Genomic DNA, 57,671 nt, shown 5'->3' on the forward strand with positions numbered 1-57,671 from the left:
CAATTAAGTTGATCTTGGTCATTAAATTATTTATTTCGAGAGCGGAATTAAAAAATAGTTGAATAAGAAAATTAATGAACAGGTGACGCAAACGAGTGCTCACGTTATTTTTAACTTGATTCAGTTAATTAAAGCGACTCGAACAAATGCAGGTGATCCGCTTGAAAAACAACCACCCTTCCCTTTCGTCTGCTTATCATTACCGATAACTTTTTGCTCGATTTCTCAATTGCTCAGTGTTTGCATCAAAAAGCTCACTGAAGTTGAGAATAGTGATCTGATCTTATTTTGATTGCCTTCGAGCACAACTCTACGAATAGATGCACTGTAACGACGCTTAGATAGCCTTCACTCTTTGTTTCAGCATCTTGTAGCACGTTCTTTTGGTATAGGCTTACAGCTAAGTTTTGGCACTAACATTCGTTCTAGGCGCGATGCTTAGTTTCATGGACGAAGCATAGTTACAGGAACGAAGCTTGATTAAAGTAAGTTAGCTACGAATATCGAGCCAACCAAAGCTTAAGTTCAAATAGCAGGCACAAAAAAGCCGAGCATTACGCTCGGCTTTTAAATTCAGTGTCTAGACCTAAAGCGTCTAAGCGACAGGTTGATTAACCTTCGTTGCGCTCTGGACGACGACCACGGTTACCACCGCCATTGCCGTTACCATGGCCACGTTCGCCACGGAAGTTACCACGGTGATCGCCACCACGGTTACGGTCGAAACGACGTTCGCCATCACGTCCGCCAGCAGAGTTACCATCGCGAGCACCATCACGGTTGCCACGGTATCCACCACGACCGCCTTCACGGTTACCACCTTCGCGGTTGCCGCCTTCACGGTTACCACGGTAGCCGCCACCATCACGACCGCCACGGTTGCCACCACGGTTGCCATCACGACCGCCGCCGCCACGACGAGGCTCACGGAAGTCATTGAAATCAACAACTACAGCGCCAGCTTCTTTTTGACGAATGCGAAGTTTGCTTAGCTTTCCAGCAGTTTCAGAGTTCATTGCTTTTGGCAGTTGAACGTAAGTAGAACCTTGGTCTAGCTTGATAGCACCGATAGAACCTTTAGTTAGGCCAAGTTCGTTTGCTAGTGCGCCAACGATGTCTTTAACCTGAACGCCTTGCTCACGGCCAACTTGTAGTTGGTAAGTATCCCAATCTTGAGTATTGAAGTTGCGACCACCACCGTCACGGCCGTTGTCACGATCTTCACGACGCTCTTTGCGACGGTTCTTATCACGCTCAATAGCAGCGATCATTGGGTCTTCGCCAACGTAGAATAGTGGGCTCTTACCTTGCTGACGCTTAAGAAGCATTGCAGCTAGAGTAGCAGCATCAACTTCTAGAGACTCTTGAAGAGTAGAGATAAGACCTGCAAAGTTTTCTAGTGCTTTGCTTTCTTTCTCAGTTTCAAGTTCAGCGCCAAGCTTAGCAACACGTGCAGCAGCAACTTGGTCACGTAGAGGAAGTTGGATTTCTTCCATTTGAGACTTAGTTACACGCTCGATTGTGCGAAGCATGCGAATTTGGTTAGTGCGAACTAGTAGGATCGCTTTACCTTTACGTCCAGCACGGCCAGTACGACCAATACGGTGGATGTAAGATTCAACATCGAATGGGATGTCGTAGTTGAATACGTGAGTGATACGTGGAACATCAAGACCACGAGCTACAACGTCAGTTGCAACTAGGATGTCGATAACACCTTGTTTGATGTGATCAACAGTACGCTCACGTAGAGACTGAGGAATATCACCGTGCAGTGCAGCAGCTTTGAAGCCACGTGCAGATAGCCAATCAGCTAGACGCTCAGTGTCTTGACGAGTACGTACGAATACGATTGACGCGTCAGTTTCTTCGGTTTCTAGAAGACGAGACATTGCTTCGTCTTTTTCTACGCCTTTAACAACCCAGAAGTTCTGCGCTACTTTATCAACTGTGTGGTTAGTACCAGCAACGTCAACTTTAGCCGGGTTACGTAGGTAACGGTCAACAATAGTCTTAACCATTGGAGGCATAGTTGCAGAGAAAAGTACACGTTGTGCAGATTCTGGAGCTTGCTCTAGGATCCAAGTAACGTCATCTACGAAGCCCATTTTCAGCATTTCATCTGCTTCATCAAGAACAAATGTGTGTGCTTCATCTAGGTGTAGACGGTCACGAGTTAGTAAGTCTTTAACACGACCTGGAGTACCAACAACAATGTGAGCACCGCGGCTTAGAGCACGCATTTGGTCAACAATTGAAGCACCACCGTAGATTTCAATAACTTTAAGACCTTTGATATCACGGCCAAGGTTTTTGATTTCCGCAGCAACTTGAATCGCTAGCTCACGAGTAGGAGCCATGATGATTGCTTGTGGTTTGTGTTGGTTCAGGTTGATTTTGTTAAGTAAAGGCAGAGAGAATGCTGCTGTTTTACCAGTACCAGTCTGTGCTTTACCTAGTGCGTCACGGCCTTCAAGAAGAAGAGGAATAGCTGCTGCTTGGATTGGAGTCGGAGAAACGAAACCCATGCTATCAAGAGCTGAAAGAATGTTATCGTTTAGGGCTAATTCATTAAATTGAATTACAGATTCGGACATTGGGATCCCACTATATATAAGTAAACAAAAGGTCCCGGGAGCTCTATCAATTCCAATACTGATCCAATCAGATACTGATTCCATTCAGAGTTACGAAGCAGTAATAAAACACTTCAAGCCATTAGGGACGTCTAAGGGAGGCGGATTATTCCCTAAATGCATAAAAAAATCCAGAAAAAATTGAAATACATCACATATTTTTCGCTTTTACATCAATACTGGTTATCATATCGTCAAAACTTGATGAATATCTCGTCACAGCACCCATCTCCTAGCAAATTGACCTAGTTAAATAAGAGGGCAATTAATTAACGCTCACTTCGCCTTTAAGTAGTAATCAAGCCTCGCAATGATTATAGTGTGCTCAATTGTCCTCGATAGATAAAAGTCAAAATGTTTCAAGATAATCCTCTACTCGCTCAGCTCAAGCAGCAAATCCAAGAAACCCTCCCTAAAAAGGAAGGTACCATCAAAGCCACTGAAAAAGGTTTTGGTTTTCTCGAAGTTGATAGCAAAACAAGCTTCTTTATCCCGCCTCCGTACATGAAGAAATGTGTGCACGGTGACAAGGTGATTGCCATCATTCGCACAGAGAAAGAGCGCGAAGTAGCAGAGCCTGAGGAATTGGTTGAACAAGGTCTTACTCGCTTTATTGCACGAGTTAAGCTTTTCAAAGGCCGATTGAACGTTGTTCCTGATCACCCGCAGCTCAAAAAACTGCAACTTAAAGCGAAAGCAATGAAGGGTCTAAACCCTGAAACGCTTAAAGAAGGTGACTGGGTTGTTGCTCATATCGTTCAACACCCATTAAAAGGTGACAATGGTTTCTTGGCTCAGATCTCTGAGAAAATCACAGACGCTGACGACAAGATTGCACCTTGGTGGGTAACGCTGGCACAAAACGATCTACCAAACAGCGAGCCTGAAGGCATCGACAACTGGCTAATCAACGATGACGCCGATCTTGAACGTGTAGACATGACGCACGTCCCTTTTGTGACTATCGATGGCGAAAGCACAAAAGATATGGATGACGCGCTTTACGCGAAGAAGAAAGAGAACGGTGATTTTGAACTGACTATCGCAATTGCTGATCCAACGGCTTACATCTCTCCAGATGATGCGATGGATAAAGTGGCACGCGAGCGCGGTTTCACTATCTACCTTCCTGGTCGCAACATCCCAATGTTGCCTCGTGATCTTGCTGACAACCTATGTTCACTGATCGAGAACGAAGTTCGTCCTGCACTTTGCTGCACAGTAACGGTATCTAAAGATGGCGTTATCGGTGATGACATTAACTTCTTCGCTGCAAACATCAAATCTCATGCTCGTCTTGCTTACGACAACGTATCAGACTGGCTAGAAACAGGTGCATCAGAGAAATGGCAACCATCAGAAGAGATTGCTGCAATTGTTTCTGATCTTCACCAATTTGCTCAAGCACGTTCAGCATGGCGCTCAGCAAACGCTGTTGTGTTCCCAGATCGCCCTGACTACCGCTTTGAACTGAGCGAAGATAACGATGTTGTCGCTATACACGCTGACATGCGTCGTAGCGCAAACAAGCTGGTTGAAGAATCAATGATCAGCGCGAACATCTGTGCGGGCCGAGTACTAAAAGAGAGCTTCAACCAAGGTGTGTTTAACTGCCATTCTGGTTTCAAGGCTGAGAAAATCTCCGACGTTCTTGAACTGGTAAACCCGCAAGCGGAAACGCCGTTCACTGAAGAGCAAATCATTTCTCTAGAAGGTTTTGCTACTCTACGTCGTTGGTTAGGTTCTTTAGATAACAGCTACTACGACAACCGTATTCGTAAATTCCAAGCGTATAGCGAGATCAGCAATGAGCCTGCACCGCACTACGCGATGGGATTAGATATTTACGCAACTTGGACTTCTCCAATTCGTAAATATGGCGACATGATTAACCACCGTATGCTTAAAGCACACATCTTAGGTAAAGCGCCAATTCAAACACCAGATGAAACTATCGGTGATGAACTTGCCCTGCACCGCCGTCACCACGGCATGGCTGAGCGTAATGTTGGCGATTGGTTGTATGCTCGCACTCTAGCCAATGCTCCAGCAGAAGAAACTCGTTTCCAAGCTGAGATTTTCGATATTAACCGTGCAGGTATGCGTGTACGTTTACTTGAAAATGGTGCTGCTGCATTTATCCCTGGATCTCTCATTCTTAATAATAAAGAAAGAATAGAGTGCAACGGTGATATGGGTACTGTATCTATCGATAAAGAAATGGTATACAAACTGGGAGACGTTTTAGAAGTAGTTCTCTCTGAAGTTAATCAGGAAAACCGTAACTTAGTAGCAAAACCTACTCAAGTATTTGCGGACTTGCCTAGCGAGCCTGAAACGACAAACGAAACCGAAGCTTAAAGGCTTTAACAGCTACAGCTTTCAAGGTTACGGCTTTCAAGGTCAAAGCTATCAAGGTCAAAAGCTTCAAAGGTTCACTTCTAAAGGCGCTAATTATTAGCGCCTTTTTTGTAAATGTCTCATGCTTAAACAATACTTAAAAAAAACAATCAATAAGCAATCAATTTACAACGTCAAAGAAGCTCACTATGTCATCAATCACAGTTACTCAGTTCAGAAACTTCATTCCCAGGAGACGAGAACGTTATCCTGCCTCTAAAAACGGTATCTTTATAGTGTCGAAAGGCAGCATTTCTTTTGTGTTGCCCAATGGTACTCAAGCCTCGTTGCAAGCGGGAGATTTCACCCTTTACAATTCTGGTCAGATTAAAGACATCACGGTTAACACTGAAAATGGCGAATTCAGCGCAACCTGCTTAGATTTTGATTTGGCTATCTTTCAAAAGTTCATTAATCAGTTCAGCGATTTAGAGTCCACTCGAATCCCAGACAAGTACATTAAGTTCAATCAAACGGATACTGAGCTCTGTCAGTTGAAAGATCTCATCATGTCACTGGCCAACTCTTCTTCTCAGAATGACTACGCACTCACTCAATTAGGCTTAAGTTTGCTGTCTTTGATGGTGGAACAGTACCCAGCTCTATTGGCTATTATTGCTCGAGCTTCAAGGTTAACCGTGACCCAAAGAGTCATTCATTACATCGAGCAAAACATTGAAAACAATATCTCTTTGGATACGCTCGCCAGTTACATGGGAATGTCACCGGCTACGCTTAAACGTCGCTTATCGGCTGAAGATCTGTCGTTCTCAAACTTATTAAAGATAAAACGTATTGCTCATGCAGCCACTCAGCTAAGAACATCGGATAAGTCGATCACTCAAATCGCGTATGAGTCAGGCTTTAAAAGTGCCGCTCACTTCAGCACGGCCTTTAAAACGTATCACGGAAAAACACCAAAAGACTTCCGATCGCTAGTGGCACAAGCACAACTGCAGAGCGTAAAGCCGCAAGTTTAAAGAAACAAAGCGATAGATTGATGTGGACGTCTTAGTTGGGAACTGGTGTAAACCAAGTGGCTTCAATATTAAGCCACTTGGGTGTGGGATGAGATGATTTGGCTTTGGGATTCAGTGGTTGAGTTTTGATACTCATTGATTCAGCTTTGCGAGCAGGCCACCAGCAAACGTGAAAACAGAGTGACTATGACCAGAAGTACGATTTAGGGTCTTTTTCTATTTCCGCCAAAATAGCATCAAGATCCTTCGATTTAGGAAGGTACGGATACGGCCCCCAATTCACAGAGTCGGTTTCGACATCCCCTTCAAGCGGCACCATCACTAACCAACAAGACAGCGACTCATCAAAAGTCACGCAGACGATCTCGTTTGTATAATCACTGTGAGATGAGTCGAGTAGATAATGCGCCTGAGAAAACAGCACACCACCCTCACACTCTTCATATAGGGATTTGCCTAGCTCGACAGGTAAACTTCGATTTCGAGATGTACAGAGCCTCTCGGCCCCAATTAAAAGACGATTCAGCTCGATATGAATGACGGACATAACACCCCTTGTAACTTCATAGAAACTTCTAAGTAGTGAATTCCTCTACTTAGCTTAGGACTCAACAAACATTTTAGCGAACAAGCGTAATCAAAATACCTGCCCTGCTCCCAGAAACGAATCTTGCTTTCGGAAACCCAGAAAGCTACGACTCATCAAGCGAACAGCTATACATCGAGAGTATGGAATTTCACAAAAGTGTCATATAACCGACCTATCATATGCGACAAATGTTATTAACTAGGAGTTGTTTATGTTACGAGTCGCGCTTGCCTCTCTTTTATCCTTAGCCCTGTCTTCTCATGCTGCTTTAGCACAAGAAACCACTATTTCGGGCTCCACTTCAGTATCACGAGTGATGGATGTATTAGCTGAGGAGTACAACAAGACTCACCCTGATAACTATATTGCGGTTCAGGGCATTGGTTCTACAGCAGGTATTACCATGGTTAATAAAGGTGTCTCTGACATCGGTATGAGCTCGCGTTATTTAACCGACCGCGAACAAGACGAGAAGTTGAAGGTATTTCCAATTGCCTTTGACGGCCTAGCTGTAGTAACTAACCGCTCAAACGCTGTAAGCAACGTTACACGTGAGCAGCTGTTCGATATCTACAAAGGCAAAATCACGAACTGGAAAGCTGTGGGTGGCGCAGATCAGCCTATCGCAGTTGTCACTCGCGAAGCGTCTTCTGGCTCACGCTATAGCTTCGAAAGCTTGCTTGGTTTAACGAAGATCATTAATGACCGTCTAGTGTCTGACATCAACCCAAATAACTTGGTTGTAAACAGCAACAGCATGGTTAAAACGATTGTTAACCATAACCCACACGCGATTGGTTTTATCTCTGTTGGTTCAATCGACCGTTCGATTAAAGCAATTACATTTGAAGGCGTAGAGCCAACATCTAAGAACATTGCTAACCACAGCTATGAATTGGCTCGCCCATTCTTGTTGCTGCACAAGACAGACTCAGTTTCTGACGAGAGCAAAGACTTCATCAAGTTCGTGAAGTCAAAGCAAGGGCAAGAACTTATCGAAGAGTACGGCTACACTCGCATTAAATAAGTGGGATAGTTTTATCTAATGTAAACAAAAAGAGAGAGCACTATGCTCTCTCTTTTTTTGAATCTTTATAAATCGCTTCTTTACAAACCACTTAGAAGTGAAGTTGAATCACTGAAACGATCACAGCGCCAGGACGACGAATACCTTCGATTTCGACGCGAATTTCGCGTTCAATCTCTAGGCCTTTCTTAATTGGCGTTACTTTTGTTAGCGTACTTTTAGCACGAACATTACTGCCCGATTTAACAGGGTATGGGAAACGTACTTGGTTAAGACCAATGTTTACGACCATCTTCGCTGTTGGGAATTGAGACTTGTCAGGGTCAACACTGTCAGTCAATCGAGGAAGCAGAGATAAAGTTAAAAAACCATGTGCGATGGTTGTTTTGAACGGAGAGTCTGTTTCCGCTTTTTCAGGCTCAGTGTGAATCCACTGCATATCTTCAGTAACAAGGCCGAACTGGTTAATACGGTCTTGACTTACATTGATCCAGTCGCCAGTATGGATGACTTCACCGATCTGTTGATTAAGCTCATCAAACACAAGTTGTGCTTCTGGCTTAAGTACGATCGGCTGTTCCACCGGCATCTCTGGTGCATCTTCATTGACAGCAGGTTTGTGGTGATCACGAACCCACGCAAAGAAATGGCTATTTTGCGTACGATTAAGAAAGTCGCCCCAGTAATCTCTAAGAGCTGGAGACATCCATTGCATAAACTCTGAGTGTTGCGAAGACATGCTATCGCCTCGGTGTTTAAATAAATCAATGACTTTCATAAGAACCTCAATGCACAAAAAATTTCAATATAACTTCGTAATTTTGAAACACTTCACACTATTGTGCAAATGTTTTCGAGCATACAACCGTTAGCTGAACCTTTTTAAAATCATATTAAACATATACTTACCAATAAAACATCATTTTATTACAAAACCCAAATTAGAGTGTTAGCTCTATCACATGACAAACATTTGTTTATATAAAAGGCGTTTTTATTCATAAGTGGAATAAAAAAAGGCTTAGCGCAATGCTAAACCTTAGTTTTTACAAGGAATTAGTTTTCCGAGGGTTGGTCTTGTAAGAGACGAATCTTACAAGACACTCAATCCTCTATTCGTCATCAAGCGGAACCAGCTTGGTATTACCACCGTGTGCTTTCTCACGCTTACGTTGCACGAATGCGTAGAAGCCAGGGATTAGGAACGTACCCGCCAGTAACACACATAACAGGCCGCCGATCAGTGAAATACCCAAAGAGTTCTGACTCACGTGACCTGCGCCCGCAGCAAAGATAAGCGGGAAGATACCTAAGATGAACGACCAAGACGTCATGTTCACAGCACGGAAACGTAAAGTACCGCCCTTCACCGCCGCATCTTCAATCGGTGCGTCTTTCTCTTCACGCTCTACCTTTGCGAATTCCACAATCAAGATTGCGTTCTTCGCGGCCAAGGCTATCAAGAGAACCAAACCTATTTGTGCATAAAGGTTCAGCGGAGTGCCCGTTAGATTCAATGCCAAGAAGGAGCCTAAGGTTGCGACAGGTACCACGAGGATAATCGCAATCGGAATTGTCCAACTCTCGTATTGAGCCACCATAAACAGGTAGATGAAGATCAGAGCCAGTGCGAAAGCAAAGATCGCTTGGTTACCTGCTAGTACTTCTTGGTAAGCCATGCCTGTCCATTCGTACTGATACCCCTGAGGCAATACTTCTGCAGCTACGCGTTCCATTGCCGCAATCGCATCACCACTTGAGTAACCTTCTGCAGGTTGACCTTGAATCACGGCACTGCGGTACATGTTGTAACGCCATGCTACATCTGGTTCGAAGATCTGGTCGTAAGTCACCAATGTGCTTAACGGGATCATCTCGCCATTAGACGAACGAACGTGGAATCGTTGTAGGTCATCCATGCTGCTACGGTGTTCACTGTCAGCTTGCATGGTTACGCGGAAGTTTTTACCAAACATGGTGAAATCATTCACGTACAGAGAACCTAAGTTACCTTGTAGTGTTTGGAAGATTTCCGACAACGGAATACCAAGTTGCTGCGCTTTCTCACGGTCAATGTCGACATAGTAGTGCGGTACATTGGCACGGAAGGTACTGAATGTATGTGAAATCTCGGGCTGTTTAGCGGCCTCTGCAATCACGTCATTCATAACCATCGCTAGATCAGTTCGGCTACGACCTAATGTATCTTCAAGAACGAATTCAAAACCAGACGCTGCACCCATACCCGGTACTGCTGGAGGCCCCATCGCAAACACGACAGCTTGAGGAAGTTCAGTCGCAGCACGACCATTAATACGCTGTGAGATAGCCTGAGCAGAGTGTTGACCATCCAGTGCATTACGCATGTCCCAATCGTGAAGCTTGATGAACATTGACGCACCATTCGACGCAGAAGCGCCCGTCATAAATGCGTAGCCGTTAACCAGTGTTACGCCATCAACACCCGGCTCTTGTTCAACCATTTCAAGCAGCTGCTTAGTCACTTCTTCGGTTCGAGACAAGGATGCCGCGTCAGGAAGCTGAACGTTAACCAGCAAAATGCCTTTATCTTCTTGAGGTACAAACGCCGTAGACGTTGTCTTCGCAAAATAAGTCACAGCCGCCAAAGCCACAAAGAAGAAAGTGAACAGCAGAACGCCTTTCTTAACTAAGAAGCCAGCCACTTGACCGTATTTGTTAGTAACAGACTCTAGACCACGGTTAAATGCTTGGTACCAACGCGCCGTGTTACCACCACCCTGCTTAAGAACCAGTGAACACAATGCAGGTGATAGCGTTAATGCGTTAATTGAAGAGATAACAACCGCGATACAGATAGTCAGAGCGAACTGACGGTACATGATGCCAGTAATACCAGGAAGCATTGCAACAGGGATGAATACCGCAAGTAGAACCAAGGTCGACGTAATGATCGGCCCCGTTACTTCTTTCATCGCAATAAGCGTGGCTTTACGCGGTGAAATGGTTGGGTCTTTAGCCATTGTGGTATCAACGTTCTCGATAACCAAGATCGCATCATCTACTACGATACCAATCGCTAGTATCAAACCAAACAGGGTTACCGTGTTGATAGTGAAACCCGTCATCTGCATGATGGCAAACGTACCAATCAAAGATACCGGAATCGCAACTACAGGAATCAAGGTTGCACGCGCACTACCCAAGAACAGGTACGTTACCGCAATAACCAGCAAGATGGCTTCGATTAAGGTCTTTACTACCCCTTTGATCGACTCAGCAACAAACAGTGTAGTGTCGTAACTTGCTTCATACGCCACGCCTTCTGGGAAGTTCTTGCTTAAGTTTTCCAGCATCGCCATCACAGCTTTGCCACTTTCCAGCGCGTTAGCGTCTGATTGAAGTGACAGCGTTACGATCGACGCATCTTGACCACGGTATTTACCATTACCGTCGTAGAACTTTTTACCAAGCTCAACACGTGCAATGTCTTTTAAGTAAACCGTTGAACCGTCTTGAGTTGCACGAAGAACAACATTTTCAAACTCATCAGCTGTTTCTAATCGGCCTTTTGTTACCAAGTTGAACTGCACTTCTTGTGCGTTGTTATAAGGTGCAGCACCAATACGGCCTGCAGCAACTTGAACGTTCTGCTCTGCCAACGCGCGATTCACGTCTGAAGTGGTGATATTGAGGTTAGCCATTTTCTCAGGATCTAACCAAACACGCATCGCGTATTCACCACCACCCAACACGTTAACTTCACTGATGCCCTTCACACGAGCCAGTTGGTCTTTAATGTTTAGGTTAACGTAGTTGATCAAGAATTGATCGTCGTACTCACCGTTTGGCGAATAGAAGTTCAATACCATCAAAAGGTCTGGTGAACGCTTTTTAACGGTGACACCCACCATTCGAACTTCTTGCGGAAGCTTCGATTCGATTTGAGCAACTCGGTTCTGAACGTTGACCTGAGCCATATCTGGGTCAGTACCAACATCAAAGGTCACATTAAGGTTGTATGAACCATCGTTAGCGCTTTTAGAAGACATGTAGATCATATCTTCAACGCCGTTAACCGACGTTTCTATGGGGTCGGCTATCGCCTGTTCTACTACTTCAGCACTTGCACCTGTGTAGAATGCGGTAACACTTACAGAAGGCGGGCTGATTTTTGGATATTCCGCCACTGGCAAGATAGCGAGAGAAATCGCACCCGCCAGCGTTAAGATTATGGATATGACAAGGGCAAACTTGGGCCTTTGAATAAAGAAACGACTCAACATAAATAAGCCCCTTACTCAGCTTTTTCAGCAGCAGGTTGAATGCGAACGGACATACCATTACGCACACGCTGTAAGCCTTGAGTGATCACTGTGTCATTCTTCTCCAGACCGGAATGAACAATCACACCACCTTCAACCTGACGACCCATCTCGATGTTTCTGCGCTCAGCAACGGGTTCGGCTTCTCCTTCAACTAATACCATCACGAAGTCGCCTTCGAGGTCGGTTTGCACTGCACGACGAGGAATAGTCACAACATCAATAGGTTGTTTTTCACGTAGATCAACGCGAACGTGTTGGCCTGGAAGTAGTTGCTGATTCGGGTTATCAGCAATCGCACGCATCGCGATCGTACCAGTATTAAGGTTGATACGGTTGCCCAAGAAGTCAAGCTGACCTAGATGTTCGAACGCTTCACCGTTCTCAAGCATGATCTGAACTTCAACACCTGCAGAGTCGCTGCTGCCATCGCCTTCGATGCGATCCATACCCAGCTCAATACGCTCTCGCTCACTGATGCTGAACGATGCGTGGATTGGGTCTAGGCTAACCAAAGTCGTCAGTACACCTGAAGACGGCGAAACCAGATCACCCGTGCTCACTTTGGTATCGCTAATACGGCCAGAGAAAGGCGCGATGATTTTGGTATGAGAAAGCTGAACATTCGCAGCATTAAGCTGTGCTTGGCTTGCTTCAAGCTGTGCTTGAGAACCTAACAAGTTTGCGGTTAATGCATCGAATTCAGATTGAGAGATACTGCCTTTCGGAAGTAGGTTTTTACCACGATTAAAATCAAGCTCAGCTTTTTTAAGGTTCGCGTTCGCTTGAGCAACAGACGCTTTTGCGCTTGCTACTTCGGCTTCAAACGAAGAAGGTTCAATCGAATAAAGCAATTGCCCCTTCTCGACCATTTGGCCTTCTTTGAAATGGCGGCTTTGCAGGTAGCCAGAAACTTGTGCAGTAATTGCCGTGTCTTCAACGGCTTCAATACGACCGATGTACGACTTACTTTGTTGGTGAGAAACGACGCTAACATCCTGTACAGCTACGAGAGGTAAAGGCGCTTGCTTGGCATTCTGAGCATCTTGCCCACATCCAGCAAGAATAAGAGAGCTTGCAAGAGCAGTAAGGATCAACTTTTTACGCATGGTTATACCGTCACTTATTAGTATTTGAACAGCATAAAATTTACGTAACACCTCTGTTACCATTGTCCGAGGAATATCAATTATAACTGGCCAAAGTGTATCAATATGTTAATTGAAACCAAGTGCTTATAAAGTGATTACAAACACGCTACAATTCCTAAGTAAATCAATCTCTCAGCTTTTGTTCTCTATGGATATTGTCTAACATAATGTATTGTCAGACAGATAAGCATTCACATTTAATTGTTAAGGAATTCTCATGATTTCAAAATGGGCTAAACGTTTCTATCAAATGGCGGAATTGGTCGGTTCTTGGAGTAAAGATCCTTCAACTCAAGTCGGCGCCGTAATCACTAAGCACAACCGCATTGTTTCTGTTGGTTTTAATGGCTACCCACATGGCGTGTCTGATAGTGCGGATACTGATGACAGAGAGATGAAGTACCTCAAGACACTTCACGCTGAAGAAAATGCGATCTTATTCGCCAAGCGTGATTTGGACAGCTGTGAAATCTGGGTGACTCATTTCCCTTGTCCAAACTGTGCAGCAAAAATCATCCAAACAGGTATTTCAGCAGTACATTGCCCAGAGCAAAGTGAGGATTTCCTTTCTCGCTGGGGCGACAAGATTAAAGTTAGCCAAGATATGTTTGAGCAAGCTGGTGTACAAGTGGATTGGTTACCACTCGCTGACCTAGATTAAGCTAACAAATAGCAAGAACAAAAAAGCCGAGAGTCGATAGTATCGCTCTCGGCTTTCTTATGTTTGGACTTATAGTTTGGACGCTATAGTTTAGAGACTATAGCTTGGTCACTGTAAACTGATGAGCAAACTAAGCGCTCGTTGGGAATGCTTCCGCGTACGCTTCCATAAAGTCTTTACGAATCTCTTGCTCTAGATGAACCGCCTTCTCGGTTGGACAGAAAATCATAAAATGGACTTCTTGCTCACCTGTCGAACTGCTTGTGATATGGATGTGAGGCTCAGAACCCGGAAGGTCAACACCAGCGTGCTTTTCGATCACACCGTTGTAACGGCGAGCAACATCGATAAACTCTTCGCAATGCTCTTCAATTTTCACAATAAGACCCGGCACCATAGGGTATAGGTTTACAAAGTCTTTCACCGTCACAAAAAAGTTATGATAAACATAGCGCTTCATAAAGTTGAGGTTCTTTACCGGATAGGTGAAGAACATACTATTAGGCAGCGTGGCTGTCTTACCAGTGAAGTGATATTGCCCATGATACAAATCGATTTCTTGAATCACAGTCGCCATCAAATTGTGCTCAATCACCTCACCGCTTATTTTACCCACTTCGATCCAGTCGCCGATTCTAAATGAGCGAGAACTCGCACGCTGAATAGAACCGGTGAAACACAAAATGATCTCTTTTGAAGCCACTACTATCGCAACAGCAATGGCCGTGACAGATAGCGCAAACTCGCTGATTTCGGATTTCCACAACACAAATAACGTTACAACAATAATCGCGAATGTGCCGTTTTTGGTTCGTGACATCCAGTTACGTTGGTCTTCACTAAGCAAAGCAACATCACCTCTTATTTGAGATAAGGTGATTCGGCGAATGATTAAAATAATAGTGATAATCAACGCACTAAAAATAAACTTATGAGCGAGTAGAAAATCAATTACTTGCCACACTTTTTCCATTACTTATTCCTTAGCATTACAACGACGAGCTTTACAACGATTAGCGGAGACTTCGCTATGAAAAAGCGCTCAACTCCTGAGCGCTCGTTTACAATCTGGTATTAGCCTAGCTAAGGCTATCATTTTATCTTGGCAGAAGTAATAAATTGACCAAAAGTTTCACACCAAATCACAACCGTATTAAATCGATTAAGATCAGTACCTTCGGGAAGCTCAACCATAAAACGGTCGAATGTTTTCACATCTCCGACTCTCAGTAACTCGCTCTTGCTGTCATTGAAAGCTTGCTCGGTTTCAATGAACTTAGGTGAGAGGTAGACCTTGTAATCAGGCCCCGGCGCCAATTCACCTTCAAAAGCGATCGCACTTTCAGACACAGAAACGATACCTTCTCCCCAGTGCAAGAAGTCACTGTCTTGTCGATCTTTAGTGAACTCACCCGTGTAGATAGCCTGCTCACTGATCGCTTCAACAGAACTTGAGGAAGGAGAATCAGGCTCAATCAAGATAGGTAATGCGTAAACACCCAGCCCAAAACCAAAAGCACCCACGGCTAAGTGGGTGCAAAGTAAAACTAACTTTTTCATTGCGTACTCCCTTATGCTTAAAGAGAGTATTATTGAATACTCTCAAAAAAACAAAGAGATATCGTGCTAAAGGCCGCTATTTTTGGTAGTGAACGGCTGTGCGTTGTGACAGTTCAACAATCACTTTAACCGCCTGTTCCATGCCTTGAATGGTAATGAACTCATGAATACCGTGGAAGTTGTAGCCACCAGTAAAGATATTCGGACATGGTAGCCCCATGAAAGATAAACGAGCACCGTCTGTACCACCTCGGATTGGTTTAACCATTGGCTCGACATTGCACTCAATCATCGCCTGCTTGGCCAATTCAATAATATGTTGATGCGGTTCAACCATCTCTTTCATGTTGAAGTAGCTATCGGTTAGCACCAGCTCAACACGGCCTTTCTCAAGGCGCTCATTCAGCTCATCGACTTTCTGCTGCATGAATGCTTTACGCGCTTCTACACCCTCACGTTCAAAATCACGGATGATGTATCCCAGTTCAGAGCGAGCCACACCCATTTCCGCCGATTTCAGGTGGTAGAAGCCTTCATAACCTTCTGTGCACTCTGGTGTTTCTTGCGCAGGCATCATCAATTGGAATTGCGCTGCAATGTTCATCGAGTTCACCATTTTATCTTTTGCGGTGCCCGGGTGAACGTTCACGCCATGACAGATAACATCGGCGCTCGTGGCATTGAAGTTCTCAAATTCCAACTCCCCTACTGGGCCACCATCGATGGTGTACGCCCACTCGGCGCCAAATTTTTCAACGTCAAACAGGTTCGCACCGCGACCAATCTCTTCATCTGGCGTGAAACCAATGCAGATGTCGCCGTGTTTGATGTCTGGATTCGCTTTCAGGTAAGCAATTGCACTGATGATTTCAGCGATGCCCGCTTTGTTGTCGGCACCAAGCAGAGTTGTGCCGTCAGTCGTAATCAGGTCGTGACCATGTAAAGAATCAAGATCTGGATACTGGCTTGGGTTCAAACTCTCGCCACTTTCCCCTAATTCAATCGTTCCACCTCGGTAATCTTTAATCACTTGTGGTTTCACGTTGGCGCCTGATGCGTCAGGAGCGGTATCCATGTGCGCCACAAAGCCAATCGCAGGCACATCGTAATCGACATTCGACGGCAGTTTCGCCATCAAGTATCCATTGTCATCTAAAGACACATCAACTAAGTCTAATGCCACCAATTCTAACTTTAAGGCTTCAGCAAAGGTAATTTGACCCGGTGAACTTGGGCATTGCTGATTAGAAGGATCGGATTTGGTATCAAAAGTAACGTAATTCAGAAAACGTTCTACAAGCTTTTCCATAATTCATCTCACCATGGATTAAGTAATTGATTTACTGACTTAATTATTATGTCGATAAGTGATACATCGTTAAATAAATACGAGCACAGAGTCAGTAGCGAGGGTTTTCATCTTACGCCCCTGACCATGTATGTAATTGCTCTAAATCATTATTGTGCGAAATTAGATGCGCTTCCTATACTTGAAAACAGAGGGTTTCGTCAGTTCAACATTGCATACGGATGATAAGAGATCGCTTTGTACGCATTCTACGCCCTCCGCTCTCAGCCTAACAAAAGTACAAAGTGGATGATGATCACAATTTATCCTTGATGCAGAATCTGTCATACGTTACACGGAGACACAGTTATGACGATTAATAAATATTTCATTTTCTCTCCTCAAGCCTCTGAGGAAACGCTTCGACCAGTATTAACTGAGAAAGAAGTTCAAAGGCAGGAAGCTCTAAGACAGGCGCAGATCCAGGGTGGATTAGACACAAACGCGACCTCGTAACTCAATGAATACCTAGCACTATTAAGACCCCTATAAAAAAGCTCTACGCTCTATCCGGTAGAGCTTTTTTTTATTTTTGATCTGTTCTCCTCTCCCCCACTCCCAAACAAGCTGAACATTAAACCTTCGCTCATTGCTTGTTGTTCTTCACTTCTCGATCACCAATTGGCTCATAGTTTCTCGCGAATGTATTTTCACGCATTGCACACACTAGCTTGCAGCGCTGAGAAATGACTCACTAAACTCCCCGATGCCATACCTTGTCGTGTCATTTTGTGCTAATAATTCATATTCGTTTTCATTCCTCACTCGCCCTCTTTTCAAAACTATAATGCGAGTACCAGAGAACCTAACCACAGGAACCCCGAATTCAATGGAATATTCAAAGCTAGGAAGTAGTCAAATTCCCGTTTCCCGTATCTGTCTTGGCAGCATGACTTGGGGGCTACAAAATACGCAGCAGCAAGCCGACCAACAGATCGAATACGCATTAAGCCAAGGTATTAACTTTATCGATACTGCAGAGATGTACGCGGTTCCACCTTCTCCAGATACCTACGGAAAAACAGAAGCGATCATTGGTAACTGGTTATCGCGTAACCCACAGCGTCGACAAGAGTTGATCATTGCGAGCAAAATTGCCGGGCCAGGGCTTCCTTGGGTTCGAGATGGCGGCCCGATAACGGGTGAAGCGGTGATCGCAGCCGTTGACGCATCATTAAAACGCCTACAAACAGACTATATCGACCTTTACCAACTTCATTGGCCAAATCGTACAACGCCTCACTTTGGTAAGCATTTCCCGAATCACATTCGATTCAGTGATATTGACCGAAAGCAGCATGAAGCTGAGATGTTGGAAATCCTACAAGCACTGGCAAGCTGCATTAAGGCGGGGAAAATTCGCCATGTCGGGCTTTCAGATGATTCTACTTGGGGCATTAACACATACCTCAAGCTGAGCGAGAAACACGATTTGCCACGTATGGTTTCGATTCAGAATGAATTTAGCTTGCTGCACGCAAAAGACTGGCCATATCTGATTGAGAACTGTGTGCATGAAGATGTAGCTTACCTGCCATGGTCACCTTTAGCTGCAGGCATGTTGAGTGGAAAGTACATTGATGGCGCAAGACCGGAAGGCAGCCGTTGGACTTACATGCAACGTAAAGGCATTTTCCGTGACACTGAATCTGCCAACGAAGCGGTTAAAGGCTATGTTGAAGTAGCAAACGCTCATGGATTTACTCCGAGCCAACTGGCATTGGCATGGTGTAATCAAGTTGATGGGGTGACGTCCACCATCATCGGTGCAACGACCATGGAGCAATTAAAAGAGAACGTAGCCGCTTTTAGTAAACCGCTATCAGAAGAGATCCTGACTGATATCAACACAGTATTTAAACGCTATCCTGCTCCGTATTAGGCTGTCAGTTCAGCTTAACTTAGGTGAGTAAATCCCATAAGAGCGCGCTATTTAGTGCGCTTTTCTTTTTTAAGTGAGTTGCTTTTGCTTTTTATGTAGATCGCATTGAGTCATCACGCTTTTGGTTCGCTAACCTTTGCTCTATAATGCGCGGGCTTATATCTAGGATAAAAACATGATTTCAAAAAACCAATTAAAACTCCTTCGTGCTTTGGGCCAAAAGAAACAACGTAAAGCCCACGGCCTGTTTCTAGTTCAAGGTGAAAAGAACGTTCTTGAGCTGTTCAATAGTGACTTAGTCGTGAAGAACGTCTTTGCTACCGCTGATTTCTTATCTGAAAATCACGCATCACTGATTGAGTTTGATTGTGTTGAAGCCTCACTGGATGACCTAACCAAAGCGAGCACTTTGGTAAGTAACAATGCAGCGATTGCGGTTGTTGAGATCCCAACGTTTGAACTACCAGAAGCGACAGGACTGATGATTGCACTTGATGGCGTTTCAGACCCTGGCAACCTAGGTACGATTATTCGCGTAGCAGACTGGTATGGCATCAAGCATATCGTTGCGAGCAGTGATTGCGCAGACCCATACAACCCTAAAACTATCAGCGCGACTATGGGCAGCTTTGGCCGAGTACACGTAAGTCAAACTGACTTACCAGCTTACTTAGAGCAAGCGAATCTACCGGTTTACGGTGCATTTTTGGAAGGCGAAAGTGTTCATAAGACTGACTTCACTGCAAATGGCATTTTGCTGATGGGCAGCGAGTCTCACGGTATTCGTGAACACGCCGCTAAATACGTGACAGATAAGATTACGATTCCAGCATTCGGTGGCGCAGAGTCTTTGAACGTTGCAATGGCGACTGGCATCATTCTCGACAACATGCGTCGTCAGCACAGCTAGGTCTCATAAGCTAACGATCCAGTCGACAATGTTCAAATATTAAAAAAGGCGTATTGATTAAATCAGTACGCCTTTTTATTTGAGTTCTTTTCAACAATTACTTTTCTAGCATTGCCAACTTATCAGGCACACCATTCCACTTTTCCGCATCATCCATCGCTGGTTTTACTTCTGTTTGCACAGGCCAAATCTCAGCAAGTTCTGCGTTCACTTCAATGAAAATCTTTTGATCTTCAGGCAGTTCATCTTCTTGGAAGATCGCTTGAGCATCACATTCAGGTACACATAAACCACAATCGATACATTCGATCGGGTTAATTACCATGAAGTTTGGGCCTTCATGGAACGCATCTGCGGGACACACTGCCACACAGTCTGTGTATTTACATTGAATACAATTATCGCCTACGACAAATGCCATGATGCTCTGCTCTATAAGTTAGTCAAAATTGAAGAATGGGGATAATACTCATCCCAAAGCAAAATTCAACATCATACGGCTCTAATATCGTGTCTATTTGCTCCATGTTTCCAAATTAGTATGACAGATAAATCAATTTCTCGTAAAATGCGCGCCATTGTGAGCTTATCGCTTCTTTGAACATCAGCGTTTCCATCAAACTCTGTATTAAGAAACGATCTAGCTAAGACACCTATAAAAACGAGACATCGAAATGATACGTTTAACCGAAATTAAACTCCCACTAGACCATGAAGAGTCTGCTATTCAAGACGCTATTGAAGCGAAACTTGGTATTAACTCTGATCAGGTACTCTCTTTTAATATCTTTAAACGTGGCTACGATGCTCGTAAGAAATCAAAGATCTTACTTATCTACACGCTTGACGTTCTCGTTGAAAACGAAGTTGAGTTGTTGGAACAATTCATTAGCGACCCGCACGTAAAAGTAACTCCTGATATGGAGTACAAGTTTGTTGCTAAAGCCGTTGAAAACCAAACTGAACGCCCTGTGGTTATCGGCTTTGGCCCTTGTGGTTTGTTCGCTGGCCTAGTGCTTGCTCAAATGGGTTTCAACCCAATCATCGTTGAGCGTGGTAAAGAAGTTCGTGAGCGTACGAAAGATACCTTTGGTTTCTGGCGTAAGCGTACGCTGAACACAGAATCAAACGTACAGTTTGGTGAAGGCGGCGCAGGTACTTTCTCTGACGGTAAGCTGTACAGCCAAGTTAAAGATCCAAAGCACTACGGCCGTAAAGTAATTGAAGAGTTCGTTGCTGCGGGTGCACCAGAAGAAATTCTATACGTAAGTAAGCCGCACATCGGTACCTTTAAACTGGTTACCATGATCGAGAAAATGCGTGCTTCTATCATTGAACTCGGTGGCGAAATCCGTTTCAGCACTCGCGTAGACGACGTTCACATGGAAGATGGCCAAATCACTGGTCTAACACTTTCTAACGGCGAAGAGATCAAATCTCGCCACGTAGTACTGGCTGTTGGTCACAGTGCTCGTGACACATTCGAAATGCTACACGACCGTGGCGTTTACATGGAAGCGAAGCCTTTCTCTGTTGGTTTCCGTATCGAACACAAGCAATCAATGATTGATGAAGCTCGCTTCGGTAAAAACGCAGGCAACCCAATTCTAGGTGCGGCGGACTACAAGCTGGTTCACCACTGTAAGAATGGCCGCACTGTATACAGCTTCTGTATGTGCCCAGGTGGTACTGTGGTTGCTGCAACGTCTGAAGAAGGCCGCGTAGTAACAAACGGCATGAGCCAATACTCTCGTGCAGAGCGTAACGCAAACAGCGCGATCGTAGTTGGTATCGACCCAGAACGCGATTACCCAGGTGACGCACTGGCTGGTATCCGTTTACAACGTGAACTAGAAAGCGGTGCTTATGTTCTTGGCGGCGAAAACTACGATGCACCTGCACAGAAAATCGGTGACTTCCTGAAAGGTCGCGATCCAAGTGCAATCGGTGAAGTACAACCGTCTTTCACACCGGGTATCCATCTAACAGACATTTCAAAAGCGCTGCCTGATTTTGCTATCGAAGCGATTCGTGAAGCAATCCCAGCGTTCGAGAAGAAAATCAAAGGTTTCTCTACACCAGACGGCCTACTAACAGGTGTTGAGACTCGTACGTCTTCTCCTGTATGTATCAAGCGTGGTAAAGACTACCAAAGCATCAACCTTAAGGGCTTCTTCCCTGCAGGTGAAGGCGCAGGCTACGCAGGCGGCATCCTGTCTGCTGGTATCGATGGTATTAAGGTTGCGGAAGCACTTGCACTGTCAATGGTAGAACAGAACCAAGCAGAGAAGATTGAGATCGCTTAAACGCTTTCGATAAACCCAAGCTAAATAGCGAACACCCAAAACTGAAAATCCAGTGTCTTGTCGACACTGGATTTTTTTATGTGCATGTGACTAGCGGTGAGCAAGCAACATGGTAGAATGCAGCCATTAATCTTATCCTCATATAAGATTGTTGAACCTTTCCATCGCTATTTAGCCAAATCATACCGAGAAACTTATGCCATTTTCCAAGCTTGGATTAAGCTCACCTATTGTTAAAGCCGTTGCAAAACAAGGCTATGAAAAGCCAACCTCTATTCAAGAAAAAGCAATTCCGATTGTTCTTTCTGGTAAGAACCTTATTGCTGCAGCACAAACAGGTACAGGTAAAACTGCGAGCTTTGTTCTCCCTATCTTAGAAATGCTAAGCAAAGGTGAAACGCAGCGTAAAAAACGTATCCGCGCAGTTATCCTGACACCAACGCGTGAGCTGGCAGTTCAGGTTGAACAGAACATCACTAAGTACGCGAAGTTCCTAAACCTAACATCACTAGCGATGTACGGTGGCGTGTCTTACCAACACCAGAAAGATCGTCTTATTGAAGGCGTGGATATTCTTGTGGCAACACCAGGTCGTTTGATCGACATGTACGGACAACGTGCCGTTCACTTTGATGAAGTGGAAGTACTGGTTCTAGATGAAGCTGACCGCATGCTAGACATGGGTTTCATTGAAGACATCAACAAGATCATCGCGCGTCTACCACAAGACATCCAAAACCTGCTGTTCTCGGCAACGCTTTCAACGCCAGTGCGTGCACTAGCGAAAAGTGCAATCAGTGAAGCGGAAGAGATTTCGATTGCCAAGACTGATGCGTCTAAAGCGAACATTGAGCAATGGTTGGTAACGGTAGATAAAGACCGTAAGTCAGCACTATTGAGCCACATGATTACCGAAGGTAACTGGGACCAAGCGCTTATCTTTATCGAAACCAAGCACGGCGCGGCTAAGTTGGTTGCTCAACTTGAGAAACGTGGTATTCAAGCGGAAGCTTTCCACAGTGGACGTAGCCAAGCGATTCGTGAAAAAATCTTGGCTGACTTTAAGAAAGGTCGCCTAAAATACTTAGTCGCGACGGGTGTTGCTGCTCGTGGTATCGATATCGACAACCTAAGCCGCGTAGTGAACTACGACATGCCATTCCCAGCAGATGATTATGTTCACCGTATTGGTCGTACAGGCCGTGCTGATGCATCTGGCGAAGCGATCTCTTTCCTATCAAAAGATAACTTCAAAAACCTGTGCATTATTGAAAAGCGTCTTGGTCACTTGATTGAACGTCGCGTTGTTGAAGGTTTCGAACCACGCAAAGAAGTACCCATTTCAGTATTGAACTTCGTTCCTAAGAAGAAAAGAGAACAGCAACAAGGCTAAGTAATTTCAGCGACAGAAAATGCAAAGTTGCATTAACCAAAAGAAAAGTCGCGTTAGCCAAAATGAAAATAAAACGAAGCCCTATGTGGCTTCGTTTTGTTCTTTGAAATACATATAACGTTGAGGCAATAAGATGATCACTCCTATCGCAACGAGATTAACCCGCGGCCAAGACCTAAAGCTAGAGATCCAGAGGCTAGTGACAGCGCACAATATCTCCGCGGGCTCTATTGCGTCTTGTGTCGGATGTGTTTCTCAACTCAATATTCGCTTAGCTAATGCCAACAACACCAAGCTAGTTCAAGCTCCGTTCGAAATTGTGTCGCTTATGGCAACGCTAACCCCAAACCACCAGCATGTTCATATATCCGTTGCTGATGAAAATGGAAATGTGATTGGTGGGCACTTGCTTGAAGGGACGATTATCGCGACCACTGCTGAATTGATTGTTCACCGCTACGATACCTTGACCTTCAACAGAGAGCATGACGATTCGACAGGTTACACTGAGCTCACTATCAGCAACAACACGCAATAGATTGACCCGTAGCAGCACTAGCGCCCCATATAAAGCGATACAACCAAATAGTATTAGGAAACATGATGGCTCCAAACTCCGCAGATTCCGTTATCGTTCTCGATTTCGAAACCACAGGCTTATCACCCAATATGGGTGACCGAGCAATTGAAATCGGTGCGGTTAAATTAGTTAACGGCGAAGTCGTCGACACCTTCCAGCAACTCATGAATCCAGGGTTTCGTGTTAGCGGGTTCATTGAAAGCTATACCGGAATCAATAACCGTATGTTAAGCACGGCGGCCAGTTGCAGTGAAGTGATGGATGAATTTGCAGACTTTATCCAAGGCAGCCAACTTGTTGCTCACAATGCGTCGTTTGATAAGCGCTTTCTCGATGCGGAATTAGACTTTATTGGCCGAGACTACACAGGCAAGTTCGCTTGCTCAATGTTGATTGCTCGCCGCCTAATCCAAGACGCACCGACTCATAAGCTAGGCGACCTTGTGCGTTTTAAGAATATCGACAACGACGGTACTTTCCACAGAGCGTTAGCCGATTCAGAAATGACAGCACGATTGTGGTTATTGATGATTGATGAACTGCAAAGTGATCACGGTATTCAACAGCCGAGCTTTCAACTGATGCAGAAAATATCTAAGACCGCTAAAGGCTCGATTCCAAAGCTGCTAATGAGCAATCGCAATTAAAGCTATCAGCTACAAACCATAGATCGAAATAAAGGCTGATTCGTTTCGCGAAATCAGCCTTATTATATACAAGTGTTACTTAGAGCCGCCCTACTCTTGCAGTGCGACCAACGTTGACTTGAGGCTTTCTAATTCATTCATAAAATATACCCATTGCTTATCACTACTTGTGGCTGCGATATCGACCAAGAATTTGGCGGATGTCTCCGTATTCTTAGTAAGCGTGGATTCAAGGCCATCAGGATAATAAGCTTCATGGTTAAGCAACAGCTTCATAATAATAGGCTGAGCAATATGCAAATCAGTCTTCTTTTCAGTAAGCGTCGATAGAGCCTGATATGTATTATTTTGATATTTTCGCCAGCTGTCATTGGTATTTATCCACTCTTGCGACCAAGCAAAAATAATCTGTTTTTGTTCTTTCGATACCGAACCTAACCATCGTTCTAGCCTTTCTTTTACTCGTTCTCGGTATCGCTCTCTCGAATCTTCATCATTTAAGGACAATCTTTCTTGGTAGGAATCTTGTTGTTTCTCTCGAAAATTTTTAAGGAACTGATTATCTTGTTTCGCACTTAGCTGCATACTCAACGCATAAATATCAGGTGAGAATTTATTAACAATTGAGCGAATATGATTTTTTATTTGATCACTTTGGTTAACGATAAAAGCAGAGGTGAGCTCGGAGCGATCTACATTTTCAATCACTTCTAATTGTGAGACGTACAGCGGTAGTTGAGTTTCTTTGTGCCATTGCTGTAACAAATCCAATCGCTCTTCAAGTTCTGATTCTTGACTGTTAGTTAGAGAAACAAAGTCTTCGATATAACTCACAACAAACCAACTTATGTTGTTATAGGCGAATTTCGTCCCACACCCAGCAAATAGAAAACAGATCAATACGACTAGCCAACGGCACTTTCTCATCACACCCTCTCACAACATTTTACCAAGCAATGAAATACAAAACGATCTTCTAAGGTTAGCTCAAGATCTTAAAACATTACTTAATACCTTAAAATGCTAAAGCTACCTCTTATAAAACTAGCCCGAATAAGCCGTGACAGTAAAAACTTTGAGGTAAATTGAGACTTAGCCTTGATAATCTCACCATTTCGACAAATGATTAAACTAAAAATAATTAATAGCAGTGATAAAACTTATTTTTTATTGTTCATTTGAGGTAATGCGAACCCTATAAAAGAAATGGTGACGTATTTTAAAATGATTAATATTTGGGAGGTAAGCTATGGCCGCTACTCCTCATTATACAAGCGAGTTACAGTACGAGCTTTGTTATTTTGACGATGGAAAGCTAACTACCATTACGATATATGCTAGCAACCGACAGGAAGCGATGGCTTGGTATCTTGGCGAAGGAAAACATATCAACGATGTTTATTCGATCAGACCTGACCAATGAACGTTTGAATAAAAAATAGACTTGGATACTAACAGGTATGTCGATGGGTTAACCTGCCATAGTGAGCCCTGGTAGAACACCCTTTACTGTCGCGAGTAGACAGTAAAGGGGTAAATTCTCAAATTACTTCAGAATTCGGGCGCGGAATTGACGACCCTTCATCTTACCTGATTCGATTTTGTTCAGTGCTTTTTTAGCCACAGATCTTTCTACCGCTACGTAAGCACGCATTGCAAACAGATTGATCTTACCTACTGATTTACCATCAATGCCGCCTTGGCCCGTCAGTGCGCCAAGAATATCACCAGCACGAAGCTTAGCTTTCTTACCGCCATCAATTTGGATGGTAACCATGTTTGAGTAGTACGGCTTAGCAATTGGTTTTGCTGGCAGTTCAGATGGCTCGATTGGCATGTCCATGTACTCATCAATTTGAGCAACACGGTACATCTCTTTTTCGCTAAAGAAGCTGATCGCTACGCCTTTGCTTCCTGCACGGCCAGTACGACCAATACGGTGTACGTGAACTTCAGGGTCGCGAGACAATTCAAAGTTGAACACAGCATCTAGGTTATCAACATCAAGACCGCGAGCCGCAACGTCTGTCGCCACTAGAATCGAGATGGTTTTGTTTGAGAACTGAACCAAAGCTTGGTCACGTTCACGCTGTTCCATGTCACCATGAAGTTCGATAACACTGAAACCGCGGTGGCTTAGCTCATCGTTTACGTTCTGCACTTCTTTCTTAGTGTTACAGAACACAACCGCAGACTCCGGTTGGTGATGAAGTAACAGCAGCTCTAGAGCGTCATCACGAGCTTCAGAACCTTCTAACTTGTAGAAGTGTTGTTGGATGCTTGAGTGATCGTGTGTTGATTCAACCTTCACCATTTCTGGATTGCGCATAATGCGGTCTGCAACAGATTTGATCTGTTTAGGGAAAGTCGCACTGAATAGCAGAGTTTGGCGTTCTTTTGGCGCCGCTTCAATCACAGCATCCAAAGCGTCTTGGAAACCCATCTCTAGCATGCGATCCGCTTCATCTAACACAAGTGTGTTCAGCTCAGACAGGTCAATGCGGCCTTTCTCTAGGTGATCAAGAATACGACCAGGTGTGCCCACAAGAATGTGTGCGCCATGCTCTAGTGAACCAATCTGTGGGCCCATTGGCATACCGCCACATAGTGTCAGCACTTTAATGTTGTGAATACCACGAGCAAGAGTACGAATCTCTTTTGCTACTTGGTCTGCAAGCTCACGAGTCGGACATAACACTAAAGACTGAACACGGAAACGCTTAACGCGTAGGTTCTGCAGCACGCCTAAACCGAAAGCAGCTGTTTTACCTGAACCCGTTTTACCCTGACCGATAACGTCCTTGCCATTTAGGATAGTAGGAAGACTTAACGCTTGGATCGGCGTCATTTCAGTATAACCAAGAGAATCTAACGTATTTAGAAGCTCTGGTTTAAGGGCGATTGAAGAGAATTTTGAAGTGCTCAATGGAAATATCCAACTGGTGAAAAACAGAGTGCATTATGAGTGTTTTTGAAAATTATTCCACCTTAATCACAGTTTTGGAGAAACATGTTAGGCGAACACAAAAAAGCCAGCTTACTTAGCTGGCTTTGACTTCTATACGAATTGCTTTCTATGGCACACCGTGACCTTTAGATGCCACCCATACGCGATACCACTGTTCGCGCGTCAGCTCGATTTTCAGTGCATCAACGGCCGTCTTCACACGCTCAATCTTACCAGAACCAATAATTGCAATTGGACTAGATGGTAAACGACGAACCCAAGCGTAAATCACTTGATCAATGCTGTCTGCACCGACTTCTTGACGAATCGCCTCTAGCTCATCACGAACGCGAACCGCTTGCGCTGAATCACCACTGAAGATGCTACCACCACCGAGACAAGACCACGCCATCGGGCGAATGCGGTTCATCTGCAGTTGATCTAGCGTGCCATCATGAGCCACTTCGAAGTTCAATGGGTTGATTTCAACTTGGTTGGTCACTAACGGCTTACCGAGTCGAGATTGAAGCAGTTCGAACTGACGCGGTGAAAAGTTAGAAACACCGAAGTGCTTAACTTTACCTACTTTGTGTAGCTCTGCGAACGCTTCTGCTACTTCATCGGCATCCATTAACACGTCAGGGCGGTGAATCAACAATACATCGATATCGTTAACACCTAAGTGCTCTAATGAGTTATTTACTGATTGGTAAATATGCTGCGCGCTGGTGTCATAGTGATTGATCTTACGATCTGGAGTGTGGTCACCACATAGGTTGATATCGCACTTGGTGACGATTTGAATATCATCACGAAGGCTTGGTTCAAGCGCTAAAGCCTCACCAAACAACTTTTCACATTGGTAGTTACCGTAAATATCCGCGTGATCAACAGTTGTGATGCCAAGATCAATATGTTGCTTCAGGAAAGTCAGGCGTTGTTGCGGGGTCATGCCCCACTCTGCTGTACGCCAGTATCCTTGCACCAACTCAGAAAGTTCTGGGCCTTGTGGCGCTATCGTTACTCTTGCAACCATGGGTTGTCTCCTTTATCAATACTGAACGTATCCTAAGCTCGTTTTACCGAAGGCTCAACGTATAACAAATGGCAAAGCTAAACGCTTATTAAAAATGTGAGAGCCGCAGAAAAACGAACACTTAAATGAATTATAACTTGCTGTCTGCCCGCGAGCCGTTCTCCTGAAAGGCTTGTTTAGCCTAATAAATAACGAAACTATCTATAAATTTGAGCAATTAAAAACGATTAAGTTCAACCGTTAAGTTGTCACCATCACTCTGTAACTGAATCCAAGGAGAAGTAGAGCTAGAAGAAGATAAGCTAGGCACATTCCACACACTCAGTTGCTCTGCTGAACCGTGAGGCGCGTTGATGAATTCGACCAGCTGTTTATCCACCTTATCGAAACCAACACCTTCATTTCGAGCTTGTTCGAGTTGAGCTGTAACATCGAATTCATCTTCACCAATACGAATTGAACTGAGAGCAAAGCCATCTTGGCGAAGGTATGCCTGAAGCTTTGTGTAACTTAGGTCCGAATATGGCAGGTTTAAGCGAACCGTTTCGACACTTGAGTCCCCCAACTCCAGTTCAACATACACATCCAGGTCGTAATATTGGGTTAAGTCACTGCACAACAAAGTACCTTCGATCTCACCACAATCCATCAACTCGATATCATTAATATAGTTTTGAGAATTCGGCAGACTTGGGCTGCTGTTAAATACTGTTCTTAGCCACCAGCTTTCGGTTGCTTGCGCTGAAAATGAAATAGCATTGAGGGACAGCATTAGAGGCAAGATTAGAACTTGAAAGATTTTCATCGACTGGGCTTATTTAGCGCTATATGAAGTGTCCATTATACGTGACCAAACGACAAACAACTGCTCGAGTCGCAAATTTTAGGCGAAAAAAAACGGGCATACATGCCCGCTAGATAATTTCATCACCGAATAACGTAATCCGTCACGTTGAGAACCATTACGAAAGAGAGAATATCACTCTCCCACAACAGTTACAACATGACATACCCATTACTTGTAGCCACCTTCAATAGCAGGCTCTTCAAGCGACAATCTGACTTTGTTACGTTGAATAGCTTCTGGCGGCAAGCTGATGAAGCCGTATTGGTTCAAAACGACTTGATGATCTTGTGACAAGGTAAGCCCAACAAAGAACTCCTCTTGTTCCGTAAAGCCTTTGCGATGCGCTGGAATATTCAAGTACATGTAATAAACCGTTGCTAACGGGTAACGACCAGAGAGGATCGTTTCTTTGTTTAGGTCGTAGTTCACACCTAGGTTATCAACCACGCTCAACCATTTCACATCAGAGATCTGATCTGAGTAAACGGTGTAACCAATGGCGGCATCTTCGTCTTCAATCTTATTAATCAGATCAGGTAAATCCGCTAAGAACTGAGTATGGGCATATTCTCCTTCTGTTCCACATTCGACCCAACTTGAAAAGGTAGTATGGCCTTTCAGGTTGTGATCAATGGCAAAGGGCAACATATGAGTATCTAGGCTTTCACCGTTACGAATATCACTACTTGCTGACCATTTTGGATGTTTAGGATCGTTAGAACAACCAAACACATCAATTAATTCAGCGACGGTGATTGATGTCGCAGGGTTATTTTCATTGGCTAGAATCGCAATCACGTCAGCGGTAAACATCAGCTCTGTTGGCCTATAACCGTAACGCATATCAAACCTTGCCATCTCTTTGTCAGTCCACTTTTTGGAAGTGATACCAACACGCGAGCGCTGCATGATCATCTGTTCTGGGACGCTGTCACTCAACAAGATTTCTAAGTCGATCTCTTGGCTCTTAAGCAGATCTTCTACAAGCCCCTGCATATTCGGCTCAATCGCGACCAAACCAATGTCACTGGCATCATTCGCAAATGTCGATGCAGAGAACAACATAGGTACAGCAGCAAGCAGTAAGCCCGATTTATTCGATAGACGTTTCATTACTGGCCTCCTACTGGATCAATCGACGTTTTAGACTCAACATCGCTATTACTATCGAGCTGCATTTCTGAAGTGAAGATGTTCCAAGATGGATTCACTTCCATGCTTTCTGTCTTAATCACCGCAATCGTTCTGCGCTTACGCTTGTGAAGGTGCTGAGTTAAGCTGGTTATCTGAGTAAACTCTTGTTCGAAGATACGCTCACCATTGATGCCTCTATCAATCAATGCGTCTCGAATCACGCCAGTTCTTTTCTTGGCCAATGCTTTGTTATAAACGTTTGTACCTTCAGCACTGGTATCTCCGACCAAGGTAACCGAAGCATCAGGCTGCTCTCCTAGTAAACGCACCAACTCATTTAATACAGCGGTATGATCAGGTTTAAGGTCATACTTATCAAAATCAAATGCCACACTTAATACTTCAACATCTTCGACAATTTTCCAATTAGCACACCCTTTAATGTCTACCGTTACACCTTCTGGCGTATCGGCACATAGATCTCGCTGGTTAATCACACCATCTCGGTCATTATCCGCTAAGTCATCAATTTGGTGGCGTGTCATTGTCGTATCAGGCGTTTCTGCACATCCCATTAGCAAGATAGAGCTAAGTAGCGCTAGTTTAAAATATCTCATTACTTATTCTCCCCTTGCCACTCTTCTGGATGTTCAATCCTCAACGCATACGTCAACATACCCATCGCATTTAACACTCGATAAGCCGCTAACGTTTGATCATATTCAGTGCTGATGAAGTTTCTTCGAGCCAAAAACACTTCTACTTTTGCATCCAGTACATCAAGAAGGCTTCGTCTGCCAACATTGAATTGCTGGATATAGCCAAGCTCTGCAATTTTCGCTGCATCAACATTCTGTTGAAGTAAGGATTTTTGCTGCTCAAGCATTTTGTAAGCGTTCCAAGCCAGTTGTGTACCTTCTCGAACCTCACGCTCTGTTCGTAATCGGATCGCCCTTGCCTCTTCCACTCGCCAAGCTGACGATTCAACCCTGGAGTCGGTAGAGAAGCCATTAAACAGGTCATAATCCATCGTCAACATGATACGTGCATCTTCATCGACACCGCCTGGCGGGTTAGATACGTTGTCATTCTTATTGGCATGAAGCTCAAGTTTTAGTTCTGGGTAGTAATCCCCTTTCTCGCGGCGCATCTCTTTACGAGCCGCGTCGATATCAAGCAAAGAGGCTTTGATTTCAGGGTGATTCTCGACAGCTTGTTCAAGTGCGACCTGTGCTGAGCTTGGTAATAGAGCGTAATCAAACCGGGGGTAAACCAAGTTCACCGCAGGTTTGCCAACCAAGCGTAGATACTGAGTTTGCAAATCAAACAGGTTGTTCTGAGCGGCGATAAGTGAAGACTGCGCGGTCGCGACACGGGCGGAGATTTGAGCCAGATCCGAGTTGCTACTCAAGCCTTTGCTCTTTTTATCTTGGATATCTTGATAGATCTCTTGGTGCTCTTTTACATTACGCTTAGACAATTCAAGTAGCGTCTCTGCTTTTAGGATATCGAGGTAATTTCTCACCACATCTAACGATACGTTTTCAGCTCGCGAAATCAGAGTTAGACGCTCAGCTTCTGCTTCGAACGTCAGTCGATCGACATTCGATGTGGTTTTAAAACCATCAAATAGTAACTGGGATACTTTAACGCCAATTTCCGTTCTCGTTAGGCCTCGATCATCGGTATCAAGTTTGCTACCACTGTTGTAGCGCGTTTCTTCATAACCTGCTGCCGCGTACAAGTTCACTTGCGGCATATACAAACCACTCGCCGCGTCTCCGTCTCTGACCACCGATTGGTATCGGGAGTATTGCGCCAATATCTCTGGGCTATAGTCGATGGCAAAGGCCACGGACTCTTCTAATGACGCAGCTTGAGACAGTCCACTCATTAGTAAGCAAGAAGAGAGTAAGAATTTTGAATGCATTACACTTCCTTTTATATTTATGCTCAACGCACTTCATCGTTCGCGAAGTGAGTTTTCCTTAGCTCGTAAAATAGGTTTTAACCAATAACTCAATACTGTTTTCTCTCCGGTCAATATATCAACCGCGACTTGCATCCCTGGGATAATGCTAAAAGCAGAGTTTTGTTGCTGGTCTTCGTTTAACTGAATATGGGCGCGATAATAGGCGTTTCCGTCTTCCGTTTGTAAGGCGTCGGCACTGACATAAATCACCTCGCCTTTAAGTCCGCCATAAATGACAAAATCATAGGCCGTGAATTTGACTGTTGCACCTAACCCGTTATGAACAAACGCAATATCTTGCGGAGAGATTCTCGCTTCAACAATCAGGTCACTGTTTGATGGAATGATCTCAATGATCGGCTCGCCGGGACGAACTACACCACCAATGGTACGCACAAAGATCTCTTTGACTGTGCCATCAACGGGCGCGACAATTTCAGTACGCTTGAGTTGGTCGGCTATCGCCTGTTGGCTTTCATTCAATTGCGCTATTTTGCTGGCAACTTCGTTCAGTTGGCCTTGTACTTTGGCACGAAAATCTAAAGCGATACTTCGATGATCCGCTATCGACTCTGAGTAGGCAGCTATCTGCTTCTGCGCTGCTACTTTTGAGCTAGCAATATCACCTTTGAGTTTGACTACATCACGGTTGAGTTTAAGTAGCTCAACTTCCGCAACAGCACCGCTCGCTACCACGTCTTTCAGCATGTTGCGCTCACGAATCACAATCTCGAGGCTGCTTTCAAGAGTCTGGATATTGTTAAACGTATCGACACGAGCTTGGTCTTGTTGCTCGATACGAAGTGCCGCCTCTTCCAGTTCAGACTTCAACTGTCCTAAACGTTCTCGGTAGTTCGCCTTGGCATTCATTAACGCAGGGTGGCTTGATACATCAACCGCAATATCTTGAGGCACCAAGACCACTCGCTCATACCACTCTTTCGCATCGTTATTTAAAACGACCGTCGACAGCTCAGCCTTTAATCTTAATTGCTGAGCAAGCAAGGTATCCGCTTGTTGAGCCGACTCTAAAAACGCCGCCTTAAAACGTGTGTCTTCTAACTTAGCTAGAGGTTGCCCCTTCACTACAGATTGGCCTTGTCGCACCATGATCTCTTGAACCAGTCCACCTTCTAAGCTCTGAATGGTTTGCACCGAAAGACTTGGAACGACTTTACCTTCACCGATCACGACTTCTTCTAATGTTGCCCACGTAGCCCAACCGATAATTGATACAATGAGTAGAGCACTCAACCAAATCAGCTTTCGAGAGCGGAATGCTAAGTGGTTGTTGGTCCATTGAATATCATTACTCATGACGGCCTCCCTTCACCACTGAAACCGTCTTAAATCGACTCGCCCCTTTGGGTACACTTTTCTTCTGTAGAGAGAGGATATCTTTTGGCTCACCCTCAGCTACGATTTGACCTTTATCCAACACAACCACTCGGTCACACATCATCAAGAATGAAGATTTGTGTGAGCTGATCAGCATTGAAGTTTCTCTTGGCATACTTTGAAGTGCATTGAAGAACTGTATCTCAGCTTGATTATCTAGAGCACTAGTAGGTTCATCCATAATCAATAGTTTTGGACAGCGATACAATGCTCTCGCTATTGCCACAGCTTGTCGTTGGCCTCCTGAAAGCAATCGACCACCCTCGCCGACTGGCGTTTCTAAGCCGTTGCTCAAGCGCCCCATATAACCGTTGAGCCCTGACTGTTGCAGCGCTTGTCTTAGCTTTTCTTCATCAACGTTAGTCGCACCTAATGTGACGTTGTCGTAAACACTACCAAAGATAAGATTAGTGGTTTGTCCAACCCATCCCATACCGCTACGCAAGACACTGGTAGGCCATAATTGCCCGTCAATCTCTTGGTAAAAAGCTTGCCCTGTTGTTGGTAAATACTGGCGCGCAACAATCGATAAAAGCGTGGTTTTTCCTGCACCAGCGGCACCAACAAGGCCAACTCGCTCACCCGGCTTAATATCAAGAGAAATCTCTTTCAACGCAGGGCTTTGAGTATCAGGATAGGTAAACGTGACCTCATCTAATCTGACTCCACCAGCAAAATCACCCTTGTCGATCACTTGGTGCTTAGATTCTTCTTGCGGTAAGTCCATGATCTGGTTGAGACCTTCAACGGCAGAGCGTGTTTGTTGGAATCTCAGCATTAAAAGAGAAAGTTGGTTTACTGAGCTCGCAGCACGTCCACTCAACATCACCACCGCTATCAAGCCACCCATACTCAATAAGCCTTCAGAGATCTGATACACGCCGAATATGATCAGAGTGATGGTGACGATCTGCTGACTGGACTGAATAGAATGAGTCACAATATTAGAGTAGTGACGAGATTGAGTCTGCCATTGAGAGAGTGATGAAATCGTCTGCTCCCAACGTTTCTGAGTAATACCTTCTGCGTTGTTTTGCTTGATGTCCGGAAGGGTTGTTAAGCAGTCAAACAGCTGTGCTTGTCTTTGTGTCGACAAACGTGCAGTTTCATCGAATGTTTTCTCTACTTTACCTTTCATCGCAATGCTCAGCACAATCAAGACCAACATGATCGCAACAGGGATAAACATCATCGCGCCACCGAGCCAACCAATAAGGAACAGGAACAGCAAAGTGAATGGTAAGTCGACTAACGTGACCAAAGAAATAGAAGTGAAGAAATCTTTCACGCTATCGAAATCTTGAAGCTGTCTGGCAAATGCACCTACCGATTGAGGTCGATTTTCTAACTTCATACCGAGCACTTTAGAGAACAGTTGAGAAGACAACTTGTTATCAATATAGCGCCCAGCCATGTCAGTCACAGAGCTTCGTGAGCTTCTCAATACCCAATCAAAAATAACAACAATACCAACACCTGCCGCCAGAACCCAAAGCGTGTTAAACGCTTGGTTCGGAACCACGCGGTCATACACGTTCATAGTAAAAAGAGGCACGACTAGCGCGAGCAAGTTGATCAAGAATGAAGCGATAAACAGGTCTCTGTACCAAGGTTTTACTTCTTTGACGACACGCCACAACCAACGGGTGTTGGATTTACTGTCATTGCGCTCATGTGCCTGAACACGGGCGTCATCAAGCGCTTGAGCACCCACTTGCCAAACAAATGCATCCACTTTAATGACTAAGTCTTTAAGGAGAATTTGTTGGCTTAAGTTGGATTCACAATTCAATACTTGAAAGTCGCCAACGGAGCTTTGGGTTACGACAAGAGGAGACCCTGTCGCGGACTCAACAGCAACAACAGGGAACTGACATTGATTCAATAATTCTTTTTTAACGTGGCTCAGCGTTAACCCCGATTTCTCAATCGCTCTTGGAAAAAGGGATTCATTGAGCCTGCCTTCATTTAAAGGTAGGCCAGACACTATTTTGGAAGGGTGACTGCGAACATTAAAATGCTCACACAACCACTCAACACAAGCTAGCCAGCTGTCTTTTTGTTCTACCAATCTAAACTTCCTTTTATAGACTGTACATCTAACTTACAGCGTTAAATTATTGTCTTCTATCATTTTTTGTAAAATTTGTGCTTCTAATGCACTGCTACTGTCACCTTGATACAGATCGTCGTACGTGACATCAGCTAGCAAGATGTTTTGTTGAACGTCTTCGTCACCATTAGGTTTAATAGAAATGGTCACACCTTCACCAGATTCTTCTAAATCTAGATATTGTGTTGCCCCTAGCCCTGTATTAAGCCCTAGGCTTCCCAAAATACCCGAGAGGTCAATTGCATCAGTATCTGGAGACGCATCAAAATCTTGAATCACATCGTAGCTTGGTGCTTCTGCACTCCCTAAGCCTGAAGAGGCGAACACAAAATTATCTGAGCCCGTCCCGCCAATCAGCAGGTCGTTATCATCTGTCGCGGTAATCGTAGAATCCCCTTCAGCGACAAACTCAATCGATACGGTTTGGGGTAACCCGACCGCTTGGTTATTGCCTATCTCTGCAGACGGCTCTATCGTTAGGTCAAATTGATCACCACTGTTGTAGCCCCCGGTAATCGCTAGGTTAGGCACATCTGCCAAGTCCACCACATATTGACCATCGACCATAGAGCCGTGTGAGAACGTCAAACCTGCGGGAATATCATGAATTGTAATGAAGCCCACTTCTGAATCAGCAGGGTTTACAAGAGAAAGGTCTAAACCAAGAGGAATAGTGCCACTTGCTTCTGCCACGATCGAAGAATATTCAACGCTCAATAACGGTGCATCAGGCTCTGGTGTGATAATAAGCGTCATGTCTTGCGAGCTCGGGTCACCCGTGTCGACCACTAACTCACCGAGTACCGTATTTTGATCAACCGTTCGGCCGGTAATCGTAATATCGAGGTTACCAAACGCATCGCCTGCAAAGAATTCGAGCTCATCAACAGAACTTGCTTTAACGAGGATCGTCGCCTGTATGATGCCACCAACACTGGTGAAAGAACTGGTTTCTGATCCAATTCGAATTCGGTCTAACCCAACTAACCCTGATGGGTCCGAAGTTCCATTCACTGTTACCGTAATTGCTAAAAACTCATCACTGTTAGTTTCAAAGCTATTGGCATCAAGAGGAATCACGATGCCATCATCTTCACTTCCAGTGAGCTGTTCAGGTAAATCGAAGAACTCAACTTTGTCACCTATAGGGTTAACACCTACAGTAAATTCAGATTGTGTATAACGGATATCCGTCGTACCAATTTCTTGAGTAATCGCCTCTAGAGACAGATTAATGTCACCACTAAAGTCTCTTGGTGGCAGAATGACTAGATTAGATAACTGACTTGGATCTAACTGCCACTCATAGGTAGGGTTTCCATCGAAGGTACCGCCATCAGCACCATTGTTTGGAACCAACTCATAGTTGTCTCCGATTTTAATCGCGACAACTGCGCCTTCAGGAACTCCCTTCAACGAAAGCGACATGTTTTCAGAACCATCTTGGTCAATCAGCTCCGCGCTGAGTGATGACAATGAAATGTAGTTATCTTCGTCTCCGATAATATCTTCTGTTATCAAGTTCGCCGCGTCAGCGACTGGCTCAACGGTGATAGTCACCACAGTCGTTTTATCTTGCGTATCCGTTTCTGTTACGCAATCCGCTTTGTCGGTAATATTTGCTGTCACAGTGAGGGTAATTTCACCACTGTAATGCTCAGGTGGCGTTACCAACACATCACTCAAGCGGCTAGGATCCGTTACCGTCCAAGTACCATTGCCGTTATCAACCAACAAGCCAGTATCAGCAGGACTCTCCGATAGCGTACCGCCATTTGATACCGTAATCGTCAGAGAGTTAACGGTTTCTTTACCAGTAGCGCTATTACCTTCACCCGTAATTAACTGACCATCTTCAACGCTATCGCCAAGAACGAGTTCGAGATTAAGGTCTGTCGCGATATCTTCTTGGATTGTTGTCGAATCTGTAGCCACGGTAATGTCATCCACGACTGGTAACACCTGAATGCTAATCGTCTGTTGTGTTGTTACGGTGTCGCCGTTACACGGTGAGGTTTCAATCGTCTCTATCGTGAAATCAATACATCCAGCGAAATCCTCATCCAATCCAGTTAACGTTAGCTTCGAGAGACCATCGGCAGTAATCGAGTAACCAACAACTTCGCCAGACGCGTCATATTCAGCAATAACGCCATCTCCAGAAATCTCAACGCCCTCAGGAAGCGAATCAGCAGGGATGTAGAAAGAAATCGAGTTATCTGGATCACTGGCGACATTAGTATTGAGCAAGCCAGTAAGGTCGATATCTTCCCCTTCTGGTGTCTTAATCTCACCATCCGGTTGAATCGGGCTTGGTGGACCTACAGGGTCACAAGTACCGCCACCGCCGTCATGGCCAGTGATCTGAATTTGGAATGAAGTATCTATATACTTTGAATCTTCTCCATCGATAACACGAGCACGCACCACAATATCTAAAACAGGTGTATCGCTTGGGCTAGAGATCGTCATACCGCTCAAGATCTCTTGCGCCAACTCTTGAATAGAGTCACTCGTCAGGCCATTGGCAGAGATAATCCAGTTTCCTGAAACATCTTGAGCGGCTCCGTTGGGGTGATCGACAATCAGCGAATAGCCATCAGGCACATCGATCAAGATATAATCTAAGTACTCTGAGCCATCCATATCTGCGTCAACAAAAGTAACCGCATCCGACACGTTGACTGGAGAACCGTCATCACTGAGGTATAGCTGACCAGAACTTTCCAAACGAGTATCTGACTCAACCCTCGCATCAACAGTGACACTGATTGAACCAGAGATATCTTTTACATCAGTCGCGCCTGTTGGCGATGTATCGGTAACTTCATAGGTAATTGGGATCGAAAATGTACCGCTCAAATCTTCAGTAGCGGTGACTGACAGTCTTCCGCTACTTAAAAGCTCGGACAGTGTTGGCGTCGTAGAGTCTAATAAACTTTCTAAATCTAACCCTGAAAGCGGCACATCAATAACACTACCATCAAAATAAAGAGTCAGATCAGCAGGAAGACTGTCAATCACATACCCCGTTAAAGACTCACTCCCATCCACATCTTGATTCACTGATGGCTCTAGATTCAATCCAATTTGACTGTCTTCAATACCTTGAGTGCTGACTGTTTGACCATCTTCTTGATCAACAACGGGCGCTAACTCTACTTTCAACGTCATCGGGAACTCACCCGAATCACCATCAGGCTCTGTTGAAATAGCAATAACAGTTAGCTCTAACTCGCCACTGAAATCAGTAACAGGCTTGAGGTATAGGTCATTCAGTTGAGCGTTAGAGACTTGGAATACTGGCCCTGTTACATCATCAACATACGCGATCGTTAGTGACACTGGCTCACCCAATGAATCCACTAGCAAGGTGCCATCAGGAATATTGGTCAGGAGTATATTGATCTCTTCTGAAACGTCGTCATCAGAAGTTTGAACCACAAAATCAAGTCGAATCAAACCATCTTCATTGAGAACAGATTGATTGCTGATGACTTTAGTATCACTGTCATATTCCCAGTGAGCATTACCACCATCGACAACGATCGGCTCATCGACGACACCCTTCAGGAAAATATTGATGGTTTGGGTGTCGCTAAGTGCGGTGATATTAACAGGGTCAAGTGAATCAACCGTCGATTCTGTGGCTACCGCAGTTACCTTGATAAACAGATCTTCAGTAAACGAACTGATGTCTTCTTTTGGTAGCAGATAAGCCACACCATTCTCGATGGCCTCCGCAGATACTAAATAAGTGTTAGGGCCAATTAGGTCAAACAATCCGCCTTGAATAGACCAACCATCTTGCACTTCGATTTGGTAGCTTAGAGATTCAGAACCGTCGGTATCAGTTAGCGATCCATCAATCACGTTCTTGAGGAAGATGGTTTCATCTTCTAGGCCTTTGTAGTCCTTAACAGATACATGTGGAGTATCAGCATCCGGCGAAATCTCGACAACGACGGTATTAACAATATCGGCCGTTTTATCATCGGGGTCAGCGAAGGTGTTTCCCGCTTCGGTTGCAATCGCAGTGATATCAAACTCGAATCGACCCGCAAGGTTTTCATCGGCTCTAATTTCCATCTTATCGATTTGAGCTTGGGTATACTCTTTGCCCTCTTTAACCGCGTTACCGTTCAAGGTGATATTAAGCCCATCTGGAATGCCACTAATGGTGTAAGACAATTCTTCAGATGTGTCTTGGTCAACCAACTGAGCGGTGATATCCAATTTAATTGGGTCTGCGTCATCTTCTACGGATTGGTAGGTAAATACAGAATCTGACCAATCCGGCGCATCTGCCACGGGTAAAACAGAAACAGCAACGTCAGCGGTCAACTCTTTTGGAACCGTGTCAGTACTAATGATCGCGTTGATCGCTAGAATAACCGTTGAGGTCGTATTCGATTCATGAAGTGCTGGTCGATAAGTCAACTGGCCATTCGGGCCGGTAAACTGACTGTCAATCGCTGTTAACTGATTGCCTGAAAGCGTCACCTTGCCATCAACCACTTGAAGCAATACGCCATCTAAATACAGGCTACCGCCTTGCAAAGAATCTTCTGAGAATTCAATAGCAGCAACAGTTTCGCTTTGGTCCACGTCTCCAGTAGAAACACTCACAACAATAATGGCGTCGTTATCTTCTGTGGTTTCTGAATCTTCATAACGAATAAAGCCTTCGTTATCATCCAGTATGAGCTCCGCGTTACTTACCACTTCATCGCCGTCGGCATCTCGCACCAAATAATCAATATCATCGACGATCTTAGGATCGGCAGGATTGGTCGTTACATTGGGATTCGTGGTTAGTTGATAGCTACCATCAGGTGAAAGGGTAAATTGGCCGTATACGCTACCACTGTCAAAATCGTTGATTAGATCAATGGTTATTGGAGTATCAGCATCCACAAAGGTGTAGGTAGTACCGCGATAATCGAAACTTACAATAGTTGCTCCATCGGCACCTGCGAACTCTTCGGTTAGGAACTGTCCATTGAGGTCATCACCCTCAACCATTTCAATAGAACCGCTTCGTGAAGTTGGAATGGCATCCGTGACATTAACTATATAAATGGCAGGATCAGAACTGTCTCCATCCGCATCGTTGACTGTCAGTTCGAAATTGAGGGCTAGATTATTCTCTCCATCAGCATTTGCATGATCAAGAGGTGCATATAGGTTGAACTCTGTTGTGCCATCGTTGTTAAAACGAATTCGGAAGATATCGTTACCCGACGAATCTTGAGCGTAATACCAACCATCGGCATTCACTTCTTGCAAGGATATCGCTCGCCCGCCACTGCTATAACCAAGCGCATCAAAAGCAGCGGTATTAATTGACACTGATGCTATATCATCTGAGCCTTGGATAATTGATATCGATGGACTCGGCTCTTCAGTACCAGGTTGTTCATTGTCACCAATGAGGCCATCTTCATCGACAGATATACTACCTACAATTGAGAATGCAGGGTCCTTACCGTCGTATATTTTGATGTCGGATTCTTGAGTTGAACGCGAACCATCAGAATCAATAACAACCACTGTGGTCGGTATATTTAATTCAGTATCTTTTAGCCCTGTACCGTGGTCAATGGAGCGATATAGATCAATCTCAACAGCAACCGTTCCGGAGGCATTGGCTTCGAGGAAATAATCAGAAGGTAGGCGAATCTGAAGAATGACATCGCCATTACTCAATATCGCATCAAAACTACCATTGCCGTTATCTCTCCAGGATAAAGCCTCACCATTGTGCGTAACCGCTTCACCATCACCATCTAAAACAGCCTGACCGTTTGTCACATCAATACCAAGATAGACGATCGGGTCATGAGAAGCTGTTATATCTAAGTTCACCACTGCACTTTGTTTTACGCCGTCAGGAGTGGTATTTGCGATAGGGTTTTCAGATAGTTCAACAGTTCCACTTCCAATAAACGGTTCACCACCGTCAGTAATAGAGATGTTAAGGTCTAGTTTGGTTTCATCATTATCTGAATCGCGAGCAGTAACGGTAAAAGGAAGAGAATCCGTACCATTGGTTTGATCTAAGCCTTTATAAAGAGTGAAGACATAATCCACACTGCTGTCTACATCACCGGATGCGGGCGCGGCAAAACTCACAGTAAAGGCAACATCGCCACCCACTACTGGCCCTGCATAGCCAGTCAAAACGGTGCCGTCATCAGAGACAGTGTAATAAATCTGTTCACCGCCGCTGAAGAGCTGAGGTTGATCTGCTAAATCAAAGTACACACTGTCTAGGTAGTCACTACCAATCCCAACACTGAAGGAGCCCGTGCTGCTCACTTCACCGACAGGAGTATTACTTAAATCCGATTCGGTGACAGCCGCATTCGAATCAAGAACTAAGCTCGGATCGTCACCGTCTTCGATTACCCATGAAATCTGGCCGCTTTCTAAAGCAGTACCATCGGTATCAGTACCAACAATATTTAATGGAATAGTCAGTAAGTCGCTAGTGAGTACATGATCTAACGGACGCTCAATAACCAATACAATATCGGCAAGTACATTATTCCCGTCGACGGTTGTCGTCATTGAAAACGAGAACACATCATCATCACCTTGCTTAGCTGTAATAGTACGACCATCTGCGCTTAACGTATAAGTAAGTGCCGTGGAGTCACCACCTGAAGTAATACCTAACGCTTCTAGTTGCGCTACGGTCTCTGCGCTGAATGTTATAGAGTCGGGGTCAGGGTTATCCGAACCGCCTAATACAGTAAATTGAGCATTGATAGTTTGTGCGCCAGATGTAACGTCAACTTCTACCACTGTTTTAGAGCTATCTGTTATCTGCCCTGCTGCGCCGTCCGTAATATCAATGGTCGCCGTCGCAGAGCCAAAATCACCACTAGAGTCAGCGGCAACGTAATTGAAGGTAACGGTATGTTCTTGGTTATGATCTAGATTTCGATTTGCTTCAAAGGTCCACTGTCCATTGGCAAATACGGTCAATACCCCATCCCCGGTATTAAACACCGCAGGAGTTGCACCTGAAATGTCTTTACTGATTCCCCCTACTTCGACGCTACTAATCGTCAGTGCGGTATCAAGGTCAATGTCATTACTGAGAACGTTGCCTGACGATGTTTCATCTTCAACCATCGAGTATGACTCGCCGAACAACAAAGGCTCGGAATCTAAAATCGTAATTGGTAGTTCACCTAAAACTAGCTCAGTAGTTCCATCATCATCTATTTGAAGTCCTTCGATAACAATCGAAGTTTGAAGTAACTCTTCACCAGCCTGTTGGTCAACCGCTTGGTAAAAGGAGATCTCAACGGTATCTCCAACAATCTTAGCTTCGAAAACCAGTGTTCCATCGGTTCGTGTTGCTTTGAGCACTTGGCCGTCAGACTCTAATGCAATAGCGATAGATTGACCTTGAGACGTCACTCCCTCGGCAGAGACTTGGTTTGCACTAAAAGCGAACTCGTCAGCAAACTGAATATTGATGTCAGCGACTTGGGTTTGATCTCCGAAAATCCCGACCGTGCTTTCAGAAAATGAGACTGAACCTGGCAGTATAATACTTGGCATGTCATCGCTGACTTCATTACCAATCGAGTTAACAACTCTCGCATCTATAATCCATTCAGTAGATGGATCTAAGCTAGAGACATCAATATTCTCGACTAGCCAGCCACCTGACGCATCCACGACTCCAACAAAAGTCAGTATTTGAGTACCGTCATTGATCTCGATGTAAACAGGTAAGCCTTCGGAGACATCGGTTGTCCCCTGCATGATGGTTAAGTCACCACTACGGAAATCCAAGATGCTGAAACCAGACAAGGTATCAATATCAATAACAGGCGGTACGGTATTAATTTGCGCTGTGTTGTCAGTCCCCTTAGCTTCATTACCCGCAATATCAACGGTAACCGCCTCTACGGTAATGCTACCATCAGCAAATGCAGACAGGTCAACATCATCGATGCTCCAAGCACCCGCAATAACTGCTGTTTGTAACGTTATAGATTGATTATTGCTATCCGTAACTGTGACGGTAATAGGCTGTCCATTTTCTACATTTTGAACAACGCCTTGTAGACGAACAGATTGAACCTCTTCAGTGTTGAGTATATTATCGGCATCATCAAATTCTGCGGTGATACTGGCTAGCGTGTCTTTAACTATGGTGTCGCTAGAAGTGACCGTGTTTCCCGCAACATCCGTAACGCTAGCCTCTACGGTCAAAATCCCTTCTGCAAAACCCGAATAGTCTTGACCTGTCAGCGTCCAGTTTCCGCCAGCTACTGTGGTAGTATAAACTTGGGAGACATTAAGGCTATCGGTGATAGTAATAGTGATCGTTTGACCGTCTTCAACGTCCGCGACCGTTCCGACCAAGGCACCATTAGTAATTTCGGCTAAGTTGTAGTATTCATCATCTGATGCAGAGAAATCGACATCGATACTGATAAGCGTATCTTTGACTATGGTGTCACTTGAGGTTGCAGTATTGCCCGCAACGTCCGTAACTGTGGCTTCAACCGTCAAAGTGCCTTCCGCGAAATCAGAATAGTCCTGATCTGTTAGAGTCCAATTCCCCCCCGAAACCGTGGTTGAATATTCTACTGACGTACCAGCACTATCTGTGATGGTAATTGAAATCGTTTGGCCATCTTCCACATTGGCAACCGTACCAACTAAGACACCATCAACTACTTCAGATTGGTTATAGTACTCATCTCCAAAACCATCAAAATCAACATTGATGTCAGCTAAAGTATCTTTGACTATCGTGTCGCTGGAGATCGCGACATTCCCTGCAACGTCCGTAACCGTTGCCTGAACTGTTAAAATACCTTCAGAAAAAGAAGAGTAATCTTGACCTGTCAGTGTCCACGTACCACCAGACACAACCGTGGAATAATTAATAGAGGCGCCAGCGCTATCCGTTATAGTAATGAAAATGGTTTGCCCGTCATCAACATCAGCCACTGTTCCGACCAATGAGCCGTTGCTTACCTCTGCAAAGTTGTAAAACTCATCATCAGATGCGGAGAAATCGACATCAATACTGGCTAGAGTATCTTTGACGATCGTATCACTAGATGCTGCGGTATTACCTGCTTTATCAGTAACACTAGCTTCAACAGTTAATTCTCCTTCTGCAAAGCTAGAATAATCTTGTCCCGTAAGAGTCCAATTGCCACCTGACACGATTGTTGTATAAACTTGAGACACATTTAAGCTATCGGTTATCGTAATGGTAATTGTCTGACCGTCTTCAACATTTCCAACACTCCCGACTAATGCACCTGCATCTACTTCGGTTTGGTTGTAAAACTCGTCTCCAAAGCCATCAAAATCAACGTCTATATCAACCAACGTGTCTTTAACTATTGTGTCACTGGATGTCGCAGTATTTCCTGCGACATCGGTAACCGTCGCTTCTACTTTCAAGGTGCCTTCTGCAAAGGCTGAATAATCTTGACCAGTGAGAGTCCAAGTACCACCAGACACAACCGTGGAATAATCAACCGAGGTGCCAGCACTATCCGTAATAGTAATGAAAATGGTTTGCCCATCTTCAACATTTAGTACCGTTCCAACCAATGCGCCATTGCTCACTTCTGCTGAGTTGTAATACTCATCATCCGATGCAGAGAAATCGACGCCAATACTAACTAGTGTATCTTTGACGATGGTATCGCTAGATGTTGCTGTATTGCCCGCAACGTCCGTAACGCTTGCTTCAACCGTTAGCTCACCTTCAGCAAAACCTGAATAGTCTTGGCCAGTCAGAGTCCAAGTACCTCCAGACACAACCGTGGAATAATCAACCGATTTGCCACTAACATCGGTGATCGTAATGGATATAGTTTGACCATCTTCCACATTTGCCACAGTACCAACCAAGGCTCCATTAGATACTTCAGCTTGGTTATAAAACTCATCATCAGAGGCAGAAAAATCAACACCAATGTTCACTAACGTGTCTTTGATAATTGTATCGGTAGAAGAAATAGTATTGCCTGCAACATCAGTCGTGCTAGCAACAACCGTCAACTCACCTTCGGCAAAGCCAGAATAATCTTGGTCTTTCAGGCTCCAAAAATTACCAGAAACAACTGTGGTATAGTCAACAGATAAACCATTGCTATCTGTAATCTTAATATCAATAGCTTGGCCGTCTTCGACATTGAAGATCGCTCCAATCAGAGCACCTTTGCCAACTTCATTTTCGTTATAATAGTTATCACCAAATCCATCAAATCGAACGAGAATCCGGTCAATCGTATCTTTTTCTATGGTATCCGTTGCTGTGGTAGGGTTTCCGGCAATATCTATGGTGCTTGCAACAACAGTGAGTTCACCTTCGGCGAAATTGGAATAATCTTGGTTTTCGAGCGTCCAGCTATTTCCTGAGACTACCGTTGAGTAACTCACAGATAAGCCGTTACTGTCTGTAATCGTTATTGAAATAGTCTGTCCATCTTCAACATTGACTACAGTACCAACTAATGCGCCATTCTCTACTTCAAACTTGTTATAAAACTCATCACCAAAGCCATCGAAGTCAACCTCAATGTTGGCTAATGTGTCTTTGATTGTGGAATCGTTAGCTGTAATGCTATTGCCAAAATCATCAGCAATGACCGCGTCGACTTAGAGATCACCCTCTTCCAATGAAGAAAGGTCGACCCCATTGACGACATACGTTTCATCGTTTGTGATGGCTGTGGTGGTTACTGTGTTTCCGTTAACATCAGTGATGGTCAGAACAATGGTACGCCCGTCTCGAACATCCACAGCCGTGCCCGTAATCGTGACACTTGGTACTTCAAACTGATTTTCGTAACCGTCTCCACCATCCAAAATATCAACGGTTAATAGTGCACTAGGTAACAGAATATCAAGGTTACCCTCATTCGAGGTTGTATCTTCGTCGGCATATTCTGCAGGACGCGTATCAAAACCCGCCTCAGCGAGCGTTTCATCTAAGGTGGAACGAACATAAGCAATAAAAGAGGCGCTGGAACTAGGTTGATCATTTACTGAGTTAGGCTGTTGAGGTGCGCTTTCAATGTTGTTGACGAGTTCGGTGACCACCTTTTCCAACTGTTGTTCAACTGCGGCGATTTGTGGTTCGGTTAGGGGCTGAGCCTCTTGTAAATTCTGAGGTTCAATGCTGACGACTTGCACGCCTTCAACTTTTGGCTGCGTAGCAGGTAATTGAAGCCAAGTCCCATCAGGGAATACTTGCCACACAACACCACCAACTTCGATATATAAAATAGGATCCATCCTAAACCTCTTCCTTACAAAAACGCTGACCTTGAGAACATCAATTTACTCAATAAAAAGCCGGAGAAATCAGCACACTCTCTTTAGTTAATACTAGCAAACAACAAATCATTAACAGTTAATTAATTATCACTAATACGCTGTAAAGTAAACCGATAGGTTGTGACTTGCATTCAGTTATATCTATCGTCACAAAATACATTCAATGAATGTGTCATAATGTTGAAATTACTGGTTAGTTTTCAAGGAATGTCATGACTGCAACGAACTATCTCAACCAATTGAATCAAAAGTATCTTGCGACTCATAAAGCGAAAGAAGACTTCTTTTGGGATACATATATGGGGATCAGTGACGACCACGATGGCTCGACACTCGCACAGACTCAGTGGACGGAATTTCTTAGCTCTGCCGAACAGATTACTGCTATCGAAACGCAACTTGCTGCTATCGATGAAATTCAAGATCCCCTAGAAAAAGAGAGTACGCTAACAGGCTTGAATGGTTGGTTAGCGACCTTTAGATCTCACGCTATTGAGTCTGAGCAGTCACAGAAGCTTAAAGCCGACCTCATAAAATTTGAGGCTGAACTGTTTGAGAAAAAACAGAATCATGTGATGACTTACGTAAATGAAACAGGCGATGAAACAGAAGGGTCACTGCCCGTTTTAGGTTCAGCCGTTAGAAGTAATGGTAATGAACAAGTTAGGCTTTCTGCACATCAAGCACTATTAGATTTAGAGCAATGGCTGCTGGCTAACGGCTTTATTGAGCTGATCAAAAAACGTAACCAATTTGCTCAATCACTGGGGTTCAAAACCTTCTTTGATTACTCGGTGGTTAAAACCGAACAGATGACGACAGAACAACTGTTTACGATTCTTGACGACTTCGAAGCACGTACACGCGATAACCATCAGCAAAGTCTAACCAATTTGGCTGAGCAGAAAGGCGAGAATGCACTTCAAGCCCATAACTTTACCTACTCTTTTTCAGGTGACGTTATGAATGATCTTGATCCTTATGTTCCATTCTCAAAGTCACTTCGACGCTGGATCGAATCTTTTGGTCGCCTAAACATCGAATACTCTCAAGCGACATTAAAATTGGATCTGCTTGATCGCAAAGGTAAGTACCCTAATGGCTTCTGCCATGGCCCTATCCCTTCTTTCTACGATCAAGACACATGGGTAGCTGCTCAAGTTAACTTCACGAGCAACGCAAAGCCCGATCAAGTTGGCAGCGGTTATGATGGTATCAACACGCTATTTCACGAGGGCGGCCACGCAGCGCATTTTGCTAACGTGAAAATGAACGCGCCTTGTTTCTCCCAAGAATTTGCACCAACCTCGATGGCTTATGCCGAAACGCAATCCATGTTCTGTGATAGCTTGTTGAACGACGCCGATTGGCTCAAACAATACGCGCTTAATGCAGATGGCCAAGCAGTACCTGATGAGTTAATCAAAGCAATCATCGATAACAAACAACCCTTCAGAGCCTATCAAGAACGCAGCATTTTAGTGGTTCCATATTTCGAGCGAGCCCTGTACGAATTAGCTGATGAAGACCTCACGCCTGAAAAAATCACGGCACTTGCTCGTAGCAGTGAAAAGGCAATTCTTGGATTGTCTTGCAGCCCTCGTCCACTGATGGCGATCCCTCACTTATTGTCTGATGAAGCATCTTGCTCATACCAAGGTTATCTATTGGCTCATATGGCGGTGTATCAAACACGAGCTTATTTCACCGACAAGTTTGGTTACTTAACAGATAACCCAGAGATCGGGCCTTTGTTGGCGAAACACTATTGGCATAAAGGCAATAGCGTGAACCATAACGGTACAATCGAAAGCCTGACTGGGGAAGGTTTTAATGCCAAATATCTCGCTGACGAGTGTAACTTATCGCCAGAGGAGGCTTGGGCGATTGAGGAGCAAAAAATCAAACAGCTGTCGACAAGAGAACGTGCACCAGTCGCGGATTTGAATGCGAAGGTATCGATCGTTGATGGAGCAACTGAATTAGCGAATAATGCAAAGTCGAATGACCAAATGTGTGATGATTTTGAGCACTTTATTATTGAGCAATACGGTCGATAGATTGAGTTTTAATGCTAATGAAAAAGGCAAAAATGAGTAGTGACATAACTCATTTTTGCCCCATTTCTTTTTAGAGCTTTTTCTCGCATTACACTTAACTATCCGTGTTTGACCTAATTTATCTAATACTTCATTATGTGTTTGGTTTGGTATAATTCTGGCCTATTGATAGTGCGAACCACGACTGTTTGTAAGGAGAGTTAAATGAGTTATGAAGCAAAAGTATTCAATGTAATGATCGCTTCACCAGGCGATGTATCATCTGAGCGAGCAATCATTCGGGATGTCATATATGAATGGAATGCTGTTCATTCTGAATCCAGAAATATTGTTTTATTACCAGTCGGTTGGGAAACCCACTCTTCACCAGAAATGGGTGGTCAAGCACAAGAAATAATCAACAATCAAGTGCTCGATAGATGTGACTTGTTGGTAGGTGTGTTTTGGACTCGGATTGGTACACCTACCACAGAATATGCCAGCGGAACCGTCGAAGAAATTGAAGAGCATATCAAATCAGCCAAACCCGCAATGCTTTATTTTTCCAGCCAGCCTGTGGCGCTTGATACTGTTGAGCCAGAGCAATATGCGCAATTAAAAGCATTTAAAGAGTCTTGTCAGAATAGAAGCTTGTACGAAAGCTATGATAGTCGTTCAAGCTTTAAAGATAAGTTTTATCGCCAGTTACAACTTAAGCTCAATCAACACCCACTATTTCAAACAACCTCTATTTCAACTCCTGTTGACGTTGTACAGTCCAAAACCCCATTACCACAGCTTTCCGATGAGTCCCAAATTCTTCTTAAAGAAGCCAGTCAAGACCGAAATGGGACGGTTATGCATTTGCGCCATCTCGGTGGAACTAACGTTCAAACCAATAGTAAGAATTTCATAGAGTCTAATGAACGTCGAGAAGTGGCTCGCTGGGAAGCCGCTATTGATGAGCTTGTATCGAAGGGCCTTCTTGTTGAAAGGGGTTATAAAGGCGAGATATTCGAAATTACCAATTTGGGATACCAAGTTGCTGATATGATTGAGCTATAAATATATACAAAACCCTCAACGTGAAGAATGCCATCTGTTAATGGCTAATTCATCTCTGCATTGATGAGTGGTGTACAGGGTTTGGCTGGTATGATGAAGTTTAGCTTGCAGATATCTGATACTGAGACCTACTTACCTTTGAGCTAACTGGTTTAATGTTGTCACACCTTTGTCATTAGTCTCCTGTAATTCGTCTGCATGTTTAGGTTAGCAGAGGCGGGGGGAGTCTAATTATCTGTTAGGCATCAGGAGTAGCATGAATTCAATTTTCGAAGAACTTAGTAAATATGAGGCTCTATATTCCAAAGAGTGCTTAGAAATGAAGCCATTCAACGACCGTATTCGTCGTCAATCGGAAAGGTGGATTGATAAACCAGCGGTTGATTTACCTAAGATCAAAATTAATTGGGATCTATCCGAAAGTAGTCAGCGCTTTAGCTTAGACCGATTTACAAAAGAGGCATTTTCAGACAAATATCCAAATGGTTTTGCTATTGGACGTTTGAGATTAGAGGAACTTGATCGGTGTCTGAGCAGTTTCAGCTATCGTAAAAAAGACAATATTTGGGATGGTGGCTCTAAAAGTAAGTTGGCGTTTTTAATTCAATACGCTTTAGAGGGGTATTCCATTTCCCCAATCCTAGTAAAACCAAACACTGAACAGAGTGTAATATTGTTTGGTGGACATCATCGCTATGCTTTGGCTAAAGCAACTGATTCAGATGTAGTACCAATTTGTGTTGAGTGGCAAAACGTACACGCAATTGGCGGATTACTCGATGTGAAGTGGGTAAATGTCTAACACACGACTATGCCACGGTTTTGCCTTACTCAGAGTAATCCGCAATTTACTAAATTAGCAGGGTCACTAACACGGAAATGTCCAATAGTTACTTAGGACAAACCAACATACTACAATAGGAAATTTTTCCGGCTTAGTTATTCGTTATCTTCACTCAATGCAAATTTGATCTCGTCTGAAGAGAACCCCTTTCGACTTAGCATCGCGTAAGCCTTAGAGCGTTCTTTATGATCGTTTAGGTCATAAGACTTCTTCTGCAACTGTTCTAAACACGAAGAATAGAAATCTAGCTGCTCTTCATTAATCAATCGGTCGATGAGCGATGACAGTTCACTTGTGTCGATTTGTCGTTGTCTAAGTTCTTGCTGAATGGCAGTCAGTCCCTTGCCTTTACGAGCGTACTTGAGCACCTCTTTTTCCAAGTCGGCTTTCTCGGCCTTAATTTGAATGTTACTTTTCAGTTGATGCGCTTGTGGGTGCTGGTCAATCGCTACCTTAACTTGTTGATAGCTAAAGCCACGCTTTTGCAGTGTCGCAACCAGCTTTTCACGGCTCATGGTAAAGCTTGAATAGTAGTGGTTGATTCGGTCTATCAAGATGGTTTGTTCATCAATAGACTTTTCGAACGACACTTTATGGATTGCATCAGAAATCACTGAGTCGGTCAGCCCCTTCTTCTTCAGTTTTTCGACAATGTATCGAGAACCGAATTCACCAGAGAAAGCTTGTTCCACGAATTGTTCTGCAAACACTTGGTCAGACTTGAGATACCCGAAGCCTTTCAAAGTATTCAACGTTTCATCGATCCATTCTTGATTGTCGGTTTTCACTTTGAGCTTCGCCACTAACTCGCTTTCCGTCATGTCTCTCTGAGTTAAATGCCACATCGCAGAGTTCATAACACTTTCAATTCGCGTCGCTTTTCTTACCGTTGTATTTCTAGTATTCGTTTTTTGCTGTGAATCGTCCATTCGATTTCAACTTTCCAGATTAAGCCTACCCCATCATAACGTAATTCTAAGGTGGTTGAGTGACATAAAAGAATGAAGCTCAACATAAGCGGCAGCCAATAAAAATGGACGCTTGTTCAGCGTCCATTTGATATCACATTAAGAATGATGGCTCTAAGCCATGCTTAGCTTTTTCGTAATAGCTTTTCATACTAGATCTTTCGTTTAGTTCTCTTCGTGATTGTAAATATGTACATCTCGTTGAGGGAATGGAATCGTGATGCCTTCTTCATCGAAGCGTTTCTTCACGGTTTCCGTTACATCCCAGTACACATCCCAATAGTCATCAGTCTTAACCCAAGGTCGTACTACGAAATCAACAGAAGACGTATTCAAGGTATGAAGCTTGATCATATGCTCTGGTTTTTTCAACACTAGAGGGTGTGCAAGAATGATGTCGTTCAATACCGCTTTCGCTTTATCGATATCATCTGAATAACCAATACCGAAAACCATATCAACACGTCTTACACGTTCTGCCGTGATGTTGTTGATCACGTCACCCCAAATCTTGTTGTTTGGGATCACCAAGCGTTGGTTATCAATGGTTTGAACAGTCGTCGATACTAAGCTCATGTCTTTTACCGTGCCTTGCACGCCTGCCACTTTAACCATGTCACCGACGTCATAAGGACGGTAGATCAAGATCATCAAACCCGATGCAAAGTTAGATAGTGTGTCTTGCAATGCGAAACCAATGATGACACCGGCTACACCGAAACCAGTAAGAAGAGGTGCTAGCTCTATCCCTATTTGAGACAGTGCGATAAGCAAACCAATAAACACGACCGCTTTAGATGCGATGGATACAAAGAAGTCCTGCATCAATACACTGAAGTCCATTTTAGAGTGCGAAACACTCTTACGAACGGTTTTGCGAGCCACGTTAGCAATAAGGCGAGTTACATACAAAATACCGAGAAACAGAGCAAGTTTAACGATAAAAGAAGGGGTATTTTCAAAAGCCCATGAACTGAACGAACGAAGCCAACCATCCAACAGCTCCAGTGCAACATCAACATCCAACACATCGGCGTTAATGTCACCTGTCGTCGCTAGCAAAACACGTTTGTACGAAGTCACATCCACGCCAAACGGTTCCATTAGCGTGATGGTTTCTTCTAAGCTCGCGACCATAACGCTAGTTCGCTCACTGAAGCGTTCAAGCTCAGTTTTAATCGTCGCTTTCTCTTCTTCACTTACATAAGATAGCCGGCGTTCTAAATCTTGACGTTGTGTATCCGTGTATAGAATTGCATTAGTAAGATATTGAGAACGAGAAACAAGTGCCGTTTTGAGCTCACCTTCAGGAACAGCAACATCAACACCACGCTCTTTCGACCAATTTAAGGTCTTAGCAAGCTGCTGATAATAGACATCCATCATTCCGATTCGTTTTTGAATACGCAATTCAAGGCGTTTTTTAGCGTCACCTTCAGCTGAACGGTTTTCTTTACTCATTGAAACGATTTTAGTTTCATTCAACGACAGCAATTTTTGTAGCAGTTCGACCTGCTGAGCAAGAGTGACATCCAGCCCCTCTTTTTTATCTGACGATAGCTGTGAAAAAATCTCTTCGCGTAGGCCCTGATTCTTACGCCTTAAGATATCTTCAAGAAAGGGCTTCTCAGCATCATGCGCCGTTTCTAATGTTGCTAGATCGAGCATTAACTGATCTTGTACTTCTGCGATTTTCTCAACGCTCTGCGCATAACTTCCAAATGCGACAAACGCCAACATTAACAATAGACAACGCCAAACCTTCATCATATTAATTCCTATCACTGTCTAAATTGACCCTATAAATAGTAGTAAAAAGAATATGGATAACAAGCATTTAAACGTATGTTATGTTAAAAATTCGCAAATTATCAGCCTGCTTCTAATATTTGAGAGTTCCAATCCCCTCTTATGACCTGTAGAGTACGCATCCAACAAAGAACAACAGCCAATATCTTCATTCGAGCACAGCACTAAAGCGCCCTAAATACGATGTTGGCTCACAGCAAGAGAGCATAAAAATGAACAACGAACTTGATATTATTGAGTCTCTAGAAGAACTAGAGCAATTCCTAATTTCAGTGGAAGCTGGCGGTTTAGGCCTTGAAGGCGTTGAAGGTGTAGGCATGGCAACCAATAATTCAGATGGTCGTCACTTCGTTGCTGTATTCAATAGCAGCCATAAAGTTCTGCTTGCTCGCTGGATCACCAAAGAGGTGTTTGATAACGGTAAAGACTTGGTACGTAACGGCCCTCGCCGCACTCACTAAGCCTTTCCAATAGCACCAATGATTAAAGCCCAACACGTTCACTGACGATCTGTTGGGCTTTTTTGTATCGCCTGTCCCGTCCTGATAGTTAATAAACCACTCAATACAGAATAATTAGCGATAACTTTCAGTTGTTGTGAACTTTAGCTACAGCTCAATGTCGTATTCGCGTGAATTGGTGTTTATGCGTCTTTTATCGTGTATCTGCCGTTTCCCGCATTTATACATAGTTTCACTTTAACCATTTTATGACTTGTGGCACGAAGAGAACTTATCTAAGCTAACCACAATTCAATGAGCTTGCTTTAACGACTAACAGATTTGATTACTGACTAATTTGCTGAACACATCGCTACTTTTCTTATCCACACAGAACCGCCGACAAAAGCATTCGCTTTGGGCGCTCTTCCTTACCGGACTGGTTATCGTAACTTGTCTGGCGAGCACTCTGGCCGTCAAGAAAGTATCGTTATCTGCATCCGCTAATGGCCAATCAGTCCTAGTTGGCACACAAACTCATACAGAAACCAGTAATCCCCAAACCAACATCGCTTCTTCAGAAAAAATGGCTGCTCTATACGCCAGCGTTTTCGGCTTAGAAGCCTCAAAAATGTTAACGTCCCCCAATTCAAATTCATGCAGCCTAAGTTCGAAAATGCTGACCTTTGCCGCACCTAAAACGGGCTGGCTGATCCCTTTCGTTCTGATGATTGCTGTTGCATTCAACTTATCTCCGCACATCTCGAGATTATCCGGAGACAATCATCGCTCTACTCGACCGACAAAACACCGATTGCATCTAAAGCACTGTATATTTAGAGAGTAAATAACCGGGCTACTACACCCTTTTATTTATTTTTTGGAGATACATTTGTGTACAACACACTACTAACTAAGTTTGTCGATTCGTTGGCATTCTGCATGCGCACATGCGCAAAAGCTTTCGTCACTGCAATCTTAGTCATGACGTCATTTACCGCCCTGGCTCAAACCACGGGCTGGATAAGCGTGCCTGAGCATCCGCCAGTTAAAATGCGAATGATGTCGACGGGTGAACAGTCGGATGACGGCTCTAAGATCCAAACCGTGCTCGATGTCGTGCTCGACGGCGACTGGAAAACCTATTGGCGCAGCCCAGGCGAAGGTGGCATTCCGCCAAGCTGGGACTGGTCTGGTTCAACAAACATTGAGTCAGTAGAGTGGCACTGGCCGATACCTAAATACTACGAGCAGCTTGACGTCATGACGTTAGGCTACAAAAAACATGTCAGCTTTCCTGTCACTTTATCCCTGAAAGACAACACGAAGCCTGCGATATTCAGGGCATCGTTTACCTTTCCGTCGTGTACCAATATCTGTGTGTTAACCGATTACGATATCGAACTGCCGATTGACCCACAAACTTTAGCGCTCGATGAAGAAGCGATGTTCTTGTTCAACCAAGGCATGAGCCAATCTCCACGAGAAGCTAATCGCACTTCAGTCAATGGTCTATTTTGGGACAAGAGCAAGCAGCAACTGGTTACTCAGCTGACAAGTAAAAATGGCTGGGATAAGCCGATGGTGTTGATTGACGGGCAAGAAGTGATTGATGACTTCTTCTCTCAACCAAGCGTCCACATCACAGACAATACAATGACGGCCGTATTTGATGTGAGCAACTGGATAGGTGAAGTCGACTTAACGGACCGTAACGTGAGTGTCACCGTTTCAGACACTAATTTCGCCGAAGAGATGACGGCCAAAGTTGGCTCAGAACCGATCGCTTACCAAACAAGCAACAACGGCTTTTTGGCGATGATAGGCTTCGCTTTAATTGGTGGTTTGATCCTCAACATCATGCCATGTGTGTTGCCAGTCTTAGGAATGAAATTAAACAGCATCATTCAAAACCAAGGTGCATCTAATCGTCATATTCGACTCTCATTCTTAGCTTCTGCTTCAGGTGTCATTACATCATTTGCGCTGTTAGCCCTAGGTATGACCGCTCTAAAAATGGGTGGTAATGCAATTGGCTGGGGAATCCAGTTCCAAAATGTTTGGTTCATCGGGTTCATGCTGATCATCACTTTGCTGTTTTCGATTAACCTGCTTGGGTTATTCGAATTCAGACTACCATCAGGTTTAAACACCTGGATGGCAACCAAAGGCGATGACTCACATTCAGGCCACTTTGTTCAAGGCATGTTTGCAACGCTGTTAGCAACGCCGTGTAGCGCGCCATTCTTAGGAACCGCTGTCGCGTATGCACTTGGAGCAAGCTACCAAGAGTTATGGGCTATCTTCATCACGCTTGGTATCGGTATGAGTGCGCCTTGGTTGATCTTTGCGCTATTCCCAAGCCTAACCAAATTGCTTCCAAAGCCTGGGGCGTGGATGTTCAAAGTTAAGCTGGTATTTGGCTTAATGATGTTCATTACCAGCCTATGGCTAACAAGCCTCCTTAGCCCATTCATTGGTAAATTCCCAACTATCCTGCTGTCGCTATTTATCGTGATTTCAGTATTGATTTGGATTGGCCGTAAGTTGGGTCGCAAGGTGCTTATTCCTATCGTCGCAACCACAACCTTGGTGTTTGGTGCTGCATTGATCGTCGGTAGTGTCACCGCTGATAACTGGGCGACTCCGATTGTTGACGATCTCGCTTGGCAAAAGCTGGATGCGAAGCAAATCCCTCAGCTCGTTGATGAAGGCAAAACGGTGTTTGTTGATGTGACTGCTGATTGGTGTATCACTTGTAAAGCCAACAAGATCGGCGTCATCCTTCAAGACCCTGTCTACAGTCACCTACAGCAAGAAGACATTGTTTTGATGAAAGGTGATTGGACAACACCAAGTGAAAGTGTCACTCAATACTTACAAAGTAATGGGCGATTTGGTGTGCCATTTAATATCGTCTACGGCCCGAGCTATAAAAGCGGTATTCCACTGCCTGTCATTCTCAACAGTGACACTGTCGTTCAAGCCATCGACGCTGCGAGATAACTGATGAAGACTCCCAACAATGAAGATAAATCTAGCACGATTGAAGACGACGCTGTAAAGGGTGAGGCCAAAAAGCCAAGTCGTCTTAAGAAGTGGGGAAAGGAACTGGTTTCAATGATATTGATCGTTGGCGTGCTTTCATTTGCCATGGACTTTTATCACAGCAGAAGCATGCCTCAGGGCGATGCGATTCCAATTGTGGGTCAATCGCTCCAAGGCGAAGATATTGATGTTATCGAGCTAAGCAAAAATGGTAAGCCAGTCATTGTCTATTTTTGGGCGACTTGGTGTGGTGCCTGCAAATTTGTAAGCCCGACGGTTAATAGCTTCAGTGATTCCCAT

41 protein-coding genes (1 of these 41 running past the window's edge) are annotated in these 57,671 nt (G+C 44.2%); 18 read left to right on the forward strand and 23 right to left on the reverse strand.

All coding sequences use genetic code 11. From position 1 onward, the window contains the following. Nucleotides 1-611: 611 nt before the first annotated feature. Nucleotides 612-2,681, reverse strand: coding sequence for a DEAD/DEAH box helicase (locus tag AB4623_RS11765; protein ID WP_080582207.1), 2,070 nt, complete (start codon nt 2,679-2,681; stop codon nt 612-614). Nucleotides 2,682-2,990: 309 nt separating this feature from the next. Between AB4623_RS11765 and rnb the strand changes: the two genes are divergently transcribed. Together rnb and AB4623_RS11775 are read left to right on the forward strand one after the other, a co-directional pair. Continuing rightward, complete coding sequence (rnb, locus tag AB4623_RS11770; protein ID WP_017059497.1) at nt 2,991-4,997, forward strand: exoribonuclease II; 2,007 nt, start codon at nt 2,991-2,993, stop codon at nt 4,995-4,997. 188 nt (nt 4,998-5,185) lie between these two features. Next, a complete protein-coding gene (locus tag AB4623_RS11775; protein ID WP_372146439.1) occupies nt 5,186-6,016 on the forward strand; it encodes a helix-turn-helix domain-containing protein in 831 nt (276 codons plus the stop codon). Nucleotides 6,017-6,200: 184 nt separating this feature from the next. Here AB4623_RS11775 and AB4623_RS11780 read toward each other — a convergent pair whose 3' ends face one another. Continuing rightward, the gene (locus AB4623_RS11780; RefSeq protein WP_017059495.1) at nt 6,201-6,563 is read right to left on the reverse strand and encodes a DUF3024 domain-containing protein; all 363 of its coding nucleotides are present in this window, start codon (nt 6,561-6,563) and stop codon (nt 6,201-6,203) included. Between the two features lie 253 nt (nt 6,564-6,816). Here AB4623_RS11780 and AB4623_RS11785 point away from each other — a divergent pair, with 253 nt between their 5' ends. Continuing rightward, nucleotides 6,817-7,632 (forward strand): phosphate ABC transporter substrate-binding protein, encoded by an 816-nt coding sequence (locus AB4623_RS11785; RefSeq protein WP_017068410.1) that lies wholly within the window; start codon nt 6,817-6,819, stop codon nt 7,630-7,632. A 91-nt stretch (nt 7,633-7,723) separates the two neighbouring features. Here the strand turns inward: AB4623_RS11785 and AB4623_RS11790 are convergent, their stop codons facing one another. The 3 genes from AB4623_RS11790 to AB4623_RS11800 form a co-directional block, all read right to left on the reverse strand. Next, nucleotides 7,724-8,410: a MaoC family dehydratase gene (locus AB4623_RS11790; protein ID WP_017059493.1), complete on the reverse strand. Its 687-nt coding sequence runs from the start codon at nt 8,408-8,410 to the stop codon at nt 7,724-7,726. A gap of 334 nt (nt 8,411-8,744) precedes the next feature. Continuing rightward, nucleotides 8,745-11,897, reverse strand: coding sequence for an efflux RND transporter permease subunit (locus AB4623_RS11795; RefSeq protein ID WP_372146441.1), 3,153 nt, complete (start codon nt 11,895-11,897; stop codon nt 8,745-8,747). An 11-nt stretch (nt 11,898-11,908) separates the two neighbouring features. Then, nucleotides 11,909-13,045 (reverse strand): efflux RND transporter periplasmic adaptor subunit, encoded by a 1,137-nt coding sequence (locus AB4623_RS11800; RefSeq protein ID WP_372146443.1) that lies wholly within the window; start codon nt 13,043-13,045, stop codon nt 11,909-11,911. Nucleotides 13,046-13,304: 259 nt separating this feature from the next. Between AB4623_RS11800 and AB4623_RS11805 the strand changes: the two genes are divergently transcribed. Continuing rightward, nucleotides 13,305-13,748, forward strand: a complete 444-nt coding sequence (locus AB4623_RS11805; protein WP_004737813.1) for a dCMP deaminase family protein — start codon at nt 13,305-13,307, stop codon at nt 13,746-13,748. 130 nt (nt 13,749-13,878) lie between these two features. Here AB4623_RS11805 and AB4623_RS11810 read toward each other — a convergent pair whose 3' ends face one another. The 3 genes from AB4623_RS11810 to pepT all read right to left on the reverse strand — a co-directional run bounded on the left by AB4623_RS11810 (nt 13,879) and on the right by pepT (nt 16,617). Continuing rightward, nucleotides 13,879-14,721 carry a mechanosensitive ion channel family protein gene (locus AB4623_RS11810; protein WP_372111480.1) on the reverse strand — a complete coding sequence of 281 codons (843 nt, stop codon included), beginning with the start codon at nt 14,719-14,721 and terminating at the stop codon, nt 13,879-13,881. A 119-nt stretch (nt 14,722-14,840) separates the two neighbouring features. Then, the gene (locus AB4623_RS11815; RefSeq protein WP_372052339.1) at nt 14,841-15,308 is read right to left on the reverse strand and encodes a DM13 domain-containing protein; all 468 of its coding nucleotides are present in this window, start codon (nt 15,306-15,308) and stop codon (nt 14,841-14,843) included. Nucleotides 15,309-15,384: 76 nt separating this feature from the next. Then, nucleotides 15,385-16,617 (reverse strand): peptidase T, encoded by a 1,233-nt coding sequence (gene pepT / locus AB4623_RS11820; RefSeq protein WP_372058160.1) that lies wholly within the window; start codon nt 16,615-16,617, stop codon nt 15,385-15,387. A 348-nt stretch (nt 16,618-16,965) separates the two neighbouring features. Between pepT and AB4623_RS11825 the strand changes: the two genes are divergently transcribed. From AB4623_RS11825 to AB4623_RS11835, 3 genes are all read left to right on the forward strand, one after another. After that, complete coding sequence (locus tag AB4623_RS11825) at nt 16,966-17,112, forward strand: hypothetical protein (RefSeq protein WP_017059486.1); 147 nt, start codon at nt 16,966-16,968, stop codon at nt 17,110-17,112. 373 nt (nt 17,113-17,485) lie between these two features. Continuing rightward, complete coding sequence (locus AB4623_RS11830) at nt 17,486-18,538, forward strand: aldo/keto reductase (protein WP_032545660.1); 1,053 nt, start codon at nt 17,486-17,488, stop codon at nt 18,536-18,538. Nucleotides 18,539-18,713: 175 nt separating this feature from the next. Beyond that, complete coding sequence (locus tag AB4623_RS11835; protein ID WP_065584752.1) at nt 18,714-19,448, forward strand: RNA methyltransferase; 735 nt, start codon at nt 18,714-18,716, stop codon at nt 19,446-19,448. 97 nt (nt 19,449-19,545) lie between these two features. On the opposite strand, the gene fdxA is transcribed toward AB4623_RS11835, so the two are convergent. Then, nucleotides 19,546-19,869 (reverse strand): ferredoxin FdxA, encoded by a 324-nt coding sequence (gene fdxA, locus AB4623_RS11840; protein ID WP_004737806.1) that lies wholly within the window; start codon nt 19,867-19,869, stop codon nt 19,546-19,548. Nucleotides 19,870-20,122: 253 nt separating this feature from the next. On the opposite strand from fdxA, the gene AB4623_RS11845 reads away from it, so the two are divergent. The 4 genes from AB4623_RS11845 to AB4623_RS11860 all read left to right on the forward strand — a co-directional run bounded on the left by AB4623_RS11845 (nt 20,123) and on the right by AB4623_RS11860 (nt 24,374). Further along, a complete protein-coding gene (locus AB4623_RS11845; protein WP_372146445.1) occupies nt 20,123-21,754 on the forward strand; it encodes an NAD(P)/FAD-dependent oxidoreductase in 1,632 nt (543 codons plus the stop codon). Nucleotides 21,755-21,950: 196 nt separating this feature from the next. Then, entirely contained in the window at nt 21,951-23,147 is a 1,197-nt protein-coding gene (locus tag AB4623_RS11850) for a DEAD/DEAH box helicase (RefSeq protein ID WP_102320726.1), read from the forward strand. A gap of 133 nt (nt 23,148-23,280) precedes the next feature. Beyond that, nucleotides 23,281-23,685 (forward strand): PPC domain-containing DNA-binding protein, encoded by a 405-nt coding sequence (locus AB4623_RS11855; RefSeq protein WP_372146447.1) that lies wholly within the window; start codon nt 23,281-23,283, stop codon nt 23,683-23,685. A gap of 65 nt (nt 23,686-23,750) precedes the next feature. Further along, a complete protein-coding gene (locus tag AB4623_RS11860; protein WP_010431070.1) occupies nt 23,751-24,374 on the forward strand; it encodes a PolC-type DNA polymerase III in 624 nt (207 codons plus the stop codon). Between the two features lie 90 nt (nt 24,375-24,464). Here the strand turns inward: AB4623_RS11860 and AB4623_RS11865 are convergent, their stop codons facing one another. Continuing rightward, complete coding sequence (locus AB4623_RS11865) at nt 24,465-25,301, reverse strand: DUF6279 family lipoprotein (RefSeq protein ID WP_010431073.1); 837 nt, start codon at nt 25,299-25,301, stop codon at nt 24,465-24,467. Between the two features lie 322 nt (nt 25,302-25,623). Here AB4623_RS11865 and AB4623_RS11870 point away from each other — a divergent pair, with 322 nt between their 5' ends. Then, a complete protein-coding gene (locus AB4623_RS11870) occupies nt 25,624-25,797 on the forward strand; it encodes a hypothetical protein (RefSeq protein ID WP_010431076.1) in 174 nt (57 codons plus the stop codon). A 123-nt stretch (nt 25,798-25,920) separates the two neighbouring features. Here the strand turns inward: AB4623_RS11870 and dbpA are convergent, their stop codons facing one another. The 10 genes from dbpA to AB4623_RS11920 all read right to left on the reverse strand — a co-directional run bounded on the left by dbpA (nt 25,921) and on the right by AB4623_RS11920 (nt 47,116). Then, nucleotides 25,921-27,300: an ATP-dependent RNA helicase DbpA gene (dbpA, locus tag AB4623_RS11875; RefSeq protein ID WP_017064348.1), complete on the reverse strand. Its 1,380-nt coding sequence runs from the start codon at nt 27,298-27,300 to the stop codon at nt 25,921-25,923. 148 nt (nt 27,301-27,448) lie between these two features. Next, nucleotides 27,449-28,357 (reverse strand): aldo/keto reductase family oxidoreductase, encoded by a 909-nt coding sequence (locus tag AB4623_RS11880; protein WP_017064347.1) that lies wholly within the window; start codon nt 28,355-28,357, stop codon nt 27,449-27,451. 217 nt (nt 28,358-28,574) lie between these two features. Next, nucleotides 28,575-29,162: a hypothetical protein gene (locus AB4623_RS11885; protein ID WP_017071598.1), complete on the reverse strand. Its 588-nt coding sequence runs from the start codon at nt 29,160-29,162 to the stop codon at nt 28,575-28,577. Between the two features lie 210 nt (nt 29,163-29,372). Further along, nucleotides 29,373-30,317, reverse strand: coding sequence for a PstS family phosphate ABC transporter substrate-binding protein (locus AB4623_RS11890; protein WP_102333940.1), 945 nt, complete (start codon nt 30,315-30,317; stop codon nt 29,373-29,375). Next, entirely contained in the window at nt 30,317-30,955 is a 639-nt protein-coding gene (locus AB4623_RS11895; RefSeq protein WP_017059473.1) for an OmpA family protein, read from the reverse strand. The genes AB4623_RS11890 and AB4623_RS11895 overlap by 1 nt, the downstream gene beginning before the upstream one ends. Further along, nucleotides 30,955-32,268, reverse strand: a complete 1,314-nt coding sequence (locus AB4623_RS11900; RefSeq protein ID WP_017059472.1) for a TolC family outer membrane protein — start codon at nt 32,266-32,268, stop codon at nt 30,955-30,957. The genes AB4623_RS11895 and AB4623_RS11900 overlap by 1 nt, the downstream gene beginning before the upstream one ends. Nucleotides 32,269-32,301: 33 nt before the next feature. Next, nucleotides 32,302-33,627, reverse strand: coding sequence for an HlyD family type I secretion periplasmic adaptor subunit (locus AB4623_RS11905; RefSeq protein ID WP_372146449.1), 1,326 nt, complete (start codon nt 33,625-33,627; stop codon nt 32,302-32,304). Further along, entirely contained in the window at nt 33,620-35,779 is a 2,160-nt protein-coding gene (locus AB4623_RS11910; RefSeq protein ID WP_372146451.1) for a type I secretion system permease/ATPase, read from the reverse strand. The genes AB4623_RS11905 and AB4623_RS11910 overlap by 8 nt, the downstream gene beginning before the upstream one ends. Nucleotides 35,780-35,812: 33 nt before the next feature. Beyond that, nucleotides 35,813-46,258, reverse strand: a complete 10,446-nt coding sequence (locus AB4623_RS11915; protein WP_408063736.1) for an Ig-like domain-containing protein — start codon at nt 46,256-46,258, stop codon at nt 35,813-35,815. A gap of 219 nt (nt 46,259-46,477) precedes the next feature. After that, the gene (locus AB4623_RS11920) at nt 46,478-47,116 is read right to left on the reverse strand and encodes a hypothetical protein (RefSeq protein ID WP_372146453.1); all 639 of its coding nucleotides are present in this window, start codon (nt 47,114-47,116) and stop codon (nt 46,478-46,480) included. Nucleotides 47,117-47,370: 254 nt separating this feature from the next. Between AB4623_RS11920 and AB4623_RS11925 the strand changes: the two genes are divergently transcribed. The 3 genes from AB4623_RS11925 to AB4623_RS11935 all read left to right on the forward strand — a co-directional run bounded on the left by AB4623_RS11925 (nt 47,371) and on the right by AB4623_RS11935 (nt 51,064). Then, nucleotides 47,371-49,218, forward strand: coding sequence for a M3 family metallopeptidase (locus AB4623_RS11925; protein WP_372146454.1), 1,848 nt, complete (start codon nt 47,371-47,373; stop codon nt 49,216-49,218). Between the two features lie 204 nt (nt 49,219-49,422). Next, nucleotides 49,423-50,262: a DUF4062 domain-containing protein gene (locus AB4623_RS11930; protein WP_102582597.1), complete on the forward strand. Its 840-nt coding sequence runs from the start codon at nt 49,423-49,425 to the stop codon at nt 50,260-50,262. 256 nt (nt 50,263-50,518) lie between these two features. After that, entirely contained in the window at nt 50,519-51,064 is a 546-nt protein-coding gene (locus AB4623_RS11935; RefSeq protein ID WP_372146456.1) for a hypothetical protein, read from the forward strand. A gap of 137 nt (nt 51,065-51,201) precedes the next feature. On the opposite strand, the gene AB4623_RS11940 is transcribed toward AB4623_RS11935, so the two are convergent. Both AB4623_RS11940 and AB4623_RS11945 read right to left on the reverse strand, forming a co-directional pair. Further along, nucleotides 51,202-52,035, reverse strand: a complete 834-nt coding sequence (locus AB4623_RS11940; protein ID WP_372146458.1) for a RecX family transcriptional regulator — start codon at nt 52,033-52,035, stop codon at nt 51,202-51,204. A 204-nt stretch (nt 52,036-52,239) separates the two neighbouring features. Continuing rightward, the gene (locus AB4623_RS11945) at nt 52,240-53,844 is read right to left on the reverse strand and encodes a mechanosensitive ion channel family protein (protein WP_017064335.1); all 1,605 of its coding nucleotides are present in this window, start codon (nt 53,842-53,844) and stop codon (nt 52,240-52,242) included. A gap of 251 nt (nt 53,845-54,095) precedes the next feature. Between AB4623_RS11945 and AB4623_RS11950 the strand changes: the two genes are divergently transcribed. Next, nucleotides 54,096-54,344 carry a hypothetical protein gene (locus tag AB4623_RS11950; protein ID WP_017062732.1) on the forward strand — a complete coding sequence of 83 codons (249 nt, stop codon included), beginning with the start codon at nt 54,096-54,098 and terminating at the stop codon, nt 54,342-54,344. A gap of 516 nt (nt 54,345-54,860) precedes the next feature. On the opposite strand, the gene AB4623_RS11955 is transcribed toward AB4623_RS11950, so the two are convergent. Beyond that, nucleotides 54,861-55,070, reverse strand: a complete 210-nt coding sequence (locus AB4623_RS11955; RefSeq protein ID WP_371722397.1) for a hypothetical protein — start codon at nt 55,068-55,070, stop codon at nt 54,861-54,863. A gap of 195 nt (nt 55,071-55,265) precedes the next feature. Here AB4623_RS11955 and AB4623_RS11960 point away from each other — a divergent pair, with 195 nt between their 5' ends. Both AB4623_RS11960 and AB4623_RS11965 read left to right on the forward strand, forming a co-directional pair. Continuing rightward, complete coding sequence (locus AB4623_RS11960; protein WP_372146476.1) at nt 55,266-57,329, forward strand: protein-disulfide reductase DsbD family protein; 2,064 nt, start codon at nt 55,266-55,268, stop codon at nt 57,327-57,329. A gap of 3 nt (nt 57,330-57,332) precedes the next feature. Then, nucleotides 57,333-57,671 carry the 5' portion of a protein disulfide oxidoreductase gene (locus tag AB4623_RS11965; RefSeq protein WP_372146460.1) on the forward strand. 231 nt of this gene lie beyond the right edge of the window, so only the first 339 of its 570 coding nucleotides appear in the window; it begins with the start codon at nt 57,333-57,335; the stop codon falls past the right edge of the window.

The organism is Vibrio sp. 10N.222.52.C12, assembly GCF_041474215.1.
GTDB classification, from domain to species: Bacteria; Pseudomonadota; Gammaproteobacteria; order Enterobacterales; family Vibrionaceae; genus Vibrio; species Vibrio crassostreae_C.

Bases quoted from the DNA above. Each gene is read 5' to 3' on its own strand.
- AB4623_RS11765 (WP_080582207.1), bottom strand. From the start codon at position 2,681: ATGGAATCAGTATCTGATTGGATCAGTATTGGAATTGATAGAGCTCCC.
- rnb (WP_017059497.1), top strand. From the start codon at position 2,991: ATGTTTCAAGATAATCCTCTACTCGCTCAGCTCAAGCAGCAAATCCAA.
- AB4623_RS11775 (WP_372146439.1), top strand. From the start codon at position 5,186: ATGTCATCAATCACAGTTACTCAGTTCAGAAACTTCATTCCCAGGAGA.
- AB4623_RS11780 (WP_017059495.1), bottom strand. From the start codon at position 6,563: ATGTCCGTCATTCATATCGAGCTGAATCGTCTTTTAATTGGGGCCGAG.
- AB4623_RS11785 (WP_017068410.1), top strand. From the start codon at position 6,817: ATGTTACGAGTCGCGCTTGCCTCTCTTTTATCCTTAGCCCTGTCTTCT.
- AB4623_RS11790 (WP_017059493.1), bottom strand. From the start codon at position 8,410: ATGAAAGTCATTGATTTATTTAAACACCGAGGCGATAGCATGTCTTCG.
- AB4623_RS11795 (WP_372146441.1), bottom strand. From the start codon at position 11,897: ATGTTGAGTCGTTTCTTTATTCAAAGGCCCAAGTTTGCCCTTGTCATA.
- AB4623_RS11800 (WP_372146443.1), bottom strand. From the start codon at position 13,045: ATGCGTAAAAAGTTGATCCTTACTGCTCTTGCAAGCTCTCTTATTCTT.
- AB4623_RS11805 (WP_004737813.1), top strand. From the start codon at position 13,305: ATGATTTCAAAATGGGCTAAACGTTTCTATCAAATGGCGGAATTGGTC.
- AB4623_RS11810 (WP_372111480.1), bottom strand. From the start codon at position 14,721: ATGGAAAAAGTGTGGCAAGTAATTGATTTTCTACTCGCTCATAAGTTT.
- AB4623_RS11815 (WP_372052339.1), bottom strand. From the start codon at position 15,308: ATGAAAAAGTTAGTTTTACTTTGCACCCACTTAGCCGTGGGTGCTTTT.
- pepT (WP_372058160.1), bottom strand. From the start codon at position 16,617: ATGGAAAAGCTTGTAGAACGTTTTCTGAATTACGTTACTTTTGATACC.
- AB4623_RS11825 (WP_017059486.1), top strand. From the start codon at position 16,966: ATGACGATTAATAAATATTTCATTTTCTCTCCTCAAGCCTCTGAGGAA.
- AB4623_RS11830 (WP_032545660.1), top strand. From the start codon at position 17,486: ATGGAATATTCAAAGCTAGGAAGTAGTCAAATTCCCGTTTCCCGTATC.
- AB4623_RS11835 (WP_065584752.1), top strand. From the start codon at position 18,714: ATGATTTCAAAAAACCAATTAAAACTCCTTCGTGCTTTGGGCCAAAAG.
- fdxA (WP_004737806.1), bottom strand. From the start codon at position 19,869: ATGGCATTTGTCGTAGGCGATAATTGTATTCAATGTAAATACACAGAC.
- AB4623_RS11845 (WP_372146445.1), top strand. From the start codon at position 20,123: ATGATACGTTTAACCGAAATTAAACTCCCACTAGACCATGAAGAGTCT.
- AB4623_RS11850 (WP_102320726.1), top strand. From the start codon at position 21,951: ATGCCATTTTCCAAGCTTGGATTAAGCTCACCTATTGTTAAAGCCGTT.
- AB4623_RS11855 (WP_372146447.1), top strand. From the start codon at position 23,281: ATGATCACTCCTATCGCAACGAGATTAACCCGCGGCCAAGACCTAAAG.
- AB4623_RS11860 (WP_010431070.1), top strand. From the start codon at position 23,751: ATGGCTCCAAACTCCGCAGATTCCGTTATCGTTCTCGATTTCGAAACC.
- AB4623_RS11865 (WP_010431073.1), bottom strand. From the start codon at position 25,301: ATGAGAAAGTGCCGTTGGCTAGTCGTATTGATCTGTTTTCTATTTGCT.
- AB4623_RS11870 (WP_010431076.1), top strand. From the start codon at position 25,624: ATGGCCGCTACTCCTCATTATACAAGCGAGTTACAGTACGAGCTTTGT.
- AB4623_RS11880 (WP_017064347.1), bottom strand. From the start codon at position 28,357: ATGGTTGCAAGAGTAACGATAGCGCCACAAGGCCCAGAACTTTCTGAG.
- AB4623_RS11885 (WP_017071598.1), bottom strand. From the start codon at position 29,162: ATGAAAATCTTTCAAGTTCTAATCTTGCCTCTAATGCTGTCCCTCAAT.
- AB4623_RS11890 (WP_102333940.1), bottom strand. From the start codon at position 30,317: ATGAAACGTCTATCGAATAAATCGGGCTTACTGCTTGCTGCTGTACCT.
- AB4623_RS11895 (WP_017059473.1), bottom strand. From the start codon at position 30,955: ATGAGATATTTTAAACTAGCGCTACTTAGCTCTATCTTGCTAATGGGA.
- AB4623_RS11900 (WP_017059472.1), bottom strand. From the start codon at position 32,268: ATGCATTCAAAATTCTTACTCTCTTCTTGCTTACTAATGAGTGGACTG.
- AB4623_RS11905 (WP_372146449.1), bottom strand. From the start codon at position 33,627: ATGAGTAATGATATTCAATGGACCAACAACCACTTAGCATTCCGCTCT.
- AB4623_RS11920 (WP_372146453.1), bottom strand. From the start codon at position 47,116: ATGGATCCTATTTTATATATCGAAGTTGGTGGTGTTGTGTGGCAAGTA.
- AB4623_RS11925 (WP_372146454.1), top strand. From the start codon at position 47,371: ATGACTGCAACGAACTATCTCAACCAATTGAATCAAAAGTATCTTGCG.
- AB4623_RS11930 (WP_102582597.1), top strand. From the start codon at position 49,423: ATGAGTTATGAAGCAAAAGTATTCAATGTAATGATCGCTTCACCAGGC.
- AB4623_RS11935 (WP_372146456.1), top strand. From the start codon at position 50,519: ATGAATTCAATTTTCGAAGAACTTAGTAAATATGAGGCTCTATATTCC.
- AB4623_RS11940 (WP_372146458.1), bottom strand. From the start codon at position 52,035: ATGGACGATTCACAGCAAAAAACGAATACTAGAAATACAACGGTAAGA.
- AB4623_RS11945 (WP_017064335.1), bottom strand. From the start codon at position 53,844: ATGATGAAGGTTTGGCGTTGTCTATTGTTAATGTTGGCGTTTGTCGCA.
- AB4623_RS11950 (WP_017062732.1), top strand. From the start codon at position 54,096: ATGAACAACGAACTTGATATTATTGAGTCTCTAGAAGAACTAGAGCAA.
- AB4623_RS11960 (WP_372146476.1), top strand. From the start codon at position 55,266: ATGCGCACATGCGCAAAAGCTTTCGTCACTGCAATCTTAGTCATGACG.